This window comes from Paenibacillus dokdonensis (assembly GCF_004916975.1).
Classification (GTDB): Bacteria; Bacillota; Bacilli; order Paenibacillales; family Paenibacillaceae; genus Paenibacillus_AQ; species Paenibacillus_AQ dokdonensis.
This window is the reverse complement of the sequence record NZ_STGQ01000002.1, coordinates 57,672-115,342: the sequence shown is the minus strand read 5'-3', so window position 1 is coordinate 115,342 and position 57,671 is coordinate 57,672. Positions and strand designations below refer to the sequence as shown.

The 57,671-nt window shown below is 44.0% G+C and carries 48 protein-coding genes and 1 pseudogene (2 of these 49 cut by a window edge); 42 read left to right on the top strand and 7 right to left on the bottom strand.

Going from position 1 to position 57,671, the window contains the following annotated elements; translation table 11 throughout:
- The 17 genes from E6W40_RS18665 to E6W40_RS18585 all read left to right on the top strand — a co-directional run.
- Window positions 1–412, top strand: the 3' portion of a protein-coding gene (locus tag E6W40_RS18665; protein WP_136607148.1) for a response regulator. It extends 311 nt beyond the left edge of the window; the window shows 412 of its 723 coding nt (coding positions 312–723); its start codon lies beyond the left edge, outside the window; the stop codon is at window positions 410–412.
- A gap of 169 nt (window positions 413–581) precedes the next feature.
- Window positions 582–965: a hypothetical protein gene (locus E6W40_RS18660; RefSeq protein ID WP_136607147.1), complete on the top strand. Its 384-nt coding sequence runs from the start codon at window positions 582–584 to the stop codon at window positions 963–965.
- Window positions 966–1,577: 612 nt separating this feature from the next.
- Window positions 1,578–3,695, top strand: a complete 2,118-nt coding sequence (locus E6W40_RS18655) for an ATP-dependent helicase ComFA (protein WP_136607146.1) — start codon at window positions 1,578–1,580, stop codon at window positions 3,693–3,695.
- A gap of 140 nt (window positions 3,696–3,835) precedes the next feature.
- Window positions 3,836–4,696, top strand: a complete 861-nt coding sequence (locus E6W40_RS18650) for a ComFC family protein (protein WP_136607145.1) — start codon at window positions 3,836–3,838, stop codon at window positions 4,694–4,696.
- A gap of 195 nt (window positions 4,697–4,891) precedes the next feature.
- Entirely contained in the window at window positions 4,892–5,302 is a 411-nt protein-coding gene (locus E6W40_RS18645; protein WP_136607144.1) for a TIGR03826 family flagellar region protein, read from the top strand.
- A gap of 184 nt (window positions 5,303–5,486) precedes the next feature.
- Window positions 5,487–5,771 carry a flagellar biosynthesis anti-sigma factor FlgM gene (gene flgM, locus E6W40_RS18640; RefSeq protein WP_136607143.1) on the top strand — a complete coding sequence of 95 codons (285 nt, stop codon included), beginning with the start codon at window positions 5,487–5,489 and terminating at the stop codon, window positions 5,769–5,771.
- A gap of 9 nt (window positions 5,772–5,780) precedes the next feature.
- Window positions 5,781–6,281, top strand: coding sequence for a flagellar protein FlgN (locus tag E6W40_RS18635; protein ID WP_136607142.1), 501 nt, complete (start codon window positions 5,781–5,783; stop codon window positions 6,279–6,281).
- 14 nt (window positions 6,282–6,295) lie between these two features.
- Window positions 6,296–7,852, top strand: coding sequence for a flagellar hook-associated protein FlgK (gene flgK, locus E6W40_RS18630; protein WP_136607141.1), 1,557 nt, complete (start codon window positions 6,296–6,298; stop codon window positions 7,850–7,852).
- Window positions 7,853–7,872: 20 nt separating this feature from the next.
- The gene (flgL, locus tag E6W40_RS18625; protein ID WP_136607140.1) at window positions 7,873–8,778 is read left to right on the top strand and encodes a flagellar hook-associated protein FlgL; all 906 of its coding nucleotides are present in this window, start codon (window positions 7,873–7,875) and stop codon (window positions 8,776–8,778) included.
- A 109-nt stretch (window positions 8,779–8,887) separates the two neighbouring features.
- Complete coding sequence (gene fliW / locus E6W40_RS18620) at window positions 8,888–9,301, top strand: flagellar assembly protein FliW (RefSeq protein ID WP_246073104.1); 414 nt, start codon at window positions 8,888–8,890, stop codon at window positions 9,299–9,301.
- Window positions 9,301–9,534, top strand: a complete 234-nt coding sequence (gene csrA, locus E6W40_RS18615; RefSeq protein WP_136607138.1) for a carbon storage regulator CsrA — start codon at window positions 9,301–9,303, stop codon at window positions 9,532–9,534. The genes fliW and csrA overlap by 1 nt, the downstream gene beginning before the upstream one ends.
- Before the next feature lie 144 nt (window positions 9,535–9,678).
- Window positions 9,679–10,449, top strand: coding sequence for a flagellin N-terminal helical domain-containing protein (locus E6W40_RS18610; protein ID WP_136607137.1), 771 nt, complete (start codon window positions 9,679–9,681; stop codon window positions 10,447–10,449).
- Between the two features lie 155 nt (window positions 10,450–10,604).
- On the top strand, window positions 10,605–10,973 hold the full coding sequence (locus E6W40_RS18605) for a flagellar protein FlaG (RefSeq protein WP_246073103.1): 369 nt from the start codon (window positions 10,605–10,607) through the stop codon (window positions 10,971–10,973).
- Window positions 10,974–10,987: 14 nt separating this feature from the next.
- On the top strand, window positions 10,988–12,460 hold the full coding sequence (gene fliD, locus E6W40_RS18600; RefSeq protein ID WP_136607136.1) for a flagellar filament capping protein FliD: 1,473 nt from the start codon (window positions 10,988–10,990) through the stop codon (window positions 12,458–12,460).
- A gap of 20 nt (window positions 12,461–12,480) precedes the next feature.
- Entirely contained in the window at window positions 12,481–12,873 is a 393-nt protein-coding gene (gene fliS, locus E6W40_RS18595) for a flagellar export chaperone FliS (RefSeq protein WP_136607135.1), read from the top strand.
- A complete protein-coding gene (locus E6W40_RS18590; RefSeq protein ID WP_136607134.1) occupies window positions 12,866–13,204 on the top strand; it encodes a hypothetical protein in 339 nt (112 codons plus the stop codon). Before fliS ends, E6W40_RS18590 begins: the two co-directional genes overlap by 8 nt.
- A gap of 18 nt (window positions 13,205–13,222) precedes the next feature.
- Complete coding sequence (locus E6W40_RS18585) at window positions 13,223–15,175, top strand: tetratricopeptide repeat-containing glycosyltransferase family 2 protein (protein WP_136607133.1); 1,953 nt, start codon at window positions 13,223–13,225, stop codon at window positions 15,173–15,175.
- Window positions 15,176–15,276: 101 nt separating this feature from the next.
- On the opposite strand, the gene E6W40_RS18580 is transcribed toward E6W40_RS18585, so the two are convergent.
- The 3 genes from E6W40_RS18580 to E6W40_RS18570 all read right to left on the bottom strand — a co-directional run bounded on the left by E6W40_RS18580 (window position 15,277) and on the right by E6W40_RS18570 (window position 19,055).
- On the bottom strand, window positions 15,277–16,836 hold the full coding sequence (locus tag E6W40_RS18580) for an IS1182 family transposase (protein ID WP_136607132.1): 1,560 nt from the start codon (window positions 16,834–16,836) through the stop codon (window positions 15,277–15,279).
- A 321-nt stretch (window positions 16,837–17,157) separates the two neighbouring features.
- Window positions 17,158–17,550, bottom strand: a complete 393-nt coding sequence (gene tagD / locus E6W40_RS18575; RefSeq protein ID WP_136607131.1) for a glycerol-3-phosphate cytidylyltransferase — start codon at window positions 17,548–17,550, stop codon at window positions 17,158–17,160.
- A gap of 11 nt (window positions 17,551–17,561) precedes the next feature.
- Complete coding sequence (locus E6W40_RS18570) at window positions 17,562–19,055, bottom strand: CDP-glycerol glycerophosphotransferase family protein (protein WP_136607130.1); 1,494 nt, start codon at window positions 19,053–19,055, stop codon at window positions 17,562–17,564.
- A gap of 234 nt (window positions 19,056–19,289) precedes the next feature.
- Between E6W40_RS18570 and E6W40_RS18565 the strand changes: the two genes are divergently transcribed.
- The 7 genes from E6W40_RS18565 to E6W40_RS29760 all read left to right on the top strand — a co-directional run bounded on the left by E6W40_RS18565 (window position 19,290) and on the right by E6W40_RS29760 (window position 28,707).
- A complete protein-coding gene (locus E6W40_RS18565; protein WP_136607129.1) occupies window positions 19,290–21,347 on the top strand; it encodes a glycosyltransferase in 2,058 nt (685 codons plus the stop codon).
- On the top strand, window positions 21,344–22,933 hold the full coding sequence (locus tag E6W40_RS30115) for a glycosyltransferase (RefSeq protein WP_246073102.1): 1,590 nt from the start codon (window positions 21,344–21,346) through the stop codon (window positions 22,931–22,933). Before E6W40_RS18565 ends, E6W40_RS30115 begins: the two co-directional genes overlap by 4 nt.
- Window positions 22,934–22,968: 35 nt before the next feature.
- On the top strand, window positions 22,969–24,549 hold the full coding sequence (locus E6W40_RS18555; RefSeq protein ID WP_168928979.1) for a glycosyltransferase: 1,581 nt from the start codon (window positions 22,969–22,971) through the stop codon (window positions 24,547–24,549).
- 60 nt (window positions 24,550–24,609) lie between these two features.
- Entirely contained in the window at window positions 24,610–25,680 is a 1,071-nt protein-coding gene (locus E6W40_RS18550) for a DegT/DnrJ/EryC1/StrS family aminotransferase (RefSeq protein ID WP_246073101.1), read from the top strand.
- A gap of 70 nt (window positions 25,681–25,750) precedes the next feature.
- Window positions 25,751–26,863: an ATP-grasp domain-containing protein gene (locus E6W40_RS18545; RefSeq protein ID WP_168928978.1), complete on the top strand. Its 1,113-nt coding sequence runs from the start codon at window positions 25,751–25,753 to the stop codon at window positions 26,861–26,863.
- On the top strand, window positions 26,856–27,695 hold the full coding sequence (locus tag E6W40_RS18540) for an RsmG family class I SAM-dependent methyltransferase (RefSeq protein WP_136607126.1): 840 nt from the start codon (window positions 26,856–26,858) through the stop codon (window positions 27,693–27,695). The genes E6W40_RS18545 and E6W40_RS18540 overlap by 8 nt, the downstream gene beginning before the upstream one ends.
- A 13-nt stretch (window positions 27,696–27,708) precedes the next feature.
- Entirely contained in the window at window positions 27,709–28,707 is a 999-nt protein-coding gene (locus tag E6W40_RS29760) for a TylF/MycF/NovP-related O-methyltransferase (protein WP_211147053.1), read from the top strand.
- A gap of 183 nt (window positions 28,708–28,890) precedes the next feature.
- Here the strand turns inward: E6W40_RS29760 and E6W40_RS18530 are convergent, their stop codons facing one another.
- Window positions 28,891–29,844: a class I SAM-dependent methyltransferase gene (locus tag E6W40_RS18530; RefSeq protein ID WP_136607125.1), complete on the bottom strand. Its 954-nt coding sequence runs from the start codon at window positions 29,842–29,844 to the stop codon at window positions 28,891–28,893.
- A gap of 416 nt (window positions 29,845–30,260) precedes the next feature.
- Here E6W40_RS18530 and E6W40_RS18525 point away from each other — a divergent pair, with 416 nt between their 5' ends.
- Window positions 30,261–32,027 carry a glycosyltransferase gene (locus E6W40_RS18525; protein ID WP_136607124.1) on the top strand — a complete coding sequence of 589 codons (1,767 nt, stop codon included), beginning with the start codon at window positions 30,261–30,263 and terminating at the stop codon, window positions 32,025–32,027.
- An 84-nt stretch (window positions 32,028–32,111) separates the two neighbouring features.
- A complete protein-coding gene (locus E6W40_RS18520) occupies window positions 32,112–33,182 on the top strand; it encodes a tetratricopeptide repeat-containing glycosyltransferase family 2 protein (protein WP_246073100.1) in 1,071 nt (356 codons plus the stop codon).
- Between the two features lie 420 nt (window positions 33,183–33,602).
- On the opposite strand, the gene E6W40_RS18515 is transcribed toward E6W40_RS18520, so the two are convergent.
- The gene (locus tag E6W40_RS18515) at window positions 33,603–34,856 is read right to left on the bottom strand and encodes an ISL3 family transposase (protein WP_136607123.1); all 1,254 of its coding nucleotides are present in this window, start codon (window positions 34,854–34,856) and stop codon (window positions 33,603–33,605) included.
- 391 nt (window positions 34,857–35,247) lie between these two features.
- Between E6W40_RS18515 and E6W40_RS18510 the strand changes: the two genes are divergently transcribed.
- From E6W40_RS18510 to pilO, 13 genes are all read left to right on the top strand, one after another.
- Entirely contained in the window at window positions 35,248–35,445 is a 198-nt protein-coding gene (locus E6W40_RS18510; RefSeq protein ID WP_136607122.1) for a cold shock domain-containing protein, read from the top strand.
- Between the two features lie 293 nt (window positions 35,446–35,738).
- A complete protein-coding gene (hpf, locus tag E6W40_RS18505) occupies window positions 35,739–36,314 on the top strand; it encodes a ribosome hibernation-promoting factor, HPF/YfiA family (RefSeq protein ID WP_136607121.1) in 576 nt (191 codons plus the stop codon).
- A gap of 460 nt (window positions 36,315–36,774) precedes the next feature.
- A complete protein-coding gene (gene secA, locus E6W40_RS18500; RefSeq protein ID WP_136607120.1) occupies window positions 36,775–39,279 on the top strand; it encodes a preprotein translocase subunit SecA in 2,505 nt (834 codons plus the stop codon).
- A 185-nt stretch (window positions 39,280–39,464) separates the two neighbouring features.
- Window positions 39,465–40,578, top strand: a protein-coding gene (prfB, locus tag E6W40_RS18495) for a peptide chain release factor 2 (protein ID WP_136607119.1) whose coding sequence is annotated in 2 segments (ribosomal slippage) — window positions 39,465–39,536 and window positions 39,538–40,578 — 1,113 coding nt in all. Because the reading frame shifts where the segments join, the coding sequence is not laid out codon by codon here.
- Between the two features lie 157 nt (window positions 40,579–40,735).
- A complete protein-coding gene (locus E6W40_RS18490) occupies window positions 40,736–41,626 on the top strand; it encodes a YitT family protein (RefSeq protein WP_136607118.1) in 891 nt (296 codons plus the stop codon).
- A gap of 258 nt (window positions 41,627–41,884) precedes the next feature.
- Entirely contained in the window at window positions 41,885–42,952 is a 1,068-nt protein-coding gene (gene argC / locus E6W40_RS18485) for an N-acetyl-gamma-glutamyl-phosphate reductase (protein ID WP_136607117.1), read from the top strand.
- A gap of 20 nt (window positions 42,953–42,972) precedes the next feature.
- Window positions 42,973–44,199, top strand: coding sequence for a bifunctional glutamate N-acetyltransferase/amino-acid acetyltransferase ArgJ (gene argJ / locus E6W40_RS18480; RefSeq protein WP_136607116.1), 1,227 nt, complete (start codon window positions 42,973–42,975; stop codon window positions 44,197–44,199).
- Window positions 44,200–44,209: 10 nt separating this feature from the next.
- Entirely contained in the window at window positions 44,210–45,061 is an 852-nt protein-coding gene (gene argB, locus E6W40_RS18475; RefSeq protein WP_136607115.1) for an acetylglutamate kinase, read from the top strand.
- A gap of 298 nt (window positions 45,062–45,359) precedes the next feature.
- Complete coding sequence (locus tag E6W40_RS18470; RefSeq protein ID WP_136607114.1) at window positions 45,360–46,559, top strand: acetylornithine transaminase; 1,200 nt, start codon at window positions 45,360–45,362, stop codon at window positions 46,557–46,559.
- A gap of 69 nt (window positions 46,560–46,628) precedes the next feature.
- Window positions 46,629–47,585 (top strand): ornithine carbamoyltransferase, encoded by a 957-nt coding sequence (gene argF, locus E6W40_RS18465; RefSeq protein WP_136607113.1) that lies wholly within the window; start codon window positions 46,629–46,631, stop codon window positions 47,583–47,585.
- Window positions 47,586–47,976: 391 nt separating this feature from the next.
- The gene (locus E6W40_RS18460) at window positions 47,977–49,209 is read left to right on the top strand and encodes an argininosuccinate synthase (RefSeq protein WP_136607112.1); all 1,233 of its coding nucleotides are present in this window, start codon (window positions 47,977–47,979) and stop codon (window positions 49,207–49,209) included.
- Window positions 49,210–49,302: 93 nt separating this feature from the next.
- Window positions 49,303–50,706 carry an argininosuccinate lyase gene (gene argH, locus E6W40_RS18455; protein ID WP_136607111.1) on the top strand — a complete coding sequence of 468 codons (1,404 nt, stop codon included), beginning with the start codon at window positions 49,303–49,305 and terminating at the stop codon, window positions 50,704–50,706.
- A gap of 202 nt (window positions 50,707–50,908) precedes the next feature.
- Window positions 50,909–51,361: a type 4a pilus biogenesis protein PilO gene (gene pilO, locus E6W40_RS18450; RefSeq protein ID WP_136607110.1), complete on the top strand. Its 453-nt coding sequence runs from the start codon at window positions 50,909–50,911 to the stop codon at window positions 51,359–51,361.
- A gap of 66 nt (window positions 51,362–51,427) precedes the next feature.
- Here the strand turns inward: pilO and E6W40_RS18445 are convergent, their stop codons facing one another.
- Complete coding sequence (locus E6W40_RS18445) at window positions 51,428–52,429, bottom strand: ketoacyl-ACP synthase III (protein ID WP_136607109.1); 1,002 nt, start codon at window positions 52,427–52,429, stop codon at window positions 51,428–51,430.
- 444 nt (window positions 52,430–52,873) lie between these two features.
- On the opposite strand from E6W40_RS18445, the pseudogene E6W40_RS18440 reads away from it, so the two are divergent.
- Together E6W40_RS18440 and E6W40_RS18435 are read left to right on the top strand one after the other, a co-directional pair.
- A pseudogene (locus E6W40_RS18440) lies at window positions 52,874–53,657 on the top strand (class I SAM-dependent methyltransferase).
- An 89-nt stretch (window positions 53,658–53,746) separates the two neighbouring features.
- The gene (locus tag E6W40_RS18435; protein WP_246073099.1) at window positions 53,747–54,709 is read left to right on the top strand and encodes a D-2-hydroxyacid dehydrogenase family protein; all 963 of its coding nucleotides are present in this window, start codon (window positions 53,747–53,749) and stop codon (window positions 54,707–54,709) included.
- A gap of 128 nt (window positions 54,710–54,837) precedes the next feature.
- Here E6W40_RS18435 and E6W40_RS18430 read toward each other — a convergent pair whose 3' ends face one another.
- Entirely contained in the window at window positions 54,838–55,761 is a 924-nt protein-coding gene (locus E6W40_RS18430; RefSeq protein WP_136607108.1) for a helix-turn-helix transcriptional regulator, read from the bottom strand.
- A 209-nt stretch (window positions 55,762–55,970) separates the two neighbouring features.
- Here E6W40_RS18430 and E6W40_RS18425 point away from each other — a divergent pair, with 209 nt between their 5' ends.
- Window positions 55,971–57,671 carry the 5' portion of a class I mannose-6-phosphate isomerase gene (locus E6W40_RS18425; protein ID WP_136607107.1) on the top strand. It continues 99 nt past the right edge of the window, so the window shows 1,701 of its 1,800 coding nt (coding positions 1–1,701); it begins with the start codon at window positions 55,971–55,973; its stop codon lies beyond the right edge, outside the window.

The window sequence follows — 57,671 nt, the reverse complement described above, 5'->3', positions numbered from 1 at the left end:
CAAAGGCGCGAACGGTTACCTGCTGAAGGATATGGAGGCCGAGTCGCTTATCAATGCGATCCGCTCGGTACAAGAGGGATATGCCTTTATTCATCCGAAAGTAACGGGTAAACTGATTCAGCAGCTGCGCCGCATGACCTTCCTCAACGAGACGGGTGCCATGACGGAGAGCGGCGTGCGTGAAGCAGGCGTTAAATTCGTAGCGGGCGAGAACAATCCGTTGACACGCCGCGAAGCGGAAGTGCTGCGTCTGATGGCGGAAGGCAAGAGCAACAAGATGATCGGCGAGTTTCTCTTCATCAGTGAGAAAACGGTCAAAAACCATGTCAGCAGCATTTTGCAGAAGATGGAGGTTGACGATCGCACCCAAGCGGTTATCAACTCGATTAAATACGGATGGGTGACCCTTTAATTTCATGTAAATGGAATTAAAGGTTTTGACTGTAAACGATTGTGAAAATTACCACTGGATATAGGCGGCAGCCGTGACTTCTGAAAAGGGTGCGGGCTGATGATGCGCTTACATTCACCGACCTGACCATACTGGCATATAGTGTTGGTATACAGGGAGGTGAGTCTGCATGTTAACCCCGCTATTATGGATTCTGACGGTGTATGCTTTGGCGGTTGCCGCGGTTCATGTCTATCATGCCTGGCAAAGGCGCAAAAATACACGCCGGATTCACTATATTCTGGTGACTTCCAATCATGAGCGTCAAATCGAATGGTATATCCGGGCACTTGGTTTGTATGCTTTGATGACAGGCAAAAGACTTCGGATAACGGTGCTGGATGTAAATTCGGATGATCACACACTGGGCATTATCGATCGCCTTGAGGGAATCGCTGGCGTTGAAATGTCTGTATCGACGGATTTTTCAATCCTGAGCCATGCCACCGACCCGGATGTAAAGATGGTTGATTTACGAAATCCGCATGAAGCGGGGCATATTCCTTATGTATAGGAAAAAGCCCGCGGCTCTAAGCGGCATATGGGGAAATAAAATGTGAAGCACACTTCTGTACGGGTAACCGTGGTGGTGTGCTTTTTTGCTGTTTGGAGGAAGAAGCTCGGAGAGACAGGGGCGATGATGAGGAGAGAAGGTAGGCGAAATTCTCTGGGGAATGAATCGGAACAGACTGACGGGGGAAGTTGAGCGAGGCTCTATCGTCCTTTCCTGTGGATTAAAAAATCGTTTAGGGTCATGGATGATGGCGCAGAAGGAATTACCCACAGGCAGATATCGCTAAAAATTTAAAAACCGTACCGAAGATACGAAATTTGCACCTCAGCCTGTGAATGATGGGGATGAATTTGTGAATTTGTGGATGAGTTTTTGAATATCGGCCAGAAAAGCAGCTTGAGAAGTTTATATCTGTGCATAAGTGCGAAAGGAAATGACGCAGGCCACGTATACCCATTGAAGCATAAGAGTTTTTGAGCATGAATGGGTGAAAAGTGGACTCTTACTTACATGGCGAACGATTCACAATCAATATAGCAAAATAGATGAATAGAATGGGCTGCTGAACTTTTAGAAGTAGGTCTGTTTTGGTAGAGGAAGGAGGATAAACGAATGCGGATCGCAGTTTATGCCATATGGAATGGGGAAGCCTGGACGATTAAACGGTCGCTGGATATGAGAGTGGATGTGCTGTGGTGGACGCAGACCGCAGATCTTCTTGGCAGCCCTGGCAGGGTGGTGTTTCTGGCCGAAGCGATGGCATTCAGTCTTGCGGTGAAGCTGGAGCAGGGCTTTGGGGAGCAGCCGGGAATGAAGAGCTGGGATCTTGGGAAGTGGAACCGGATGATCTGTGAACTGCTTGGGGATGAAGGAAGCGATAACGGGAAGAGGGGAGCCGCGTTTGGTGGGCATGCGGGTATTTCTGGCAGAAGAGCAGGGGAAACACGAAGCGGCTTTACATTTGGGTGTGATTCCAGCCAGAGACAGTGGATTTGGGATATTCATGAGACGGCTCCGGAAGCTGTACACTTGCTTCTGGCTGAGCAGACGGGGGCAGGCCGGATGGACGCGGCAATACATACGGCAAACACTGCGGAGGAGCTTAGCAGACAAGCAGCATTGCTGAGTGAGCTTCTGCAGGGCAGGTCACTCCTCGCCGCTGAGGTGGATGCGCTGCTGCAGGAATCAGCGCCCATGCTTGCGGGCGCTTGGTATAGTGCCGCGCAGCTGGCCAGCCTGCAGGGCCGGCTGGCGCTTCACGCGGGCGTGGCGGCGGATGCCCGCCCGCGCTGGGGACGCGGCCCGCTTCGCCTGGGCCGCGCCAGGCATCCCCGCTGCCGGCGCTGCGGCAGCGAATCCGTGAGCCGCACGGCATGCGCCGCGTGCGGCCGCGCGGACTGCGCCTACTGCGAGGCCTGCCTCGCTCTAGGGCGCAGCCGCGCCTGTTCGCTGCTGCTCCGCTCAGCAGCGGGAGGGCCCCCGGCCGTGCGCGGGGCGGCCGGGCAGTCCACCGCCGCGGTGCGCGGGCGGTGGGGGCTTAGCGCGGCGCAGGGCGATGCCGCCTGCGCTGCGCTGGGTTTCCTGGCGGAGCCGCCCCGCAGGGGCTCCGCCGCGAAGAGCGGCCGCGCGTGGTGGCCGCTCATGCCCCGCCGCGCCGGGCGGGCTCAGCCCGGCGCAGCGGGTGCACCCTCTGGCCAGGGTGCACCAAGCGCTGTGAGTTACGCTCCGGAAGAAACTGCGCCCACCGGCTTCCTCCTATGGGCCGTGACGGGCGCTGGCAAAACCGAGATGATCTTTCCGCTGCTCAGCTCGATCCTCGAACAAGGCGGCCGCGTGCTGGTGGCCACACCCCGCCGGGATGTGGTGTTGGAGCTGGCTCCGCGGCTTGCCAAAGCATTCGGTGATACGCGAATTGTCACGCTGTATGGAGGCAGTACCGAGCGGTGGCAGGCAGGTGAGCTTACGCTGGCGACAACCCACCAGCTGATGCGATTCTATCAGGCGTTTGACCTGGTCATTATTGATGAGCTGGATGCTTTTCCTTACCACAATGATCCCATGCTGGCTTTTGCGGCTCAGAATGCCTGCAAGCCGGACGGGAAATTCGTTTATCTGTCTGCCACACCGCCGAGACCTCTGCAGAAAGAAGCTGCACGCGGCACGCTGATCCATGCCAAGGTGCCAGTGCGCTTTCATGGCCATCCTCTGCCGGTGCCGAAGCGGATTACACTGAAAAGCATCGAGCAATGTCTGCGGCAGCCGCTGCTGTTGAAGTCTCTGACGGAAGCCCTAAGGCAATCGTTGGAACGGGATGCCCAGGTCTTCCTGTTCGTTTCGCGCATCCGTCATATTGATCCGCTCGTTACCGTCCTCCGCCGTATTTTCAGCGCCTACTGTGTGGAAGGCACATCCTCTGAAGATCCGCTTCGCGCAGTGAAAGTAACAAGCTTTCGCCAGCGCGAGATCCGGCTGCTGGTTACCACGACAATTTTGGAGCGGGGTGTAACGGTTCCGCGAAGCGATGTCTTTATCGCAGATGCAGACAGCGGACTTTTTGACGAAGCCTCACTCGTGCAGATGGCTGGACGAGCTGGACGCTCATCGGAGGACCCAGCGGGAAGAGTCGTTTTTGCCTCTCCGCAATGGACGATTTCGCAGAAGAGGGCCGTTAAGCAGATTATGAGCATGAACCGGATTGCACGGAAGAATGGCTATCTGAAAGACTCTTAGCATTACGGCAAACTTATGTTAAATAGCGTGGGGCATGAGTGTTCCCTACTTAAAACTTATCTATGGGTAGAGAAGATGACTTGATATGGATTTATTTCGTTTATTTTTGAAGCTAAGCCAGCCATCAAGGAGGTTTTTTTATGAGCGCATTATCCTTTGCTTTTACTCACTTCATCCGTAACTTGCTGACCCCGCCCGGAGATATCTGCCTTACATGCGGAGGCAAAAGCAGGCTGGTACGGAATTGGCCGGGAATCTGTCAGCGCTGTGCGGATGGGATTCCCTGGATTGACAAAGCACGCTGTCTTTACTGCGGCAGGGCTTTTGGCTGTCCGGATTGTTTGCGGATGGAGGTACGGGATCGTGCGTTTATATTGAATCGCAGTGCTGTGCAGTACAGCGACGTGATGAGGGAATGGCTTGCCCAATACAAATACAGGGGACATGAGCGGTATGCACAGCTGCTGATTCGCATGATGAGTCATACTTTGGTACAGATGGAACGGGAGATAAGCGCCTTACATTCAGGAGCCGGACAGCCAGCCTCCAAGATGCGTTGGAAACCCGATATGATCACATTTGTTCCGGTCAGTACAACCCGATTGATGGAGCGCGGATTTAATCAGGCGCAGGTGCTGGCAGAAGGGCTTGGGAAAATACATCATATTCCTATCGTACCTCTATTAATACGAAGCGAGCACACTGGTAAGCAGAGTTTCAAAACAAGACAAGAGCGAATTCAATCCATGCAGCATGCTTTTGTTATTGATCCAGAGGGCTTGCAATTTATTAATAGTATTAGACTTGACTGGTCTACTCGTAGTAAAAGAAGTTTAACAGGTACCCCTCAGTCTATGGGTGCCTTACGCATTCTGCTTATAGATGATATTTATACAACAGGAAGTACGGTTAATACCTGTTCAGGTGTAATGCAAAACGCAGTACAGCATTATTATGGATTAAAAACAGAGATATTTAGCTTGACCTGGGCGCGGTCGTAGACGACAAGTTGTGCTAAAAACATTCCATTTTTATGAAAAGGGATGGACGAGGTAACTGTGAATCATGTAAGCTATATAAATAAAAGGGTATGATTCAGGATTTTCTATGCATAACTTCTGGATTTAAGAGAGACAAAGAGTAAATGGGACGAATTCTTCCCATATTCAATTTGTTAAATATAAGGGGGCGTAATCGTGAATCTGGCAAACTGTCCTCGCTGCGGCAGATTGTTCGCGGCTAATTTTAAAGACATGTGTCCAAACTGTATTAAGGAGATTGAGCGCGAATATGAAGCATGTGTTCATTATCTGCGTGAGGAGAAGGGCGCGACGATTCAGGAGCTCTCGGAAGCTACCGAAGTTTCCATTAAGCAAATTACCCGTTTTATCCGTGAAGGCAGGATTTCGGTGATGAATGCTCCGAATTTAATGTATCCCTGCGAAGTCTGCGGGAATTTGATTCGCGAAGGCCATATGTGCGATTCCTGTCGCTCACGCCTGACCAAAGAACTGAATCAGGCTATCCATGATGAAGCAAGTAAGGATTCAGGTACTAAAAAACAGGGCGATGGAACCTACCGCGTTATCGATAAATTTCATAAATAACAGACTACAGGACTAAAAACACATGCAACTATAAATAATGTCTCAATTATGACCGATAAACTTAGTAAAGATTATCGGTTTTTTACGTTGGTTCAACGAAATGGTTCGCCCAGGATGCCATAAGTTTAAATGGATGCAGATACGCGCTAAGGTGTCCTGATATATTTGAAAGAAGGTGGAAGATATGAAAATTAATGATACCGGACGAGTTGGTGGAGTTAACCCTTATCAACGGAATATGGAGACCCAGCGGCAGGAAGCGAAGAAGATGGAGCGCCGCAAAGATGAGGTATCCATTTCCTCGGAGGCGATTGAAATGCTAGAGGCTCAGGAGCGCAGTACTGACCCTGAAAGAATTCAAAGAATTCAAGACCTCAAGCAACAGGTATCCTCCGGCACCTATCACGTAGATTCAGGTAAAATTGCCGAGAAGCTCATGCCGTATTTTAAGTCTTTTCCGAATAAGTAGGGGGCGCTTATGCCATTACAGCCATTAATTGAATCATTGGTCAGACTGAATGATGAGCACAAATTGATGTTGAATTTGGCTCAAGATAAGAAGAATGCGGTCATGAACAATGATATAGACAGTCTCATTCAAATACTTAATTATGAGTCGCGATATATGAAAAAAATTGAACAGCTTGAATCAGAAAGACAGGAAAACTGCTATATCTTTCTTAGAGAAAAGGGAATCAAGTCACTTCTGAAATTAAATTTAACGGAGTTATTGAGACTTGTCTTTGATCCTCAGGAGAAGCAGCAGCTAAAGGATATACAGTTGGAGCTAGCCAACACATTGCATGAACTGAAACAAATAAATGATCTGAATCAGCAACTTATAAGCCAAGCCTTGGCTTTCGTAGATTATTCGTTAGATTTACTAGGGGCCACTTCGGGTGAAGAGCCTACTTACACACACCCTGCTGGGAAATCGGGCAATTCTAATCGGTCCGGACTATTTGATGCAAGGGCCTAATTTGAGGAGGATATATGACTTCCACATTTCATTCAGTAGAAACCGCAAAGCGGAGTCTGTTTACCCAAACAGCTGCATTAAATACAACAGGCCATAATATTGCGAACGCCAACACAGCAGGTTACACACGCCAACGGGTCAATATGGTGGCTTCCAAACCAATTGAAGCGTACGGTATGACTCATTCAACAGTACCAGGACAGCTCGGGACTGGCGTAGAGTTTCAATCTGTCGAGCGTATTCGTGAATCTTTTTTGGATGAACAATATCGTAACGAAAATAAAGCGCTTGGTAATTGGAATATTCAATATGACACGTTGGATAAGCTTCAAACGATTATAAATGAACCTTCAGACACTGGTATTAGCAGTCTGATCAATAATTTTTATAAATCATGGTCTGACCTGAGTAAGGATCCCGAAAATGTAACCAATCGAAAGATCGTTAAAGAAACAACTTTGGCTTTAACCGATGCATTGAACCATACTAGTAAACAGTTAAGTGATCTCAATAGCGATCTTACTAATAGCGTTGAATTAAATGCCGGCAAGTTAAACTCGATGCTCTCAAGTATTTCTGAATTAAATAACCAAATTACACGTATTGAGAGCTCTGGTAGCGATAATGCAAATGATCTGCGCGACCAAAGGGATCTGCTGGTGGACCAGTTATCTAGCCTTGTAAACGTAAAGGTAACTGAAATGCCGGATGGATACCAGGTTGCGATGGGAAGCCAGATTTTGGTGGAAGGTAGCACTACAAATCCGGTTAGTTCTGAAACGCTTCAGCAAGCTTACGGAAGTGGAGATCTAAACAGCGGTGAGGTATACGGTACGTTTGTTTCGAGAGACCGTTATGTAGCAGATTATCAAAAACAGCTCGACCAATTCGCTGATACGCTTGTTAACGGCGATATTCAGATTACGATTCCTGCAGGATCTGTTTTGCCTGAAGGAACCATTCTGGATGGTAAGACATATGCCGGAGCAGGGAGAACCTTATCCTCTGATTTGACCGTAACAGTCAAAGGTATTAATGGCCTTCACAAGCTCGGTTACAGTTTGAATGATGGTAAGCCTGTTGCAGGGGGCGATTTCTTTTCTGCTAAAGGTGATGGCCCGATAACGGCTTCGAATATCACTTTGAGTCAAGCGATTGTGGATAACCCAAGTCTAATTGCATCATCTATGAGGACAATGGGATCAGATCCGAATGAACAGGTCGTAAAAGGGAATAACGGGCTGGCAATTCTTATGTCCAACCTCAAAGATACAAAGTTTGACTTCGGCGGAGGGCTTACTGCGCCTACAACAGTGGATGATTATTTCAAAGCGATTGTCGGACAGGTTGGCGTACAAGCCAATGAAGCCAAACGACAAGCCGACAATGCTCTGGTATTGACAACTCAGGTCGATCAAAAAAGACAGTCGGTAAGCGGAGTTTCCCTCGACGAAGAAATGTCAAATATGATTATGTTCCAACATGCCTATTCTGCTGCCGCAAGAGTAATGACAACGTTCGATGAAATGTTGGATAAATTAATTAACGGAACAGGCGTTGTAGGACGCTAACCCGTAAGGAGGTTTAAAGAATGTCGTTACGTGTTACTTCTAATATGATGAGCACACAGCTGCTTCATAATTTGAATCATAATCTAAATGTCATGTCTGATCAGCAGAATCAAATGTCGACAGGCCGTAAGTTAAATAAACCTTCAGATGACCCGGTGGGTGTCACTTACGCGCTTCGTTATCGCTCTGAGCTTTCTGCAAATAATCAGTATCAGCGTAATGTTGATGCAGCCTTGGGGTGGCTCGATACTACCGATTCAGTGATGTCACAATCTGAAGAAGTTATGAATCGAATTAAAACGCTGACAGTTCAAGCGAGTACCGGAAGCAACCCACAGACAGCCCTGGACAGCATTGAATCTGAACTTCAACAATTGAAGCAGCAGCTGGGAGAGTTGGGAAATACCCAGTATAATGGGAAGTATATTTTCAATGGACAAACTTATGATATCCAACCCTATAATTTAGGAGATCCTAATTCTTTAGCTTCGACTGACTCGGATACCAGCGGGGTGGACTACACGGTAGGTCAAGGCGTAACTTTCCAGATCAATACATCAGGGAACGAGTTTTTTGGTAGCAAGGGTGAGGATGATAACATTTTTAATATTATCGATAAGCTATCTACCGCTATGAAGAATGGTAAATATGACGACATATCTAAAGAGGCTACAAATATCGATTCTCGTATACAAAAGATGGTTTCCGTTCACGCTGAAGTTGGTGCTAGAACCAATCGTGTAGAACTGATGCAAAATCGCTTGAGTGATGAGGATTTAAATCTTACAAAGCTGCAATCTAAAACAGAGGATGCTGATATTGGTAAGCTAACAATTCAGTCCTCTGTATCGGCTAATATTTATCAGGCATCTTTATCTGTAGGGGCGAAAATCATCTCTCCCACGCTCGTTGATTTTATTCGATAAAATATCGTGATCAAAGATATAATGAGGCTATGAACAATTACCGTTCGTAGCCTTTTTATTACAGGAGGAATTCCCTATTATGCATATCCCTAATATGGAGCATGAAGACATGAAAGTTAAAGATGAAATATTCGAGTTTAAGAACGGTATACCGGGTTTTGAGCAGTATAATCGATATGTAATTCAATCCCATGATGAATATTTTTCAATTCTACAGTCGGTGGATAATGAAGAGGTTGCCTTTATCATCACCAACCCTTTTATATTTTTTAATGAGTACGAATTTGAGCTGTCTGAGAATGATCAGGAACTGCTGGATTTTCAAAGTCTTGAAGATGTGGTGGTCCGCTCAATTGTAACATGGGGAGATGACCCCACGAAGATTACGGCCAACTTAATGGCTCCCATTATTCTGAATGTTCAGAATAAACGAGGAAGACAGGCAGTGCTATACCCAACACCATATAACTCTAAACATCCGTTATTGAAAGAGGATGACGGTTGGAAGGGAGGAGAAGACTGATGCTTGTCCTGACAAGAAAAAAGGGAGAGGCTCTGGTGATTTCCGAGAACATCGAGCTTACGATATTAGGAATTGAGGGAGATAGCGTGAAAATTGGTATTAGTGCTCCGAGAGATATTGAGGTTTATCGAAAAGAAATATATCTCTCCATTCAGGAGAGTAACGCAGCAGCTTCTTCCGGTCCTCAAGAGCTCCTCCGTAAAATTTCGGAATGGAAAGAATCCCATAAATAAACTGAAAAAATATTTGATTTCACTATTAACAAAAGTTTAGAGACCTCCGATATAAATTATAGAGAGGTTTGAACCGGGCGGCCGACCTTCAAACCGTTCACCACAAGGATGTGGGAACTTTACAATTCAGGGAGGAAATTAAAAATGATTATCAACCACAATATTCCAGCTTTGAACACTCATCGTAACATGGGTCTGAACACTAACGCAGCAAGCAAAAACATGGAGAAATTGTCTTCCGGTCTGCGCATCAACCGTGCTGCTGACGACGCTGCTGGCTTGTCCATCTCCGAATCCATGCGCGGTCAAATCCGTGGTCTCGAGCAAGCTCAACGTAACGCTCAAGACGGTATCTCGTTCGTACAAACAGCTGAGGGTGCAATGAACGAAGTAAGCTCCATGCTGACTCGTATGAAAGAACTGAACGTTCAAAAATCCAGCGGAACTTATAGCTCTAACGATAAGGCAAACATCAATGAAGAGCTGAAGGAACTGGGTGCTCAAATCGATAACATTATGACTAAGACAACCTTTAACGGTATCAGCATTACTAAAGGTGCTACAATCACTGTTAACGATAAAGCTACAGGTTCCATTACAATCGGTTCGATTAGCACGACTGGATTCAGCAAGCTTGGTTCTTCTACTTCACTGTCTAGCATTGAAACTGCTATTGAAAAAGTATCTACACAACGCGCTAAATTGGGTGCTGTTCAAAACCGTCTGGAGTACACTTCCAATAACATCGGTACAACTGTTGAGAACCTGACTGCAGCTGAATCCCGTATCCGTGATACTGATATGGCGAAGGAAATGGTTGCTCTGTCTAAAAACAACATCTTGTTGCAAGCTTCGCAATCGATGCTGGCTCAAGCAAATTCTGCTCCACAAGGAATTCTGTCTGTACTGCGTTAATATTTTTTCTTCGAAAAGAGGCCTTGTATACAAGGCCTCTTTTTTGTGTTCTATCTTTATAAACCAACGGTTTAAGCCGATATATACAGTAACAACTTAAATCGATGGAACAGATAGGCGGTACCTTGCTTTTAATATAAAGGAGGGAACATTTTGTGGACAATAGGATATCGGTCAACAACCCTGTAATGGGACTGGGAAAGCAGGGTACATCCAAAGGATATTCAGAAGAAATTTCGAATGCTGAAGTTGTATCACCAAGTTTACCTGTTCCTATGAATTCAGCTAAACTTTCAGTTGATCAAGCGCAGGCCTTTCAGCAGCTCGAAAAAGCGATTAAGGCTGTACAGGGGCCAGAAAAATCATTTGAAATTTCTGTTCATAAAGAAACACATGCAATTATGGTGAAGGTATTTAATAAAGAAACAGGAGACTTAATTCGAGAAATTCCACAAGAAAAGTTGCTGGATGTTGCTGCGAGTATGATGGAGATCAATGGATTGATTATCGATAAAAAGGCATAACGAAGGAGGCAAATATGAGAATTTCAGGATTGGCATCAGGTTTAGATATTGATTCTATGGTCAAACAGCTTATGAAGGCTGAAAGAGTGCCACTAGATAAGCTGAACCAGCAAAAACAACTGACAGAGTGGAAGCGGGACGGTTATCGCCAAGTCAGCACGAAACTTGTTGGCTTTAATGATAAGCTTACTAATTTAAACTACAGCAGTTCAATTAATGCCAAAAAGGCAACAGTCACTGGAGCTTCTAATGTGTTAACAGCGAACGCTACGGGAGCGGCATCGGATTCCGTACTGAATATAAACGTCGGTAAACTTGCCACTGCATCTAGTGTTGTTTCGAGTGGTGGGACAGCGGGGTCCAAGCCTTCAACAACAAAGATCTCCTCTATATATGGAGGAAACGACACCCAGATTACGATCGGATCAACTAATATCAGTTTTACTCCCGATGATACCATTGATTCATTAATCAATAAGATCAATAGCGACAAAACAGCGGGGGTAACTGCTGTATATGATGCATCGTCTGGTAAAATATCTCTAACTAGCAAGGAAACCGGTAGCAAGGATATTACCTTTAGCGGAGATCTTCTTACCAATGTATTTGGGTTGAAGCAAGCTGATGTCAAAAAAGGTGATGATGCTTCCGTTACCATTAATGGTATAACAACAACTCAAACTTCGAACCGTTTTACGATTAATGGTGTTGAAATTACATTGAATGGAATCTCTCCTACGGGGCAATCAACCCAAGTTGAGATAACTCAAGATGTTGATAAAATGGTGGATACCATTAAAGCCTTTGTTGATTCCTATAACGAAACTCTAGCCTTAATGAATCAGAAAACAAGTGAAGAGCGTTACCGTAAATTCACTCCTTTGACAGCCGAACAAAAAGCGGACATGAAAGATGATGAAATCAAATTATGGGAAGAAAAAGCACAAAGCGGGATGCTCAAGGGCGATTCCATTCTCAACAAAACGATTAGTGACATGAGATCAGCTCTGATCTCGGACGTCGTATTACCAAACGGTCAAAAGTTAAATATAACAGAGTTCGGAATAACAACTGGAACCTATAGTGAAAATGGTAAGCTTGTATTGGATGAAAAGAAGCTCAGAGCCGCATTGGAAAAAAATCCTGAAGGAGCCTCAGCCTTATTCGGTCAAACAGATGCTACTGCAACCGTAAGTAGTAACAGCAAGGATGGAATTTTTAACAGACTAAAAAAAATAACATCTGTTTCCTTACAGAGCATATCTGACCGCGCGGGAACGTCACGTTATAGCAGCGACCTTACGACTGCCTTTCTTCCTAAAAGTGAGATGGGAGACCAATTGAGGAATTTGGATGATCGTATTGATGCTATGAATGATCGACTTACGTTGATTGAAAATAGATATTATCAACAGTTTACAGCTATGGAGACGGCAATGAATAAATACAATAGTGTATCGTCGAGTTTGACGAGCATGTTATCCTGATCCAAAAGGAGAGAATGGGTTTGATTAACACACCTTATCAAAAATATCAACAGACACAACTGCAAACCGCTCCCCCGTCACAATTATTGCTTATGTTATATGATGGTGCCATACGCTTTGTGAGAATGGGGATTTCAGGAATTGAGGAAAGGGACTATGAGAAGGCTAATACTTATCTGTGTAAGGCTCAGGCCGTCATACATGAATTGATTGCAGCCCTTAATTATGATTATCCTATTGCTAAAACGTTGCACCAAGTATACGAATATATGGTCTACCAATTAATCCAGGCAAATATGAAAAAAAGCACTGATCCAGCCAAAGAAATCGTATCCCATCTCCAGGAATTGCGTGAGGCATGGGATACGGCTAGTAAGTCACTGAATACCGCTGCGGAGCAGAATAATGAGTGAGGCTAATCCTTATATCCATCAATTGGTACATTTGACAAAGGACATTGTTGAACGGATTGATCGAGTAGAGTATAAGGATCTCGCATCGTTTTCTGATAAGAGGGAAGAAATCGTCCGTAAGATTGAAACAGTTAAAACTCATCTTTCGGAAGAAAACAAGCTCGAGCTGAAAAATTTATGTCAGTTTGATCATGCGATTCTTACTAGGATGAATCGTTTGAAAAAAGAAGCGGGGGATTGGTTGCTTAGACAAGAAACCATCAAAGTCCAGAGATCGGCGTACCAGGCTGATTACTCACCTGACAGCATGTTTTTTGACCGTAAGAAATAACTCGAAGGACGAAAAATTATGAAACGTTTGAGCGTATGTTTGATTGTAAAGGATGAGGAAGAGTTACTTCCGCGGTGCCTAGACAGTGTGAGAAATATTGCGGATGAAATTATTATCGTTGACACAGGGTCGACGGATCGAACCAAAGAAATTGCGAGTGAATACACTAATTTGATTTTTGATTACCATTGGACAAATGACTTCGCAGCTGCAAGGAATGTATCTCTACAACATGCGACCGCAAAATGGATTCTTGTAATGGATGCGGATGAATATTTAGCAGTGGACGAGCACAATCAGTGGATTCAATTTTTGAATGATGAAAAACCATTGAGTTATTTAGCATACACGCTCCCTGTTGTGAATTTCACTGGGGACAAAGAGTACCAAGATGAAATTTCGACTTCTCCAGTCACGAGGTTATTCCCTAACCATATGGGAATCCACTTTGAAAGGCCCATTCATGAACAACTGACTCGTGGAGCTCAGGAGGAGTTATATCATAAAAAAATAGACCTGATTATCTATCACACAGGATATCAGACTCAACGTGTTAATGAGAAAAATAAACATGAACGTAATATGCTCATTTTTAACAAGATGAAGAGAAATAGCCAAATGAGCGAATATGACTGGTTTACGCTAGGAAACCAATACCGATATGCACAAGATGAAGTGCAGGCACTTGAGTGCTATGAAAAGGCCATCCAGGGAACGAGCACGACTTTGGCTTGGTATCCGCATTGCCTTATAGGGCTTATTAGTCTCTATTATAAACAAGATCGTCTCGTTGATTCTTGGAGATGGACAGAATGCAAGTTGTCAGAGTTCCCAGATTACGCCGAATACTACTCGATTAAAGGGATTCATTATGAAACGTTGGGCTTTTATTCGGAAGCGGCTGAGCAATACAAAAAGGCTGTGGAAGTTGCTGAAAGCCGAGCAGCTAAGAGCCAAGAAATATGGCTGGTGGATCCAATGTACAGTTTTGAGATGCCTGTACAGCAATTGGTTAATGTCAGTTTCAAGATAAACGATAACCAGCAAGCAATCTATTGGTTATCTAAATTATTGAATAAGAATACTAAAAACCCAAGGGTTTTGTTAAAACTCGTGGAGTGGTTGAATCATAATGAACAACCTGAATCAATTATTCACTTTCTGGATCAAATCTATGATAGACATAATAAGGCTGAAGCCAATTTGTTATATAGAGTTTCCCTGGGTTTGGGTCGTAAGGAACTTGTTGACTATTACGAGTCATTCATTGATCAGGAGGATCTTTCATTAGAGGATCATCTTCGGCTTAGCATAGTGAAATATAACCATGACATGTGGGTTAAATATTCGATGATGCTTATTGAAGAAGGGGATATAGAACAGTTATGGATCCAAATCGCTGTTGGATCACTACTCTGGAAAGATAATAAGATCTTGAAAATGGCTATAGACTTACGCAAAACAGAAGATAAGTTTAAAAGGTTACTTTCATTGATTGCTTCAATTACGTCTGAAGAAGAGGTTCGGGACTTACTGCTAACCGAATATGCGGACGATATTTTTCTAATAGCAAAGCAGTTATTTATATTAGAGCAATATGAATGTTTTGACCAATTCATTCAATCCACACAAACGCCGGAATTAGTCAACCAGCTCGCTAACTATTTCTATGGTCTGAATCAAGTGGAAACGGCAATGAGCTATTATTCTATTTTACTGTCGCAGCAGCAATTAGATGAGACAAGCTTAGAGAATCTGGGCTTCTATCATGCTAATCATGGTTATAGTACGGAAACGGTTGAATTTTTAGGAGAAGCTGTTCGATTACAGCCTAAAGCGCGTCATCTCTACAGGACGCTGATTCAACATACAAGTAGTGGTTGTAAAACAACATTAATCGAGCGGTTTTTAAAAGAATTCCCACAATTCAGTTCTATATCGTTTTTGAAGGGCTTTTTGAACATGAAATGAAAATATCAAAGGGGCTGTCTCATAAGTGGATTTCCCACGACAGAGACAGCTCCGTTTTATTTTGGGATCCGAAAAAACCTCAGCAAGGAGCGATTTTCCCGTTATTGGAGAATCGCTCCTTTGCGCTTTTGCTCTACTCCGGCTTGCTTCAGCATATTATGGGCAAGCGAAAGCCATCCGACCTCCAGCGTCACTTTCTTCATGCCGCGAAGCAGAAACCGCCGGAAGCCCCGGTTGTTTTTCAGTTGGCCAAACACACTCTCCGGCTCAATCATTCGCCGTACGGCCAGGGCATAGCCTTCCTCACTTCGGAGGCGTTCCCGGGCCTGACTTTGGTATCGTAGCCTTTCCAGACTTACCGCTACTTCCCGGTTCCCTGCTGCTTTTGTGCACCGATCTTTCAGCGGGCAGCCTTCACAGCTTTGACTTCGGTAATGACGCCTGCGAATCTCATATCCACTTTCTAGTGTTTCCTTGCTTTCTCTGTGGAAATGCAGTGTTTGCGCGGCGGGGCACGTCCAGTTATCCTCGGCTGCGTTGTACGTCCAATTCTCGATTTTACTCACATCTGCTTTCCACGCTTTGCTCTTTTCTTTATGGTAACTGCCGTATTTAGCGACTGCTGTGATCTCTTCCTTTTCCAGATAGGCATAGTTCTCTTCACTTCCATAGCCTGCATCTTCAATGATTGTCTGTGGATGTTGCCCCAAGATCCGCCGTGCTATTTCCAGATGCGGCTCTAAACAACGGGTATCCGTGGGTTTTTGGTGGACACTGTAGGCTAAAATGAACTGATTTTTCGTGCCAATCTGCACATTGTATCCCGGTTTTAACTGTCCATTTCGCATGTGGTCTTCTTTCATCCGCATGAAGGTGGCGTCCGTGTCGGTTTTGCTGAAGCTGTTTCGATTTCCAAGCAACTTTTGGTAATGTTCGTACTTCACAAGTCTTGGAAGCAAGTCCTTCCGAAGCTTCCGAACGGCTTTCTTTAAGGGGGTATCCTTGGGATGTTTCAGCAGCTGAGCCTCCAGTTGCTGCGTGACTTGTTCGAGCTTGCTGCTATCCAACTCGGAAGCCTCACCGAGTTCGGTCAGGTCTTTGCCGTGATGCTCGCGCTCTTCCTGATGCTCTGCGGCTTCGATGGTGGAGAAAAGTGCATGTACATTCTCTTGCAATTTGGTCTTGTGTTTGCTGACCGCTTTACCCCAGACGAAGGTGTAACGATTGGCATTGGCCTCAATCTTGGTACCATCTACGAAATAATGTTCCAAGGAGATGTACTTTTCATCTGCAAGAAATTGAAGTACGGCGGAGAACACGGTTTCGAGGACGTCTTTCATCCGCTCCGAACGGAAACGGTTAAGCGTGCGGAAATCCGGACGTTGCCGTCCGGCTAGCCACATAAAGGGGATGTGTTCCCGGATGGCTTTGGCGATGTGTCTTGAGGAATAGATGCGCTGTGTGTAGGCGTAGATGATGACTTTGGTGAGCATTTTGGGATGGTAACTGTCACGGCCGCCGCCGGGATAGGCAGCGTCAAAAATGGCGTCGTCCAATCGATTGACGGCAGTATTCACGACACGAACGAGGTGGTTTTCTGGAATATCTTCTTCCAGATCCATTGGCAAACAAAGTTGGTCCATGGTATATTGAATGTACAAAGAAACCTCTCCTTTGAAATGGTTGGTCACACTTCCATTTTACCAAAAGAAAGGTTTCTTTTTTTGTTTTTTAAAGATTGAAGATCCATTCCCCGCATAAACAGCGGAGAGGACGGACGGATTGTGGAAAAGCGGCAGCGTTCGCCTTGATCTCCGGATTTTCACCGCTAAGGGGAATGAAAAAAAATCTGGAGAGCACAGCGATTGGAACAATGGTCCGTTCGCGCAGCGTCCACCCAAAAAGTCTAAGTATATCCTACGTAAAAAACAAGGCTGTCCCAAGCAGCCATTTCATGGCTTTTGGGACAGCCTCCTTTCCTTTTATAATGAACTTTGAAGTTCTGACTTTATTGAAGTCGTAGAAATGTCTGGTGTACGTGGTAAATATACGACCTGACAGTACCCCTGCAACTCATCAAATTTTCCAGCCCAGTCATCTCCCATGACAAAAACAGAGATATCTAACTGAATAACATCGGTTTTCTTTTGCTCCCAACACGACTCCGGAATGACCTCATCCACATATTTAATAGCCTCCAGCATCATTTTTCGTTTTTCATACGGGAAGTAGGCAGCCTTGTCTTTAACTTCATTGAATTCATCCGTAGAGAGTGCAACCGTAAGATGGTCTCCCAGTTCCTTGGCCCGCTGCAGCAAAAGAATATGCCCATAGTGGAGTAAATCGAATGTTCCGTAAGTAATGACCCTTTTCATAAGCACCCTCCTTATTGAATAGAAGCAAGCCTTTCGTTGATAAGTGATTGGAGCTCAGTTTTTTTAGTCATACTTAAAGCCTGTCGGTAGTACTGCTGTGCCCTTTCCAACGCACCGGTTATTTCACATACATATCCAAGGTTATATAACAGATCCTCGTCCCATGGGAAAAGCTGATGCCCCCTTTGAAATGAGAGAATAGCTTCTTGAGGGTCTCCGTTCATTAAATGGAGCATGCCATTCATTGCGAAAATATCCTGATCAGCAGAATTAGATTCTAAGTATTGTTCGATGGCTTGATTGGCTTGTACTAACTGCTTGGCTTCAATCATTTTCTGAATGGTGTTTTTAATTTGCTGCTGCAGTATTTTATGTTCCTGTTGTACCCTTCTTCTATCCCGAATAACATTCATCTGATTCTCTATATAATTATCGATTAAATTCCAGATTCGTTCGGAAGCTTTATTGTCTTGATTTTGGTGGCAAATACTTTTTATCGTAGTTCTTTCCTGTTCGTACCAATCGGAGTCTGTTAACATTCGACTCACCGCTTGCTGAAGCTGTTCTTGAGAGTAAGCCTTTGGTCCTGGTGTCCAAAATTCGTAAGGCTCAAATAGTAAACCGCGGTTCTCCTTATATTCTTCCAGATCCACAGGTAAAAAGAGAACAGGACGATTCAATAGTAAATAGTCAATATAAACGGAGGAGTAATCCGTGATGAGCATATCCGCTGCTCCTAGAACGTCGTATAGGTCAAGTTTATGCTCACCAAGCATGCTGTCATTCAAAACGACGATCCGTTCGGATTTCATTTCATCAAGTTCATTGCTGAAATAACTTTCCTCAAATGGATGTAGCTTAAGAACGAGAGAGATATGGTGCTTCTCCAGAAACGCTGAGAAACTCTCCTTGTCAAAAGAAGGCAGGCCAAATATATTTTTGAATATTTTGTTCCCTTCTTTTTTATCTGGTGTCATTATCGATTTGCGGAAGGTCGGCATAAAGAAGATTACCGTGTCGGTCTCGGAATTTAGTTGTGGGTAAAGTTTATTTAGTCTGCTTCTCGCACCTTTAGCCAACAACGCATCGTTCCGGGGAAGCCCCGTGATCCTATATTGAGAAATGTTAGCCCCATTGCAGGCATTCATTGCCGTATTATATAAAGCAGAATAAGACATGATCATATCAACCTTAGACCAGTGCTGGTGAATATGATCATCTGGAGTCGTTTCTTTCTTGTCCATCTTAGCCATGCCTTTCAGAGGAAAACCGTGCCATAAATCGATATTAACTTTCTCGTAATCTGAAATATATTCTCCGTGTGTTGTAATGTATACGTCACTTTCATCGATATGACGATTATAGCGGAATTGTTTCTCCGTAAGTAGTTCTATATCATACCTTTTTCTCAATTCATCTGAAGCGGCGTGATATAAGTAATAATTGTTGGAACCAGAGGAAGAAAAGTGAAACATCGTTATTTTAATTTTCTCATTTGCAGTCATTGCCTGATCCTTTCCAAATATCATAATAAAGATCTTATATATAGTTTATCGGAGAATAACTAAAGAGGATAAAGCGGTATGCTTTAATTTTTATTTGGTAAATAATTCATTTTTTATATTGTAATATAAATCTCTTTGAAATCGACAAAAAAACCGATATTAATCATATATTCATCAAAAAAACCCTGTTTATAATAAATCATTTAATTATGTTCTATTCTAAGGAGCTATGTTATGCAAAAGACAAGTATTGTTATGGCAAGTTTATCAGATGAGTTTGAATATATGAAAGAATCCATTGAAAGTATTCGCCGATTCACAGAGAAGGAAACATTTGAACTCATTGTGGTGGAAAGCGGTGGGTCGCTTGAAACAAAATTATGGTTGGCTGAACAGACGGATGTAAGATCGCTCTTTTTTGAAAATGAACTCACGCTGGGACAGGCTTGGAATCAGGGAGTTCAAGTGGCTGTAGGCGAATCAGTCCTGTTTATGCATGCGGATACGTTAGTAACCCCGAACTGGTTGTCGTCTTTAGTTCAATCATTAGATCAAAATGAGCAGCTAGGTGCTGTGGGGCCACTAACTAATGGTGCGGATGATGATCAGGCTGAAAACAATCATTTTGCTTCTATGGAGGAAATGCTCTCTTTCGCTATCGAAGTAAATAAAGAAGCTATTTTAGAAAACAGGCTGATACTTTCGGATTTCTGCTTAATTATGAAAAGAACAGCAATAGATACCGTCGGTATATTTGATGAACAACTACAAGGCAAAACAATGATCGCTGATTTTTGCTTGCGAATGAAGCAAGCAGGTTGGAGTTTGGGGTTGTGCAGACATGTGTTTGTCCACCATTATGGTATCCATGAGATTAGTGAAGAGAAGGCGTATAAGGATCAGTTTTTTGGAAAATGGGGATTTTCTTTCGAAGAAACTAAGATCCAGGACAAAGTACTTAAATTGATAAAGAGATCTTCAGAGGATGTCTTCAATATATTGATTCTTGGTACGGGTATTGGAGCTACAAGTTTAAAAATCAAGCAATTATTTCCTCTCGCAGAAATATACGGGTGTAACTCAATGCACCAATCAGGAGTATTATCCTCATTCATTCCATGTGAGTTGATCGAATTTTCCTCCCTGGAAGAATATGATTTTGAATATATTATTTTAAACCCTGGTATGAACCTTGAAGAGGTGCTACCTGTTGCGGTGAAACTGCTAACTAAACAGGGAAAACTGATCACTGAAATGGAAAACGCGAATAACTTTGCGTTGGTTAAGAATTTAATGCTGGGCCTTGGACTGGAGCCGGATAAGAAGTATTGGAAAATATCTGACATTCCTGGAATATTTGAAAAGACAGGGTTTCAGGAATTAGATTTTGACTATGTAATGAATGATATCCAGGAACAAGATGCCTCTTTTATAAAAGATCTCGCTGAAATAGTAGAGCAATTACCACAAGAATTTGAAGTTTCTAGTTTCCTGATTACCGCCTTCAAAACTCCTCGAGATGAAATCTTGTATTCTCTTTTTGCTGATTTGCTGGATAATCCCGAGGAAGAAATTCTGTCCAATATTTTTAGAAATTCAACGACACAAATTCTGTCATCTTTAGAGAGGTACGAAGGTCCTGCTATTTCAATATTGAATTATTTGGGTATTTCAAATTTTGAAAGAAAACAATTGGATAATGTACTTCCTTATCTGACTAAAGCCTATGAGCTTGATCCTCTGAGCTCAGTAACACTCATCAATTTAGCTACCGTGATGTTTGCGATTGGAGAGGATGAAGCAGCTCTCGAGTGGCTTAATCAACTTGAAGAGAAGAATGAGCAGATTGGAAAATGGATCAGAGAAATCGAGCATAGTATTTACATGCGAAAAGTAGCAGAAAATAAAGTGAAATTCCTGCTCCGTCGGATTGAAAATGATGTGGAGCGTGACGAAGCTAGCGACGAGATGATTACACTTCTTAAGAACGGTACGATATCTGTTCAGGATATTATTCATTCCGTAGGAATTGATATTATTCATAAAACAGATACCTTAAATCGGGTGGCAGTGAATTGCTTTAGTACAGGCGAATATGAATTTGTTATTCCTTTGTTGGAGGAGTCGTATTCACTAGATTCTGAAAACGAAGATACCTTGTTTAATTTAGGATACATTTTGTATAAATTTGGGGCACATCAAGATGCTTTGAACTTTCTGACTCAGATTAGCCAGCCAGACAGGGGCATAATGGATCTGCAGAAGGAGATAGAGGAGAATATTATAAAATGAACGAAAATAAGATTTGTTTTATTACATGTACTAATGATGAAGTTTTATACGAGGAATCGGTCAGATATATTCGCTCACTTTATGTCCCTGATGGCTTTGAAGTGGTATTCGTATCCATACGTGACGCAAAAAGCCTTACAGAAGGCTATAACCGTGCGATGAAACAGTCGGACGCAAAGTACAAGGTGTATCTTCACCAGGACACGTTCATTATCAATAAAAACTTTATATTTGATGTCGTTAATTTGTTCATGAAGCACTCCAAGCTCGGAATGATGGGGGTTGTTGGTGCAGGGAAAATGCCCCCTAACGGGAAATGGTGGGAGGAAGCACAGAAATTCGGTAAGGTTTGGGCAAATAGTTACACTAAAAAAATGGAATTACTCGCATTTAATGAAATAGTCGAAGACTATAAAACTGTTGAAGCCATTGATGGGTTAATTATGACTACTCAGTACGATATACTCTGGAGAGAAGATGTATTTACCGATTGGCATTATTATGATGCTTCACAGACTTGTGAATTTATTCGAGCTGGATTAGATGTTGGCGTACCTCGGCAGAGCCAGCCATGGTGTCTTCATGATTGTGGAGCTTTGAATATGAAAAAATATGATGAACAGAGAGAAATTTTTATTCATGAGTATTCTAAAGACCTTTTTCCTTTAGTTAGTATCCTCATACCCACATACAATCGACCTGATTACTTTAGACAAGCTTTGGAAAGTGTGCTCAATCAAACTTATAAAAATATTGAAATTGTGATTTGCGATGACAGCACAAATGATGAAACAGAGAAGTTGATAAAGAATTATCTGGTTAATCATCCTAATATAAGATACTACAGAAACGAGAAGAATCTTGGTCAATTTAAAAATGACTTGAAGTGTATGGATTTAGCTAAAGGAAACTATGTTAATTTTCTTATGGATGATGATTTGTTTCATCCTGAGAAGATCGATAAAATGATGTGGTATTTTATCGCAGATGACACGGAAGAAATCTCCCTAATCACTTCGCATAGGCAGGTTATCGATAGGTATGGAAATCATTTAACTGATTGGTATGCTACCCAGAGATTATTTCATGAGGATAGGATAATTGATGGAATTGCTTTCGGTGAATTATTACTTAAAAATGTAACTAACTTTATTGGCGAGCCAACCACCGTCTTATTTAGGAGAAATAGTCTTCATGAGCAATTCGGGACATTTTGTGGGCGTGATAATGGGTGTACTGTCGATTTAGCTTCATGGTTAAATCTCTTGTCTGAAGGTAAAATCGTATACATCTCTGAGACATTAAGTTATTTCAGAATCCATGAAGGTCAACAACTTCAAAGTTCTAAAATGTTGTTATTAGGAAGAGTTGATTTCGCTCATCAAATTTTGAATGCCAAGAGTAAAGGGTTTTTCAGAAATAACTCTGACTATCTTTCTGCTATAACAAGTGGAATAAGCTTCATTGAGAGGTTTTATCCTCAATTAGAAGATGTTGATAAACAAACTAAGGAATATCAGGAACTTCTACTTTATGATGAAATTCTGCATAAAGAAAAAAAGAGCAATTCTGTAATAAATTCATAGAAATAGAATTGCGTATGTCGAGGAGAAGCGGAATAATGAACGAACATAAAATATGTTTCATCACTTGTACTAATGATGAAATCTTATATGAAGAGTGTGCGAGGTATATAAGGTCACTTGTGATTCCGAAAGGTTATGAGATTGAACTAATTGCAGTAAAAGGTGCCAAAAGCATGACGGAAGGTTATAACCATGCAATGCGGCAATCCAATGCGAAATATAAAGTGTACCTTCATCAGGACACATATATTATCAATAAAAGTTTTGTGCAAAATGTAGTTTCATTATTCCTGAAATATTCTAATCTTGGCTTACTTGGTGTTGTTGGAGCTAAGAAAGTGCCTCCAAGCGGTATATGGTTGAAGGCTAAGGAACGTTATGGGACGGTCTACGAGACTAATGAGAACGGAACTATAGATATAAGTTTAACTAAAGAAGTGAATGTTGATTATGAAAGTGCAGAATATGTAAATGGACTGATTATGATCACACAGTATGATCTTACATGGAGGGATGATTTACTAAATGGTTGGCATATGTACGATGCATCACAATGTGTAGAGTTTTTAAGGGAAGGATATGAAGTGGGTATACCATCTCAACATAATCCCTGGGTTATTCATGACTGCGTGTCGAGAAATTTAGAGGGATACGAGCAGGAACGATTGATATTTCTCAAAGAGTACTCAAAGGATATATTTCCACTTGTTAGTGTATTGATTCCTGCATATAACAGGCCTCAGATGCTGGAGGAGGCGATTAAGAGTGTATTGAATCAAACATATATAAATATTGAAATTATTGTTAGTGATGATAGTACTAATAATGAGGTGGGAGAGATGCTCTCATACTATTTAAGTAATCATCTGAATATTAAGTATTACAAAAATGATGAACCGTATGGTTCTGAAAATTTCGGGAAATGTTTGAATAAAGCTTCTGGAAAGTATATCAGTTATCTAATGGATGATGATTTATACCATTCTGAAAAAATAGAAAAAATGGTGTCCTATTTAGAGGAATACCAAGATGTAACGCTGGTTACTTCTTACCGGGAATTAATCGATGATTACGGGAGAAGGATACCTGATAGTAGTATTAATCAGAAGATTTTCTCGGAGGATACAATAATTAACGGAATTGATGCCGGGAATTTCATGCTGAAAAAAATCTACAATTTCATAGGCGAGCCAACGACTACTATGTTTAGGAAACAAGATTTAGATAAGAACTTTGGTTGGTATAAAGGAAAAAAAATCAGATTTATCAATGATGTAGCTACTTGGATCAATCTTTTGCGAAAAGGAAAACTAGTGTACATTTCGGAACCGCTAAGCTATTTTAGGCAACATGAAGGACAAAACCAAGGAAAACTTGACTACTTAAAGTTTAGTATTGAAGGTTGGTTGAATATGATAGTTGCTTCTAGAGAAGATGGTTTTTTGTTATCACAAAATGAATTTAAAACAGCATTGAAGGAAGTTTATAAATTGGCATTACATGCTCAAAGAAAGTTCGTTGAGCAAGACAGATATGACTTGTTGGAGGAAACTGATTTTCAAATATCATTAAAAAATTTATATAAACAACTGGAAATAACATTTGCACTTTCATAAGTAATGTTGAAAGACTTGCAAGCAAAATAAAAAGTATGGGAAGTGAAGATCATTCTACGTGTGACTCAGACATATCTCCCAGATAAAAATAAATTTAAAACATATGTGGATAAGATATATGAAAGTGGGTGGATTACAAATAATGGTGCTTTGGTAAACGAATTAAAATACAATCTCGAACAATACCTGGGAGTTAAAAATTTACTTCTCGTCTCGAATGGTACATTAGCATTGCAAGTAGCATATAAGCTCCTTGAATTGAAAGGTGAAGTTATTACTACACCATTTTCATTTGTCGCAACTACTAGTAGTTTAGTATGGGAAGGCCTTAAACCAGTTTTTGTCGATATAGATAAAGATACATTCTGTATAAATCCGAAAGCTATAGAAGAGAAGATTGTTGAAGAAACTTCAGCAATTGTTCCTGTGCATGTGTTTGGAAATGGATGTGAAGTAGAAGAAATTGAGAAAGTAGCAAAAAAATATGATCTGAAGATTATCTATGATGCAGCTCATGCCTTTGGGATAAAGTATAAGGATAGAAGTATATTGAATTATGGTGATGTGTCAGTTTTAAGTTTTCACGCCACAAAATTGTTCCACACAATTGAAGGCGGTGCATTGATTATAAATGATGACGATCTGTATGAGAAAGCACAACGCATGATAAACTTTGGTATAACTGGACCGGAGACTATTAAAGGGTTAGGAATTAATGCGAAAATGAATGAATTTCAAGCAGCGATGGGACTTTGCGTTTTGGAAGATATGGAAGATATAATCGCAGAAAGAGAGTCAGCTTATGACTACTATTTAGAAACCTTTCAATCTAATGATTATTTGACCCTCCCTTCTCACAATCCTCATTGTAATTATAACTATAGCTATTTTCCCGTTTTACTCAAAAATGAGGAAATTCTAAATAAGGTTATGCTTAATTTAGAGAAAAATGGAATTTATCCCAGAAGATATTTTTACCCATCTCTCGATACAATTGAATACGTTGAGAGTGAATACGCAGAAATTTCTAACGATATATCGAAAAGAATATTATGTTTGCCAATGAGTACTAATATAAAAAAAGAAGATATTGAAAAAATCAAGACCTCCTTTTTAAATATTCTTTTATGAGTTGGAATAAATATATTGAAAAAATCCTGTGAAGATCTAGTACTAATAATTTCGAATAAGGATGATAATTATGGAAAGTAACAAAAAGGCCTTTATTATTATCTCCGGCTTTAATCCAAGAGCAGTAATTGCATTGTGCCGAGTATTCACAGAATATAGTCTTCCTTTTTATATTATTGCTTTATCTCCTGAAGATCCCATAACATTCAGCTCTTATCAATTAAATATTAAATGGATACGAAGCGATCAGAAACTTAATTTAGATGAATTACTAAAAGCTATAGGCTATATCAAGGAATCTTTGGATTTGGATGAGGTAATAGTAGTACCTAGTTCGGAAGGGCTCAATCGTTTTTTGTTATCCTACCGGCAGCTTTTTCGTAATAACGATATAATAGTGCCCCTAGTAACATCGGAGCTCTATGAACTGATATCTGATAAGTATTCTTTTGGGGAATTGTGTAAGAGTAGGGGATTAGCAGTTCCACATGAATATACAATGAATGAAATACACCGATTTCCAGTAGTAGCTAAACCAAGGCAATATTCAAATTCTGGTTTAGCACTAAGCCCTGTTATTATTTATAGTAACACTGAATTGGCTCGGTTTAGAGAAATGTATCGTACAGAGGATTTTTATTTCCAAGAGTATGTAGATGGGGAATCATATTATTTATTATTTTCTTTTGATAAGGAAGGAAATTCAGTTTCGTTTTCGCAAAAGAATCTAATACAACAAGGAAATGGAAAATCTGTAGTACTAGCTGAATCCTCCAATATTCATTTGGAAAAAATCGGGTTTGAATATAATAAATTATTTACCGATTTAGGCTATTTTGGTGTGGTGATGGTTGAAATTAAAAGAAATTCATCAATTGACTATATGATCGAAGCAAATCCACGGTTTTGGGGTCCTTTGCAGCTTGTATTGGATTGTAAAGTACCATTAATTGAAAATTGGATAAAGATGTGTGGTTTACCAATTGAAAATAACCTTAGGGATATTTCACAAAGTGGAACTTACTTATGGTTATATGGATTAACTAGCTCATTAAAAATTAAAAGCATTATGTATCATACAGACGAGAGTATTCTTGAAAATTTACCTTTGCTTATAAATAACGATATTTATTTAAGGAAGGATAGCTACGCATATTTTTTGGAAGAAATGAAAGGTGAGTGAAACCGTGACGAACAATATAACATCTCAACTTAGCAGACTGTATCAAGATTCCTCAAAACATTCAATGTATCAAAGCATCCCTTCATTCGTTCAAGAAAAGCTAGGATATACAGAGGTAATTAATGAAGAATGGAGAGGTGATACTGCAAGATATAATTACATTTTAGAATTTTTTGAGAAAAGCGATTTTTCGAGTGTTCTTGATATTGGTGCAAACACTGGTTTCTTCTCTCATAGTTTAGCATATGAATTTCCAAGTCTTAAAGTTACAGCCTTAGAACCAAATATAAACCATGCGAATTTTATAACTGAAATTAACGATATTTTCAAACTGGGGAATATGGATATTATTAATAAATCACTTGGTATTGATGATGTGATAAAATTTGACAGTAAATTTGACTCTTCATTATTGTTAAATGTTTTGCATCATGCTGGTGTGGAATTTGATATAGGAAAGATAAACACGGAAATAGAATTTTGGGATTATTTCAGAAATTTCCTTAATTCTTATTCTATCTCTCCCACGATAATAATTCAGGTTGGTTATAATTGGGGAGGAAATAAGTTGAAACCAATCATAAAGCCCGATTGTCTATATGACATGTTTCTTCAACTGCTGACCAACATTAATCAATCATGTTGGAAGGCTACAAATGTCGCATATTATAATAGTGAATTCAAAAAATATATTGATGTTCCGAATGCACTTATAACTCCTCAGCAGAATCAAGAATTAAAAGAAGAAGTTGCATGTTGGTTTAAATCTATGAAAATTGAAGCTAATAGTGAGTTTTATAAACGTCCAATTTTGATAATAACTAAAAATTAGGAGGATAATATTCTTGTATAAACTTTTGGTCTTTGGAAATGGTGGTCTTTGGAGCATTATTAAGGAACACATTGATTTTAATAAAGCTGAAATTCTTGCCTTTATTAATAGTATCCCTCAATCTGGTGGAACGTTATTTGAGGGTGTGCCAATAATTACGCCCCTTGACATAAATCAATTTGAATATGATTTTATACTTTTAGCAAGTGGGAAATATGATCTATTGATAGAACAACTAAAAGATTTGAATATAAATAATAATAAAATTATCGGATTCAAAATGAATGACTCCAAAATATTTCACTCACTAGAAAATGAATTGAATGAAAAAATTAATAAAATGGCGAATTATACAAATTTTAATTTGTTTACGAAGCGAGAGATTGAATCATTTCATTTGTGTAATATGAACTTAATTGGGAGAGAAAGAAAAGTTGATCTTAATGATAAAAGTGTGGATTACGTAAGACTCTCATCACTGGAGTTAATTGCAGAAGAAATTCATGCTAAAAATATTACAGGGAATGTTGCTGAATTAGGTGTTTATAAAGGAGGATTTGCAAAGCATATCAATAAAGTTTTTAATAATAGAAAATTATATCTCTTTGATACCTTTGAGGGATTTGACGAAAGAGATATATCCTATGATATAGAAGAGAATTTTTCAGTTAAAACAACACAATTCATAGATACGAGTATAGATTTAGTTTTGAGTAAGATGGAATACCCTGAGAATGTAATTGTGAAAAAGGGATACTTTCCGCAGACATCTGAGGAATTAGAAGACCAGTTTGCTTTTGTGAGTATCGATACAGATTTATATAAACCCATATACGATGGATTGAACTATTTTTATCCTAGACTTGCCGTCGGAGGATATATATTTGTGCATGATTATAATAATTCTATTTTTAAAGGGGCAAAGGAAGCTGTGAGGGAATTTTGTTCTGAAAACAGCATTCCTTATGTTCCTATAAGTGATAATTTGGGGACTGTTATAATACCTAAATGATAATAGCGAAATATGTCAATAACACGCCTGCTAGGTTTGTATTTTACTACCAGTAAGCCTAGCTGGTGCTGAGTTGGTGCGAGAAGGAAAAAAGTTGCATAAGGAGCGATGGCAAGAAGCGTCAATCGCTCCTATTTTATCAACATAACTTCTTTCTAGAAGAGGTAGTTAAAGTATATATTTTTATCTTACATCAAATTCTATTAGATATGCATTAGGAGATTTTTCATTTACTAAGTTACTTAATTCTAAATTATTGAACATATTATTTATTTTTATTAATTCATTACGTTTATCGGTCATTTTCGCATAGTGTTCAAAGAATAACATAGAGATTGAAAGTGTTTTAGATCCATTTGGTATGATTTTATATGGATAACCTCTTCTTTTAGCGTAACTATTTATATCATCTAAAACGGGCATAGTACATTCGGCGTGTTCTTTAGCCCAACTGCCCCCAGTAATCTCATAAATCAAGGTTAACCATTCATTGGAATCGTCAAAAGAAAAGGGATTCAATATTATAACCTTCTCTTTGGCAATCATACAAAGACTGTCTAGAAATTCATCTCTTTCATTAATGGGAATATGTTCTAATACATGACATGAAACAACAATATCAAAAGATTTTTTCTCAAATGGTAAAGGTGCAGAAAGTCCATTTACACTAGGTTCTACTAATGCATAGTAAGCATCAGGCAAGAATAAGCATAATTCACCAATTCCGCCTCCTACATCAAGTATAGAACAATGTTTATTAGAAGTTGTTTCATTTATATGATCAGCTAATGATTTTAGACGGTAATAACTGTTATGGTTCAAACTCTTTAATGAAGAATTTGTTAAACCGATGCTTAATTTCAATAAGTCCTCTGCATTAGCCGTTATAGTGGGATCAAATTCTCCCTCTATTAATTGTTCGCATATGTCAACACCTAATTTTATTTGTCCAATAGAAAAGTATGTACGGGCCAAGATCAGAAATGAATATGGAGTTCCGTTCCCGAAAGTGATACTAGTTCTATACTGAGCAATAGCATTCATCAGAGTTGCATTTTTTTCATAAAATTCCCCTAAATCCCAATGTGCCATCGAATCTGTAGGGCTGTTTTGAATTGCTTTAATTAAGTCCTGCATAGTTGTCTTCCTCCATAATAATAAAATGTGTTTTATATTTTGAGTAGTATCTTTTTTGTATCGGCAAAGGTCTATTAATTATTTAGCTATTATAATGCGGCCAGTCCAGAATATATAAATCCCTAACTTAAAGAAATTAATCTATTAGTAAGTTTAATTTTTTTAGAAGTCAACTAAAGGGATGTTTAGTTAGTACAATCCTAGACTAACCGGACAATCTGATATAGCAATTATTAAGGAGATAATAGTTTAAATCTATCTCATTAGTTACATTGTTTAGTGATAATATAAACTATATAAAATGAACTAACAGTACAATAAATCCCCTCCTAAACAGCAGATTGGAAGGGGATGATAAAACAAACTATAGTTCAATCTATATAGTAAGCTAATAAGATTTATGGAGGGCTGAATTAATGAATCATAAAAAAACAAGCATCATCATCCTCACTTACAACAAACTTGAATACACTCAGGCTTGTATTGAGAGTATCCGTAAATATACACCAAGAGGGACCTATCAACTGATCGTTGTAGATAATTTATCTACAGATGGCACACGGGATTGGCTTGCCGAGCAGACAGACATTCTTACCATCTTTAATGAAGAAAATGTTGGCTTTCCCAAAGGGTGTAATCAAGGAATGGAACTGTCGACAGGTGATAGTATTCTCTTGCTGAACAATGATGTTGTGGTAACAGAAAATTGGCTTAAATTAATGAATGACTGTTTATACAGTTCTGATGAGATTGGTGCAGTAGGACCGGTAACTAACAGTGCCTATGGAGATCAAGAAATTGCAGTTTCCTATTCAACCTTGGATGAGATGTGGGATTTTGCGAATACATACAATTTGACTGCGGAGCCAGATTGGGAGCGAAGGTTGAAATTAATAGGATTTTGCATGTTAATAAAAAAAGAAGCTGTCGATCAAGTCGGCTTATTAGATGAAGCTTTTACCCCAGGAATGTGTGAGGACAGTGATTACTCGTTCCGTTTACTGAAATCCGGGTTTGAATTAATACTTTGTAGAAATGTATTTATACACCATTTTGGATCTACTTCGTTTGGAGAGATGCCAGAACAAAGGCAGCGATTATGGAATCGCAATAGAGAAAAGTTTGAGGAGAAATGGGGTTTTCATACATCCTATCATGCGCAGCCCAGAGAAGATCTAGTACAGTTAATGAATGAACAGGATCGATATAAAAAAATGAATATACTGGATATTGGCTGCGCTTGTGGGGCTACTCTATTAAATGTGAAGTATAAGTATCCTAACGCAGAGTTGTTTGGTATAGAAAAGAATGAGCATGCAGCATCCATAGCGGGACTTATTGGGAATGTGACGATTGGTGATGGGGAAACCATCTCATACGAGGCTGAAGCCTATGATTATATTATCTTAGGGGATATCCTGCAGCAGATGAAAGATCCATGGAAGTTTTTAGCTCGGGTCAAAGAGTCACTTAAGCCAAACGGTACCATTCTAGCAAGTATTCCGAATGCCACTCATTATAGCGTAATCTTCTCTTTAATGAAAAGTAAATCCTTGTACGGTAAGAATGAAATGCTAGATCATGATACCCTTAGGTTATTTTCATTATCTGAAGTCCAAAGATTATTTGTACAATCCGGATTTGATGAAATAGGCTATAAAATGATTAATAATGAAGTGTCCACCTTAGAACAGCGTTTTATAGATCAGTTAAGTTCTCTAGTTGGTTCCAATGACAACACTCATCTCACTGCCGTAAAATATTTAATAAGAGCAACTCGAAGTAAAAATTCATATTCGTCATTGGAAATTTTATTAGAACAGATTAATCGTGGAATTGACGTCAATGAGACGGTTTTAGAAATGACAAGTATGCTGAAAGATGGATCGATAAATTCTTCGATGATCATTTCCACTGTGAACACCCTAGAAATTGATAGACAACTTGTCTTGAATATACTAGCTAACCAATTTTTCATTCATGGTCTGTACAACGACATCATCCCCCTTCTTAATGCATCACTAGAAATCAACAGCAAGCATTATGATACATTATATAACTATGCCTCTTTACTTCATTCCATTGGGGCAGACAGAGAAGCTTTAATGTACCTGAATCAAATTGAAGAGAAGGATCATGAATCTGGTCATTTGTTAGAAAAGGTCTTAAATAATTTAATCTAAATAGGATGTAGTAGCGTAGTCGGTTGTTTAATAGAAGTCCATACGTCTAATTATCTAAAAAGTAATTTATAGGAGAAAAATTTAATGGGAAAGACAGTTTCTCTTGTCATGATCGTAAAGAACGAAGGATCCATTTTGAAACGTTGTTTAGAAAGTGCTTCTAAACTTGTTGATGAGATTATTATTGTAGACACAGGTTCAACAGACAATACAAAAGAAATCGCTCGGGAATTTAATGCCGAAGTTTTCGATTATACATGGAATAATGATTTCTCTGAAGCTCGTAATTATGCTTTGGACCGATCGACGAGTGAATGGAACCTGGTGCTTGATGCTGATGAGTATATTTCAAACGATTGTAAAGATACCATTCGTCTATTCATTGAGCAAAATCAAGCCATAGGCAGAGTAAAAAGAATTGATAAATTTCAGGGGCAAGACGGGATCAATTATGAACAAATTTATATTTCGAGATTATTTCCGGCGTCTTACAGATATTCGGGGAAAATACATGAACAAATTAAATCGGATCTCCCTCGTCTGATTGTCGATGTGGAAGTACAACATGATGGCTATTTTCAGCAGAGCAAGAATGAGAGAAATATACCCATTCTACAAAGTGTCCTTCGGGAACATCCATTAGATCCATATTATCATCATCAGATCGCTAAGGAATACAGAGGTCTTGAGGATCATGAAAAGGCCTATGACCATTTGAAAATTGCTTATGATAATATGACAGGAAGAGAAGGATACGCACCCAGCATTATAGTGAATTTATTATATGCTATCATTTCAACTGGGCAATTATCTGAAGGAATAACGATCATTGAAGAGCAGTTTGATTATCTGCAGAATTATCCTGATTTTTTCTTTGTCGCAGCACTTTATTTGCTTGAACTTATACTCAGTGCCCCAGACCAGTTTGGAGAGTTGTTACCTCTAATAGAACGTTATTACAAGAGAGCGCTTGAGATAGGAGATAATGGGCAAGAGGGAAGTGTACTTGGTACCGGAAGCTTTGCCACTCTCCATAACTTGGGAGTGTTTTATGAGGTAACAGGTGAATTTGATCAGGCTTGCGATTGCTATGAACAAGCTGCTGAAATGAATTATAAGCCGTCCATTGATAGACTTAAGATTATTAAATCATAAATACAGAATAGTATAATTCCCAAGCCTTGATATAATCAGTTTCTTTGAGCAAAGGGCCTAAGTGAACTCAAAGCAGCATTAGCAGACACGTCAGAAAAAACTATTAATATCACAGTAAGTTTTAGTTCTAATGAAAAAAATGTGAAGTTCAGATTCAGGGCGGAACCATACCATTACATTCACTGGGATACAGCAGGATGGAAAGGAATTCATGTTCTGTCCAGTACTGCTTATATGAAGTGAAAGTAGAAAATATAGTGGTTTAAAAAGGCTCTTCGCTCTACTGGATGGGTGACACGCCAAATCATAGTTTAATAACCCTTTATCCCGGGTGTAGAATCTCATAGATAGAAGATGCCCTCAAGAAGATCGCTTGACCGCTTCTTCTATCTATGAGGCGGAGTCACAAGGGCTAAAGAGTTATTGTGCTCGACGTGCCGCGAGCCCTGGCAGACGACCTTTGTTCGCCGTCATGTAAACCATGGCAATCAAATTTTCGACGTTACGGTAGCCTCTGGCTTTTCGTTTTGCAGCTTGAACCAGTCCATTGAGTCCTTCAAGAAAGCCATTTGTCATTTTACTGTGGAACCAACGTAGAATACCTTCTTCATGTTGCTTTATGGTTTTAGCCAATTTCATCATTGGCTCTAGCTTGGAACGTTTCGCCCAGCCAATCCACTCGCGAAGATATACATCAGCATAAATATGCGGACTCGTCCAAAATTCTTGTAAGGACAATTTTAACCGGTAAGCTCGACCTGTATTTAGATGTAAGTCCTTAAGACCAATAAGCGTTTCACGTTGTTCTGCGTTTAAATTACTCTCATTTTTAAGCCAGAGGTACTTTGTACGCTTAAGTTCTGGTTGTTTTTTCTGTTCTTTTTTACGAACATCATCAACCGCTTCATTAACCAACTTCATAACGTGAAACTTATCGAATGTAATCTCTGCCTTCGGAAAATACGTCTCAATACCGCTAATAAATGCTGGAGACATATCACAACATACTTCTTCAATCTGTTCGGCAGGAAAGCTTTTTTCGCTCAAATGTGCCTTAAACTGCTTAAGTGTTGTCATGCCTTTTCCTTCGGTTGCAAATAGCACGATCTTTGTCTCTGCATCGACGAACAGTGTAATGTAGCGATGTCCTCGGCGCGATGAAGTCTCATCAATTGCAATTCGTTTCAAATCACTGAAATCAAGTTGTTCCATTGCCTTGTTCACGTAGTAATGAAAGATTCGCCACATACGCGTATCATGTTCCCGCAGCTCACGAGCAGCGGCATTCACAGGCATTTCGGCCATCAACCGCATAGCCCACGCTTCAAATTGAAAGGTGAAGTGAGATTTTGGACGTGACCATTTCAGTGGAACCTGAGTCACCTTATTGCATTTCAAGCAGTTAGCACGTGGGACGCGAGCATGAATGTAGGTTTTCCAATTCCAGAAATCTAAATGTCGCCAGTTCTTTTTATCTGCATCATAAGCTTTGCTTTGTGCTCCACAATGCGGACAAGCAAATTCAGCACCGCGTTCAAAATCGAGGAACAAATGCCATGCTTGATCTTGATCATCGAACTCAATACTCTTCAACTCCCAAGGATATTCGAGTTCTAACGCTACCTTAAACATGTCCGCAATCAAGTTTTCTTTACTACTAAATGATGTCCACATGACGATACCACCTTATTATTATTCTTACTTGGCAGTATCGACAGTTGCATCACATATCAGACATTGGACATTCATTGTAGCGAGGAAGCTTTAAAAATTTGTTAGTTAGGATTTTAATTTAAGTTTAAGTTTCTAACACAATAGTAGGGCCAATCAGAATATTGATTGGTCTTTTTTGTACTCAATTAAACATTGAGTGTTTCAATTTTCCTCATAGAGGGTAATATTTCAACAAATATACCTCTAATTATCTCGTTTATAAGAATTGTTTTGGAATATTATTGAATAAAATCATTTTCCTTTCCAATTGACAATGGACAAGTTTGGGTGGTATATTCAGGAATGTGGACGCAAGTCACACTTTATTTGATGACGAAGGGAATGTTACTGCATGCAAGGTAAAGTTAAATGGTTCAACGCAGAAAAAGGTTACGGTTTCATCGAGACTTCTGAAGGTGGAGACGTATTCGTACACTTCTCCGCAATTCAAACTGATGGCTTCAAGACTTTGGAAGAAGGTCAAGACGTAGAATTCGACATCGTCGAAGGCGCACGCGGACCGCAAGCAGCTAACGTAACTAAATTATAATCATCCGGCAAGGCCGACCTACATATACGGTTAGATGGTTAAGTAATTGAAGAACGATAGCGTAGAACCCTGGAGAAATCCGGGGTTTTTTTAATTCTCTTAAATTCCAATCCAATTTCCCCATATTCCTATATCCTGTTTCAATTCCTCCATATCGGTTAAAAATTCATACCTCCCCTTAAGCGGGAAGCGATAAAAGTAAAGGCCTTCATTATTTATGCAGTACACAGAAATGCCTTTTTACTTAGCGTTAACAAATGTGATATAATGGAACTGCAAAGGAGGAGTGCCCTATGAATTTTAGTATTCGAGGTCAACAAATCGATGTGACTGATGCTTTGAAAGACTATGTTGACAAGAAACTCAGCAGACTTGAAAAGTATTTTGATGCACCCCCTACCTCAGAAGGCTTTGTAACACTTAGTGTCGTTCGAGGTTTGCACACCGTGGAGGTGACGATTCCACTCCCAGGCGTTATGCTTCGGGCAGAGGACCGCAGCGATGATATGTACGCATCGATTGATGCCGTTGTGGACAAGTTGGAGCGTCAGATCCGCAAGCACAAGACGAAATTGAACCGCAAGTTCCGTCAGGAAGGCAGTCTGAAGACACTCTTCACGGATGAAGCCGCAGTAGGCTTGATGACAGCCGAACAGACGGAAGAAGATCATGATGATCTGGAAGTGGTCCGCAACAAACGCTTCACATTCAAACCGATGGATGTGGAAGAGGCCATTTTGCAGATGAACATGGTAGGACATAATTTCTTCGTCTTTTCCAACATTGATACTCAAGAAGTGAGCGTTGTTTACAAACGTAATGACGGCAAGTACGGTTTGATCGAGCAAACGGAATCAGATTCGTATTAAGCAGATTTCACATTCTGAAGGTACAATTTTCATGATTATGTAAAAATTAATGATTAATATGAATGAAAAAAGAGCTCATATCCTGCAACGGATTGGGCTCTTCTTACGTATATAGATAATAGAGCCAAAAACCGCGTGTGCATTGTCATCCGCACTGTTGCGGCTTGACTTACAAACTGTTACAATTTATGCAAAAGCCATTTTCAAGAATTTAATATGTATATTGTTACAAATTAACTTCAACCCATAACAGTCTGCCCTGGATGGAATCGAGTCTTTATCCGGATCCATTTCATTCAGCAGATCACCCACATTTCTGTATGAATCGGTTCCTCGTGAATCCTATCATCCAGCACATGTCTGTGAGGTTGGATAGGTCGGGGATCGAATTCCATTTGAACATAACCCTTGATATCTTGAAGTTAAATTAAACATTTGTTTTGCGTGAAAGGGGTTAACCATGCTAGGACTAGTTAAAAAGATCTTTGGCGACGTGAATGATCGTGATATCAAACGTCTCATGAAGACGGTTGATCAAATTAACAAAATAGAACCGGATTTCACTAAGCTCACTGATGAGCAGCTGAAAGCCAAAACGGATGAGTTCCGTGTGCGTTTGGAAAAAGACGAGACACTGGACGATTTGCTTCCTGAAGCATTTGCGACCGTACGTGAGGCGTCCAAGCGTGTTCTCGGTAAAAGACACTATGATGTACAGCTGGTCGGTGGTATGGCGCTCCACGAGGGCCGTATTGCAGAGATGAAGACCGGTGAAGGTAAAACACTCGTTGGTACCCTTCCGGTATACCTGAATGCTCTATTGGGCAAAGGCGTGCATGTGGTTACGGTCAATGATTATCTCGCACAGCGCGATAGTCAGGAAATGGGCCAAATTTATGAATACTTGGGTATGACGGTCGGGGTTAACCTGAGCGGCATGGACCATGCGGATAAACAAGTAGCTTATGCCTGTGATATCACTTATGGTACGAACAATGAGTTCGGCTTTGACTACCTGCGGGATAACATGGTGCTTTATAAAGAACAGATGGTTCAGCGTCCGCTTTACTTCTGTACGATTGACGAAGTGGACTCCATCCTGGTCGATGAAGCCCGTACACCGCTGATCATTTCCGGACAAGCCCAGAAATCGACGCAGCTGTACTACGTAGCTGACCGCTTTGTGAAGCAGCTGCAGGCGGAAGAAGACTACACCGTTGATATTAAGGTTAAATCCGTTGCACTCACTGAAAAGGGTGTAGCCAAAGCGGAACGCGCTTTTGGTATCGAGAACCTGTACGACCACGCGAATGTTACGCTTAATCACCATATTGTTCAGGCACTGAAAGCAAACGTGATTATGCGCCTGGATGTGGATTACGTTGTAACGGAAGACGAGGTTGTGATCGTCGATGAATTTACGGGTCGTCTGATGGCCGGCCGCCGTTATAGCGATGGCTTGCATCAAGCGATCGAAGCGAAGGAAGGCATCGAGGTTCAGAACGAGAGTATGACGCTCGCTACCATTACGTTCCAGAACTACTTCCGGATGTACCGCAAGCTTGCGGGCATGACTGGTACGGCCAAGACCGAGGAAGAAGAATTCAAGAAAATTTATGGACTGGAAGTTCTCCAGGTTCCTACGAATAAACCGAATCAGCGCGAAGACATGCCTGACGTCGTTTATAAGAGCGAGAACGGCAAGTTCAAAGCTGTTGTTGAGGAAATTGTGGAACGTCACAAAAAGAACCAGCCGGTTCTGGTTGGTACGGTATCCATTGAAAACTCTGAACTGATCTCGGATATGCTGAAGCGTAAAGGTGTCAAACACCAAGTGCTGAACGCCAAATACCATGCCGAAGAGGCTGAAATTATTTCCCGCGCCGGTCAACCGGGTACAGTAACCATTGCCACCAACATGGCGGGCCGCGGTACGGATATTTTGCTGGGTGAAGGCGTGTCCGATTTGGGCGGCTTGCATATCATGGGTACAGAGCGTCATGAATCGCGCCGGATCGATAACCAGCTTCGCGGACGTGCGGGACGCCAGGGCGACCCGGGCTCCACGCAGTTCTATCTGTCCCTTGGGGATGAGCTGATGAAGCGTTTCGGTGCAGACAACGTACTGAACATGATGGACCGTCTCGGTTTTGAAGAAGACCAGCCTATCGAAAGTAAAATGATTACCCGTGCGATTGAATCCGCGCAAAAACGTGTCGAAGGCAATAACTTCGATCTGCGTAAAATCGTGCTTCAATATGATGATGTGATGAATCAGCAGCGTGAGATTATCTACAAGCAGCGCCGCGAAATTCTGGAATCCGAGAATATCAAGGACATCGTCATGGAGATGATCAAACCGGTTATCGACCGTGTTGTCGAAGCGCATTGCTCTGACGATATTCCAGAGAACTGGGAGCTTCAAGAGGTTGCCGATTATGTGAACAGCAAACTGCTGGATGAAGGCACTGTGACGCGTGATGACCTCTGGGGCAAAGAAATACCGGATATGGAAGAATTCATTTTCAACAAAGTCACAACCAAATACGATGAACGCGAAGAAAGAATCGGCTCCGAGCTCGTACGCGAGTTTGAGAAGGTTATCGTGCTTCGTTCCGTAGACAGCAAGTGGATGGACCACATCGATGCTATGGACCAGCTTCGCCAAGGTATCCATCTTCGTGCATACGGTGGTACGGATCCGCTTCGTGAATACCAGTTTGAAGGCTTTGAAATGTTCAACGCCATGACGGCCAGCATTCAGGAAGAAGTAGCGACATACGTCATGAAGGCTCATATCGAAGCGAACCAGGAACGCCAGTCGGTGATCGAGGAAAGCAAAGTTTCAACAAACGGCGAACCTGCTGAGAAGAAACCTGTGCACACGGGCGACCAAATTGGACGCAACGATCCTTGTCCTTGCGGCAGCGGCAAAAAATACAAGCACTGCCACGGTCAAGAATAGTTGTAGCTGTATAATATAGCATGTGGCTGATTGCAGCCGGCAGCTGTAAGGATATAAGCCGCGCCCCATCGGGCTGCGGAACAGGACTCCCTTGAATCAAAGGCCTTCGGCAGCGATACAGGCATTACGCGCCAAGTCTCCTTTGTTTAAGGGAGTTTATGTCGATAAAGAGGTGAGGAAATATCATGATCGATCCATCCATCAAGCATGATTTGCGAGAAATTGCGACCAAACTAACCAATCTTAGGGGGTCACTTTGACTTAGACCTCAAGCAGGAAATGATCGCCAACTTTGAAGAAAAGATGTCCGCGCCGGATTTCTGGGATGACAACGAGAAAGCGCAGGGCGTTATTGCAGAGATGAACGCGGTTAAATCTTCCGTAGACAAATATGAAAAGCTGCAGCAGGAGTATGATGACGCGTCTATGATGGCTGAGCTGGCAGATGAAGAAGGCGACGAGTCGCTTTTTGGTGAAATTGCCGAATCGGTCAAGAGCATTCAGAAGCGGCTTGAGGATTTCGAGCTCGATCTGCTTCTGAATCAGCCTTATGATAAAATGAATGCCATTTTGGAGCTTCATCCGGGAGCAGGCGGAACCGAGTCGCAAGACTGGGGACAGATGCTGCTGCGGATGTACACCCGGTGGGCGGAGAAAAGAGGCTTCAAGGTAGAAGTTCTCGATTACCTGCCTGGTGATGAAGCGGGAATCAAGAGCGTGACGCTCCTGATCAAGGGCTTCAATGCCTATGGGTATTTAAAAACCGAGAAGGGTGTACACCGTTTGGTGCGGATTTCACCGTTTGACTCTTCGGGACGTCGGCATACTTCATTCGTATCCTGCGATGTGGTTCCGGAAATCACAGAGGATACAGATGTGGAAATCCGGACAGAGGATCTGAAGATTGATACCTACCGGGCGAGTGGCGCGGGCGGACAGCATATCAATACGACGGACTCGGCCGTACGGATTACCCACTTACCGTCAGGCATTGTGGTTACCTGCCAGAATGAACGTTCACAGATCAAGAACCGCGAACAAGCAATGACGATGCTGCGTTCCAAGCTGTACGAGCGTAAAATAGAAGAACAGCAAAAAGAACTGGATGAAATCCGAGGGGAACAGTCGGATATTGCATGGGGCAGCCAGATTCGCTCCTATGTATTCCATCCCTATAGTATGGTAAAGGACCACCGCACCTCAGTGGAAACCGGCAATGTCGGCGCTGTGATGGACGGGGATCTGGATCCTTTCATCGACGGCTATTTGCGAAGCCAGATTAAAGTGGATACCGAATAAAACCCATGAAATTCCTACACTCTATATAGATTGAACGAAAGCTTTCCTTTTGTTCAATCTATGTCGTTGGGTAGGAATTTTTGGCGTCCAGGTGTTTTATGAGGAGGCCTCTGCATCCTCAGCCAGGAGAATATATTTCAAGGAGAGAAAAACGAGTATGTCTCAAGTTGCAGCTTCAAGCCGGAGAAAGGCTCCCCTTATTCCCCCGATAGGCCCTCTGCGCCATATGGTGGATACGGTTCTTATCATTATCGGTTCCTTAATCATAGCCCTTGGATTTAATCTGTTCTTCCTGCCGAATGGCATCGCGTCCGGCGGCGTATCCGGAATATCAGTACTTGGAGAAGCCTGGCTGGGTCTAGAGCCTGCGTTTACCCAGTGGGCCCTTAATATACCTCTCTTTTTCTTAGGAGTATGGCTGCTCGGCAAAAATTACGGCATTCGCTCGCTGCTGGGAAGCGTGATTTTGCCACTGTTCGTATATCTCACCAAAGACTGGCCGCTGCCTACGGGCAACCCGCTGCTGGCTTCGATTTACGGAGGAATTGCGGTGGGACTCGGAATTGGGATTGTCTATCGTGGCAGAGGATCAACCGGAGGCCTGACAACACTTGCCCAAATTATTCAAAAATTCAGCGGGCTCAGCTTCTCACTGTGTGTTGTCCTTCTGGACGGGAGCGTCATTGTTTTAGCTGCATGCACCTTGTCTCTGGAAAAGGCACTTTATGCATTGGTCGGTCTCTATGTAACGGGAAAAGTGATTGATGCGGTTGAGCTTGGATTCAACTATTCCAAAGTAGCTTATATTATTTCAAATCATACGGAGAAAATAACCGCAGCCGTTCTCCATGATCTTGACCGAGGCTTGACGAAGTTAAACGCCCAAGGCGGATATACAGGCGATAACCGCACCGTATTGATGGTGGTCATTGGGCAAAGCGAGACAACACGGCTGAAGACGCTGGTGAGGACCGTAGACCCCGAGGCATTTGTTATCATTAGCAATACCCATGAAGTGCTAGGTGAAGGATTTAAATTGGAATCATAAGCAGATTAATAGTAGAAACAAATTGGAAGTAAAAAAGCAGCGAAACGCTTCGCTGCTTTTTTTTGCGTGATTATATTTAATATTCATTCAGGTGAATATCATTCATACAGTATGGCGCTGCATAGATCCAAAACTAAAACTCCTTATGGAACAAGGCGGAATTCGCTCGAAAGTGTTGTATTTATATTAATACAGTCGTATAATAATACATATTTATTAGAGGGATGCAAGTCAGGGGATAGAGAGGGGAAACTCGGGATGCCAGGAGAACATGGGGAAACCCGTAAGATCAGAATTGCGATTGTCGGCTCGACAGGCTACGGCGGGGTAGAATTGATCCGCTTGCTGCAGGCACATCCGCTTGCGGAGATTACGTCGGTTATTTCATCATCAAGTGCAGGAACACCGATATCGGAAGGTTTTCCGCATTTAACGGATATTATCGTCCAAAACCTGGATGGCGTGAATGCCGCGGAAATCGCGGAAAAGGCCGATGTTGTCTTCACGGCAACGCCATCAGGAGTAAGCTCGAAGCTGGTGCCGGGATTGCTGGAGGCGGGACTGAAAGTCATCGATCTGTCAGGCGATTTCCGGATCAAGGACGGCGGAACTTACGAGAAGTGGTATAAGCATCCGGCACCAGAGCAGAGCTATCTGGAAAAAGCCGTATACGGCTTATGCGAGATTTTCGGAGAGGAAGCAGCAGCTGTAGATTTCATTTCCAATCCAGGCTGCTATCCGACAGCAACGCTGCTTGGTCTGATTCCGGCAATCAGCTCTGGTTGGATCGACCCGAAAAGCATCATTATTGATGCCAAATCCGGTGTATCCGGCTCGGGCCGGGGCACAAGTCTGACTTCGCATTATGCGGAAATTAACGAAAACTTTAAAGCTTACAAAGTGAATAAGCATCAGCATATCCCGGAAATCGAGCAGGTGCTTGGCCAGGTAACCGGAGAGCCGGTAACCGTGACCTTTACGACACAACTTGTACCGATGACGCGCGGCATTATGAGTACCATGTACGCCCAGATGAATGGCGTGTATAACGACGAGGATTTCGTGGATCTGTACCGGCAGTATTATAAAGACCGCCCGTTCGTGCGTGTACGGGATAAAGGAATCTGGCCGGCAACCAAAGAAGTGTATGGATCAAACTACTGTGACATCGGATTTGCGGCAGATGCCCGGACAGGACGGGTGACGATCATTTCGGTCATCGACAATATTGTCAAAGGTGCGGCAGGCCAAGCGATACAGAACATGAATCTGATGATGGGATGGGAGGAGAATCTCGGACTGGGCTACACACCGGTGTATCCATAAAGCGCGGGATCAACTACATTATGGGACAAGAAAAATATACCGCGGTACAAGGCGGTTCCATTATAACACCTAAGGGTTTTTCCGCAGGCGGATTGCACTGCGGTTTGAAGAAAACAGATCGCCATGATCTCGGCGCGATTCTGTGTGAGGTACCGGCCGTAGCTGCGGCTGTGTACACCACGAATGTGTTTCAGGCGGCACCGCTGAAGGTGACGCGTGAGAGCCTGCAGGGCGGCAGACTGCAGGCCGTTGTCGTTAACAGCGGCAACGCTAATGCCTGCACCGGGCAGCAGGGCGAAGCTGATGCGTATACGATGCGGGCAGATGCAGCACGCCATCTGGGCGTTGCAGAGCAGGATGTGGCCGTTGCTTCAACGGGAGTGATCGGAGAGCTGCTCAAGATGGACTGCGTTACGGCAGGCATCGCAGGATTGCCGCAGCGGCTGAGCAGTGAAGCTTCCGGAGCAGAGGATTTCTCACAGGCGATTTTGACAACGGATCTCGTGAAGAAGGAAGCTTGCGTCGCAGTTATGGTTAATGGTAAGGAGATTAACATTGCCGGAGCAGCCAAAGGATCGGGCATGATTCATCCGAACATGGCGACCATGCTGGCTTTTATGACGACGGATGCGGTGATTGAGGCTGACGTGCTGCAGCAGCTTTTGCGGCAGGCGACAGATGTGACCTTTAATATGATTACAGTGGACGGAGATACAAGTACTAATGATATGCTGATCACAATGGCAAGCGGCCTGGCGGGTAATGAAGCGCTGAATCCATCCCATCCGGATTGGGAAGCTTTTGCAGCTGGATTCACCTATGTATGCCAAGTGCTGGCTCAAGCGATTGCCCGCGACGGCGAAGGGGCGACGAAACTGGTTGAAGTAAACGTAAACGGAGCGGTGAGTGATCAGTCCGCACGTGCGATTGCCAAAACCGTGATTGGCTCAAGCCTGGTGAAATCGGCTGTGTTTGGTGCAGATGCGAACTGGGGACGGATTATTGCAGCGGTTGGACGCGCAGGCGAGCCGGTGAATCCGGAAACCGTTGATATCCACATTGGCGATATTTCGGTTCTGGAGGGCTCACGCCCGGTAGTGTTTGATGAGGAAGAGGCTTTGAAATATCTAAAGGGCGACACCGTCCGTATTGTGGTTGATCTCCATCATGGTGAGGGTCATGCGACGGCTTGGGGCTGTGACCTGACCTACGATTATGTCCGCATTAATGCGGCTTACCGGACTTAGGTAGAGCGGAATGGGGGATGAGAGAGCTGTGAATACATTGGATCAACAGGAGCAAACCGCGGCTGAGGATGCAGCAAGCAAACAAAGCTTCGTCATGAAATGCGGCGGAAGTACATTGGCGGCACTGCCGGATTCCTTTTTTGAGGATTTGAAGCAGCTGCAGGCATCCGGCATTCAGCCTGTCATCGTCCATGGCGGGGGCCCGGCTATTTCGGAAAATCTGGAGAAGCTCGGGATTGATACGGAGTTCGTGAATGGTCTGCGCCGGACGACGGAAGCGGTACTGGACGTGGTGGAGATGGTGCTTGCAGGCAGCATTAACAAGCAGATTGTCAGACGCATTCAGCAGAGCGGAGGCAGGGCGCTTGGCATCTCCGGCGTCGATGGAGCGTTGATTCAGGCACAGCCTGTAGCGAATGCGGCTGAAGTCGGCTGGGTCGGCGATGTGACGCAGGTGCAGTCAGACATCATTCAAGGCATTACGGCCATGGGTTATATGCCGGTTATTGCCCCAGTTGGCGTGGATGCAAGCGGACAACGTTATAACATCAACGCCGATACGGCAGCGGGTGCTGTAGCTTCGCATCTGGGGACGGACCGAATGATCGTCGTCACGGATGTTCCCGGCATTATGAAAGAGATCGAAGGCATCAAACAGGTTCTCCCTGTTGTGACGGTGCAGCAGATCGAGGACATGATTGCCAGCGGCGATATTTACGGCGGCATGATTCCGAAAGTCAAAGCCGCGGTCAGCTGCATCCAGGGCGACGTGCAGGAAGTGGTTATCGTGAACGGCAGCGAAGCGAGGGTGCTGAGCCGGGTGCTTCAAGGCGAAACGATCGGAACGCGGATTGTGAGATAAGGAACGAAGAAAACTGAGGAAATTCATTTAATATGATTTGTGCTTGTTATGAAGCATAGTTAGCGAAGGGGACGGAATCGTACTGAAGAAGCGATAGCGTTCGCCTAAAAGCTTTCCGTAGGAAAGCTCGCTTCGGAAGCATATGCTTTGCCTCTGAATTTTCACCGCTTAAGGGATAATCAAAAAAATTTGGAGGCAACAGCGATCGGAAGAACGATCCGTAACCGTAGCGGCTAACATGCACAATGCCAAACCAGATATGATTTTTAAAATAATCCAAGTGACAGGAGTGATTTCAATGAGCAACCCTGCAGGACAGTCCAGCTCGCTGTTTCCGACATATGCCAGATATCCGATTAGTTTGGTTAAAGGCCAAGGAAGCTGGCTATGGGACGATCAAGGGAACAAGTATCTCGATTTTATGAGCGGCATTGCCGTTACCAACCTGGGTCATGCACCCGAGAAAGTAAAAACGAAGCTGAAGGATCAGCTTGATGAGCTGTGGCATGTCTCGAATCTGTTCCAGATTCCGAACCAGGAAAAGGCTGCTGCACTTTTGACCGCGAACAGCTGCGCTGATGCTGTGTTTTTCTGCAATAGTGGCGCCGAGGCCAATGAAGCGGCAATTAAGCTGGCCCGCCGTTATCACCAGAAGATTAAAGGCAGCGGACGCTTTGAAATCATTACTTTTGTCCAATCCTTCCATGGGCGGACGCTGGCCACATTGACCGCAACAGGTCAGGATAAAGTGAAGGAAGGCTTCCTGCCGCTTCCTGCAGGCTTCAAAAGCGTGCCGCTTCATGATCTCGATGCTTTAAAAGCGGCTATTACCGACCAGACCGCAGCGATCATGTTTGAATTGGTGCTGGCAGAAGGCGGCGTGCTTCCGGTTGAGCCGGACTTTGTTCAAGCCGTGAAAAAGCTGTGCGAAGAGCATGGCCTGCTGTTGATCATTGACGAAGTACAAACCGGCATGGGCCGTACAGGCAAACTGTTCGCGCATGAACACTATGGCATTGAACCGGATATTTTCACCTTGGCTAAAGGCATTGCCAGCGGATTCCCGACGGGAGCCATGCTCGGCAAGGCATTCCTTCGGGACGCATTCAGCGCAGGCAGCCATGGCTCAACCTTCGGGGGAACGCCGATTGCTACGGCGGCTATCATCGCCACCGTAGAGACGATCCTGGAGGATCAGCTTCCGCAGCGTGCGGCTGAGATGGGGAAATATCTGAAGGAACAGCTATCGGAGAAGCTTGCGAACAATCCGTATGTTAAAGCCATCCGCGGCCTTGGACTTTTGATTGGCATCGAGTGTGCCGAACCCGTGAGCGAGCTGGTGCTTGAAGGCCAGAAGCGTGGCCTGCTGTTTATCACCGCTGGACCAAACGTGATCCGCCTGCTGCCAAACCTTTACGTATCGAAGGAAGAAATCGATCAGGCGGTAAGCATTATCGCTGACGTGTTCCATGACCATACAGCCGTAAAAAAAGACTAACACTTTAAATATTTTCATCATTAGTGATTAAGCAAGCTAAAGAACGAATGAGAAAAAGGAGGAACACCCATGACCCAGGCAGAACAGCTGCAGCATGTAAACTTGAAAGGCCGGGACTTGCTCGAACTTGACGATTACACCCCGGCTGAGATTCAGTATTTGATTGAATTGGCCGTTGAATTGAAGCGGAAGCAAAAGAACGGTGAGGTTTACCAGCCGCTGAAAGGCAAAACGATCGGACTTATTTTTGAAAAATCCTCTACCCGTACGCGTGTATCCTTTGAGGTCGGAGCGTTCCAGCTGGGCGCGCACGCACTCTTTTTGAGTAAAAATGATATCCAGCTCGGACGCGGCGAAATCATCAGCGATACGGCGCAGGTGCTTTCCCGTTATCTTGACGGCATCATGATCCGTACCTTCGGACATCACAACGTGACCGATCTGGCTAAATATGCATCCGTGCCGGTCATTAACGGCCTCAGCGATCTGGCGCATCCATGCCAGGTGCTGGCGGACTTCCAAACCGTATACGAGCACAAAGGTACGCTAAAAGGCCTCAAGCTGGCCTACATTGGTGATGGCAACAACATGGCGCATTCCCTTATGATCGGCGGGGCGAAGCTTGGCGTGCATGTATCCATTGCAAGTCCGGAAGGTTATGAGCCGGATGTTGAAGTGGTAAAACAAAGCCGCGAGATCGCCAAGGAAACCGGAGCGGAAATCGTCGTAACGCGCAGTCCGCAGGAAGCCGTGAAGGACGCTGACGTCATCTATACGGATGTATGGGCGAGCATGGGCTTTGAGGAAGAGCAAAAAATCCGCGAGGCGGCTTTCAAAGACTACCAAGTGGATGAAGAACTGGCCAAAGGCGCCAAGAGCGACTATCTGTTCATGCACTGCCTGCCAGCACACCGCGGTGAAGAGGTTAGCGCAGGTGTGATCGACGGCAAGAACTCCGTTATTTTCGATCAGGCCGAGAACCGTCTGCACGCGCAGAAGGCTTTGATGGCCGCGTTGATGGGGTAAGGTTTTATTCAATTTCGGATCAGGCCTAGAACCGTCTGCACGCGCAGAAGGTGTTTATGGCAGCGTTGATGAGGTAAGGTTTTATTCAAAGAAGTTAGGATCAATATCATAATTAGTACTTGAGGAATACGCAGCAGCGGAGGGGACGGAATCGATCTGAAGAAGCGTTAGCGGTCGCCTTTGTTCCCGAATTTCTACTTTAGTAAAGTTCAATCAAGAAATTCGGGAACAACAGCGATCGGAAGAACGATCCGTACCCGTAGCGGTCACATTCGCGCACAAACGGTCCGTACCCGCAGCGCTCAATACGTACGACGAAGTAAAATAGGATATTTAACCCAATCACGTTATAATTGAACTACGAAGCGTAAAAAGAAAGGAAGTTCAACACATGGCAAAAGAAAAAATCGTGCTCGCCTACTCCGGCGGCCTGGACACATCTATTATTCTCAAATGGCTTAAAGAAACCTATGATGCGGAAATCATCGCTTTTACAGCGGATATCGGACAAAAGGAAGAACTCGACGGCCTCGAGGAAAAAGCACTGGCAACAGGCGCTTCCAAAGTATACATCGATGATCTGCGCGATGAATTCGCGAAGGACTTTATTTATCCGATGTTCCAGGCAGGCGCGCTGTATGAAGGCCAGTACCTGCTCGGAACCAGTATTGCTCGTCCGTTGATCGCTAAGCGCATGGTTGAGATTGCGCGTGCTGAAGGCGCAACAGCGATTGCACACGGGGCAACCGGCAAAGGTAATGACCAGGTTCGTTTCGAACTGGGCGTTGCTGCGCTCGCTCCGGATATCGATGTCATCGCGCCATGGCGCCTTGAAGAGTTCCGTAACGACTTCCCGGGACGTGCCGAGATGATCGCTTTTGCCGAAAAACACGGCATTCCGGTTACAGCTTCTGCGGCCAAGCCTTATTCCATGGACCGCAACCTGCTGCATATCAGCTATGAGAGCGGCGTGCTGGAAGATCCTTGGTTTGATGCAAGCGCACCTGAAAATAAAGAAATGTTCCTGCTGAGCGCGTCCCCTGAGGATGCTCCGGATGAAGCGGAATACCTTGATCTCGAATTCGCACAAGGCAACTGTGTAGCGCTGAACGGCGAAAAGCTGAACCCGCTGCAAGTCATGGAAAAGCTGAATGAACTGGGCGGCAAGCATGGCATCGGACGCGTGGACATGGTGGAAAACCGCTTTGTCGGCATGAAGAGCCGTGGCGTGTATGAAACGCCGGGCGGCACAATCCTGTTCACCGCTCACCGCAAAATGGAATCCATTACGATGGACCGCGAAGTCATGAACCTGCGTGACAGCCTGATTACACGTTACAGTACCCTCGTGTACAACGGCTTCTGGTTTGCTCCGGAACGTCTGGCTGTGCAGGCGCTGGTAACCGAAAGCCAAAAGAACGTATCGGGCACGGTTCGCGTGAAGCTGTATAAAGGCAATATTATCGCCGCAGGCGTGAAGAGTCCGGTAAGCTTGTACAATCCGGATATTGCCACCATGGAAGCCGATCCGACGCAAGCATACGATCAAGGGGATGCAACGGGCTTTATCCGCTTGAACGCACTTCGTCTTAAAGTAAGCACTGGCGTAGAACAGAGCCAATAAATGATTGAACCGCGCAGCGGCAAGGCATTAGCGGCCGTTCCTTTTCCAGATGAGAAGGGACGGCCCTCTGCCGTCAGAGAGGAGAGAACATAAGTGAGTAAACTATGGGGAGGGCGCTTTACAAAGCAGACCAACCATTTGGTGGACGAGTATACTGCATCCATCGGGTTTGACCAGGCGCTTGCAGAGGAAGACATCCAAGGAAGTCTTGCGCATGTGACGATGCTGGGCAAATGCGGGATTTTGCCGCAGGAGGATGTTGAAACCATCAAAGCCGGTCTGAACAAAGTGCTGGACAAGATCCATAACCATGAAATCGAGTTCTCGGTTTCGGATGAAGATATTCATATGAACGTGGAAAAAAACCTCATTGCCGAGATCGGTCCGGTTGGCGGGAAACTGCATACTGGACGCAGCCGCAATGACCAAGTAGCAACGGATATGCATCTATATCTGCGCAAACGCGTGGTCGAGCTGTCGGGCATGCTGCATGAGCTGCAAAAATCCTTGGTGGGACAAGCCAGAGATAACCTGGATACGATCGTGCCTGGCTACACGCATCTGCAGCGGGCACAGCCGATTCTGTTCGCCCATCACTTGATGGCGTACGTTTCGATGTTCCAGCGTGATATTGAGCGTCTGATGGACAGCTACAAGCGCATCAACGTGCTTCCGCTTGGCGCGGGTGCCTTGGCAGGAACAACGTTCCCGATTGACCGCCATTTCGTGGCAGAGCAGCTGCAGTTTGACCGTGTCTATGAAAATAGCCTGGATGCTGTCAGTGATCGTGATTTTATCGTTGAGTTCCTGTCTGACGCTTCGATCATCATGATGCATCTCTCCCGCCTGTCGGAAGAACTGGTGCTGTGGAGCAGTACTGAGTTTAACTTCATTGAGCTGGACGATGCGTTCTGCACAGGCAGCAGCATTATGCCACAGAAGAAGAATCCGGACGTGCCAGAACTGGTTCGCGGCAAAACAGGCCGTGTCTATGGCAATTTGATGGGTCTGCTTACAGTGCTGAAATCCCTGCCGCTGGCCTACAACAAGGATATGCAGGAAGACAAAGAAGGCATGTTCGACACCGTAGCGACACTTGAAGGCGCGCTGCAGCTGTTCGCACCGATGATTACCACCATGAAGGTGAACAAATCGCGGATGCGCGAGGCTGTGAACAAAGACTTTTCCAATGCGACGGATATCGCTGACTTCCTCGTGGGCAAAGGCCTTCCGTTCCGCCAGGCGCATGAAGTTATCGGAAAAACGGTGCTTTACTGCATTCAGAACGGCAAGTACTTGCTCGATCTGACGATGGATGAGTTCACGCAGTTCTCGGACCTGTTCGACGACGCGATTTACGAAGTGCTTCAGCCGGAGACCGTGGTCAACGCCCGTAACGTGTACGGCGGTACAGCAACAGACCAGGTGGCAAACGCCGTCAAGCGCAGTGAAGTGCTGATGCAGTTGACAGTGCATTGGCTTGAAGAGCATCAATAAGATTTTTAATTAAAATAGTTCATATGAACTATGTTTGATAATAATGAAGCCGGTCTTGGAATCTCTGATTCTACCGGCTTTTTTGCTGTATTTTCATAGTTGGGGATTGCTGACTAAAGAGGACAAAGCATATAATGAAATATTACATATTATCCATTTTTAGCTATTTATATGATGGTCACGCGAAGGAGAGTCGGCAGAGGTGTTTAAAACCGTCTCAAAGCAGGAAAAAGGTTTTACTTTGGTAGAGTTTCTGGCGGCAATTGTGATCTTCTCTATCGTATCTATAGTTCTTTTCTCCTATTTCAGTAATGCACAGCAGCTCGTGCTGCAGCTGAAAAAGATTCAAGACAAATCATTCGCCAAATTAACGGATATTGAGTTTCAATTACAGGAGAGTAATCAGATTGCCCTTATGACGGGGAAAAAGCCGGAGGATTACAGCTCCGTTAAGGAAGTGAAAATGAAAGCTGTGGTGGAAGGCGGCTATAATGAGATCCATGCGTGGATGAACCAGCTTCAGGCCGCACCCCGCCTCGTTACCATCGATTCCTTCAGCTTTCAACAGCCGTATGAGCAGCGCAATCCCGGAAGCATTTTGACTGCGAATATTTCATTCACAGCCTACTACACGGTCGCGAAACCGAAATCCTGATGTTCTTCTGCAAAAGAGAGGAGCCGACTCTATGATCACCATAGAGCCGGCTTTTTTACTACCCGTTTATTTCAAATCCGGCACGCCCCATTTAACGATATGGCCCACGTGAGTCAGCCCGCCTCCAAAGCCATAAAGAACCAGGGTGTCTCCATATTTCAATTTTCCCTCCTGAACCCCAAGACCAAGCGCCAGCGGGATGGAAGCCGCGGAGGTATTTCCCATATACTCTACGCTGTACAAGGTGTCATCCAAAGAGAAGCCTGTTTTTTCGCATATGGATTCCACCATTCTCAGATTAGCGCTGTGGGGTACAAACCAGTCGATATCTCCGGTGTTCATGTGGGCGCGTGACAGCAGCTCTTCAGTCCCTGCGGTGACCGTCCGCGTAGCCCATTTATACACTTCCCGCCCGTTTTGAACCATATATCCATCACCTTGCAACGGGAGTCCATTCATCCATTTGGATATGCCGGAACGATAGAGATGTACACTTCCGCTGCCATCCGTTCCTTGAATCGATTGGATAAAGCTTGGATTTGCTTCATCATACTCAATCAGCACCGCTCCAGCCCCGTCTCCGAACAGAATGCAGGTCGTCCGGTCAGTGTAATCGGTAACTTTAGAAAGTGTTTCTCCGCCCACAACAAGTATTTTACGATGCAGTCCCGAGGTTATGAGTCCATTGGCCACATGCAATCCGTAAGCGAATCCGGCACAGGTCGCGTTCAAATCGAATGCTCCGGTGCTTTGGATCTTAAAATGCTCCTGAATAAGGCAAGCCACACTGGGGAAGGGATAATCCGCAGTCGTCGTAGCGACAATGATCAAATCGACGTCATCAACGCTCTTGCTATAGGTTTGCATCAAATTGTCTACTGCCCGGATACATAGGTCCGACGTGAATTCCTGTTCTCCGCTGATCCGGCGTTCTCGCATTCCAGTCCGCTGCACAATCCATTCATCATTCGTATCCACGAGCTTCTCCAGATCCTCATTGGTTAATCTCTTCTCCGGCACGTACGTTCCGATGGCGGTGATTCTGGCCTTGGATGATAGGGTATTCATCGCGATCTCTCCTCATCTTGGATTATGGAATTACGAGAAAAAAGACTTCCGGTAAAAATTATCATCAGGTAATGGTACTTGGTACTAATTATAGGCAATATGAGTTCAATTTCAACCTTTTTTTGTGTAGTGTCATTATCGATGAAAATATTTTCATGATTCTTGAGAGTGATTTTCCCGTCTGCTATCTTCCGAACGTTACCTTTAAAAATGATGGCCAGCTATAAGGAATGGCCTGCCGTGCCATTATTCCACCGCCGTCATTCCTTAGGCTTTTTGTACAAGCCGGATTGTGGTTATCTGGGATAATTTACAATGTGGAGTAACTATGATAAATTATTTTTGTATCAACAAGCGGTACAGTGTTTCATTGTATGGAACAAATTAATCGCCATAAAACTTTCGAAGGTGACTGTGACTGTAATTTAAGGGGGAGAGTCTATGATGGAAGAGTCGATGAAGAACCAGGTAAAGCAGCAGTTTTCCCGGAATGCGGAAAAGTACGTGACGAGCGCACGCCACGCCAAAGGCGAGGATCTGGCCTGGCTCGTATCATGTGCCAAAGCCAATGCGAATATGAATGTGCTCGATATCGCGACAGGGGGAGGGCATGTGGCCAATGCGCTTGCGCCGTTGGTTCGGCATGTGACGGCTTACGACTTGACCCGTGAAATGCTGGAAGCCGCAGAACGCTTTATCGGCGGGAATGGATATACGAACGTAAGCTACGTAACGGGGGATGCGGAGCAGCTGCCTTTTGAAGATGAGTCCTTCGATCTGGTGACCTGCCGAATCGCCGCACATCATTTCACGGATATTCCGGTATTTGCCGCAGAGGCACTGCGGGTTGCCACCCCTGGAGGGAAACTGCTGCTGATAGACAATGTGGCTCCCGAGCAGGACCATTTGGATCAATTTTACAATGATATCGAAAAATTCCGGGACGCAAGGCCATGTCCGGGCATGGAAGAAGTCGGAGTGGATTCGTTTACTCGAAAGCACAGGATTCCGCATCGAGATGGCAGTCTGCTTCCCGAAACCGTTCCAGTTCCAGGATTGGTGCGAGCGGGCCGGACTTCCGCAAGGGGAGAGAGACGCCTTGGAGAACAAGCTGCTGCAGTCTGCCGAAGACGAACGCCGGTTTTTCTCGATCAATACGAATGAAGAGGGCAGGCTCACAAGCTTTCCAGGAGAATCCGTCTATATTCAGGCCATCCGGCTAGAGTAAGCAGCATGCACAGTCTGTGCCTGCTTGGCAAACAAACGGCCGTATGCGATGATGAATTCATATTCGCTCGGAAAGGGGAAATGATGGAAATGAAATGCGCAGTACTGGACGATTACCAGCGGGTCGCCTTATCGATGGCGGATTGGTCGGCCGTCGAGGAGCGCATCGAGCTCCGCGTATTCGATACTCACTTCGATAACGAGGAGGAACTGGCCGCCGCGATCGAGGATTTCGAGATTGTCGTCATTATGAGGGAACGGACGCCATTCCGGGAATCGCTGTTCCGGCGGCTGCCGCGTCTGAAGCTGCTGGTCACGACAGGCATGCGCAACGCCTCGGTCGATTTGGCCGCGGCTGCGCAACAAGGCGTCGTCGTATGCGGGACGCGAGGGGGCGGCGAAGGGACGACGGAGCTGACCTGGGCGCTCATTCTCGGACTCGCAAGAAAGATGGTGCAGGAGAACGAAGCGCTGCGCGGTGGCGGGCCTTGGCAGAGCACGATCGGCGTCGATCTGATCGGCAAACGGTTAGGGCTGCTCGGCCTTGGACGTATCGGGAGCAACGTCGCACGCATCGGGCAAGCCTTCGGTATGGAGGTCGCGGCTTGGAGCCAAAATTTGACCGCCGACAAAGCTACAGCTGCCGGCGTGAAGCTCGCGTCGTCGAAGGACGAGCTGCTGGGGAGCAGCGACTTCGTCTCCATCCATCTTGTGCTCGGAGACCGGACGAGAGGACTGATCGGCGCGCGGGAGCTTGGGCTGATGCGCCCGTCCGCATACCTCATCAACACCTCAAGGGCGCCTATCGTCGACAGGGATGCGCTGATCGAGGCTTTGCGCAGCGGCCGAATCGCCGGAGCCGGTCTGGACGTGTTCGAGCAGGAGCCGCTGCCTGCTGACGACCCGCTCCGCGCGATGCCGAACGTGCTGGCGACGCCGCATGTCGGTTACGTAACGGAGGCATCCTACCGCGCCCTCTTCCACGGCATCGTCGAGGCGATCGACGCGTTCCTGAAAGGCTCACCCGTAAATGTGCTGGGCCCTATTGAATAAGATGCCGCTGCATGATCCTTTAGGCAGACTCATACCCTTGATTCGTCAGTAATGCTGATGGATCAGGGGTTTTTGTATTTCTGCAGAAATATGCATTTGCGGAGTTGAGTATATGGTTAGCAGCGCGTTCATTGCTTAAAGTGGTTTTTACCTGAACGCCCCTCGGTAAACTGTGACCGTTTGAATTTGGCAGGGGATACGCCGAGCTTCTGAGTGAAGATCCGGGTGAAGTAGTGAACCGATTGGAAGCCGCACTGACAGGCGATATCTTTAATGGACTGATCCCCTTCCAGGAGCAGCTGCGAAGCAAATTGAACCCTTCGCTCCTGAACATAGTGAACGAAGGTTTGGTTTGTATGCTTTTGGAACAGTCTCGTCAGGTGACGCGAAGAGATATGAAGATGATTAGCGACGGTCATCAGGGTGAGTTCTTTGCTCAGGTTATCGTTAATAAACAGCTTGGCTTGCCGGAAAAGGATATTCTCTTCATGCAGGGCATCCGTAGGAAGCTGCAGGGAAAAGGCCGGTTTAGGTCCATGCAGTGCGAGAATCGAAAGCAGCAGGGACATCGAGCTGTTTTTCAGCAAGACGGGCATGACAGGCCCTTCATTTTGAAAGACGGATATTAACGCTTCCCAAAAACGGCCTGCAGGACGTGCGTCAGCGCCATAGATGACCGATTGGGCTTGCTCCAGGAGCTGGCGGAAGGCCTCGATGTATAGACTCCCTGAACGCTCTTCATCCACTTCAAAGGCAACATACACCAGGGTTAGTCCGGCAACACTGCGTATTTGATGCCAAGTGCCAGGCAAAGACAAAAAGGATGTTCCCTTACGGAGCGGATATTCCATGCCGTGCTCGATGTAAAAGCCGCTGCCTTCGATCACATAACAGGCTTCAAAGAACGAATGGCGGTGCAGGGCATTATCAAAATGCGTGGGCATGAACCCCCAATATAGGATGGAAATACTCAAGTCTTTCTCTTCAAGCCTGGTTAGCTGGCGGTTGCAAATTTGGTTGGCACGGCGGAAGGTTGCTTCGATCAATGACATGGGTATCTCCTTTCATCATATAAATCAGAGACTTGAATGGAGTGAATCAAAGGCGGAAAACAGATGTCCGTTTTTTACAAAAGGAAGACCTGTTCATGCAAAGACATTGGCACACTGTTTTAATACAATGTTACACAAGTTGAGCGTTGTTTGGAAAGATTGTTGTTTAAATCAAGATCGTCGTTACCCTGAGGAAGGACTGAAATGTTATGTTCGAAACAAGACCGCTGAATCCGATTCGAAAAGCCATCCTTGAAAATGGCATGGAACAGGGATATGAGGCATTGCTGAAGCAGGTGATCTCTCAAACGCAAGGCGCAAGCAGTAACGTGGTTACCTTTGCGATAGACGGTACGCACGGTGCAGATTTTCAGGCGCTGCTAAAGCGTTTGATCCCATTCGCAGAGGAGCATGGGTTTCGCTTCGCCGCTGCGGATGTGTATGGATATTTGAAATCCGGAACGGAGCTGAGGCATCATTTTGACCGGAACATAACCGATAATCGCGCCTTTGGTTACGTATCGGAGGCGAAGATTGACGATTATTTCAGGGATGGGGCACAGCGTAGTTTTGCCGAGTATGCAGACGAGCTCGTTGAAACCGCAAGCGCCAGGACGCTGTTTATTGTTTTTGGCCCGGGTGCCTTATGGCTGTGTGACGGCCGCTGTGAGGGTTCACTGTTCCTCGACGTTTCACGGGAATACCAGGAGATCGCCCATAAAGATGGGTTGTTGAACTTCGGATTGAGCTGGAATGTGGATGCGGTAGAAAAATATAAAATAGCTTATTTTGTGGAATGGCCGCTGATGGAAGGTTATCGGAAGGAGCGATTGGAATCATTTGATATTTATGTCGATATGAATGATCCGCGCTGCCCCGTAATGTTGACCGTACGCGACCTTTTGGCTGTGATTGATGACATTTCCCGGTTCCCGCTGCGCGTAAAGCCGTTTATGATGCCGGGTGTATGGGGTGGGCAATATCTGAAGCAAATAGCCGGCCTGCCGGATAATATGGTGAACTGTGCCTGGAACTTCGAGCCGATTGCTCCGGAAAATTCGGTGCTCGTATCGAAAGGGAATCAAGTCGTGGAAATTCCTTTCCTGCTCGTGATGGCTTATGCCCATATGGACATGATCGGCGCCCGTAACGTTCAGTTGTTCGGCGATTATTTTCCCGTCCGGTTTGACTTTTTGGACACGATGGATGGGGATAACCTCTCTTGTCAGGTCCATCCGAAACAGGCTTATGTCCGGGAGCGATTCAATGAATTTATGGAGCAGCAGGAGTCGTATTACATTATGGAAAAACAAGGCAACGCCAAAGTATACCTCGGATTGACCGAGACCTGTGCGCCTGAGTCGTTCCAAGCAGCTGCAGAGCAGTCCCAAGCCACCGGAGAACCGATAGCTTTTACGGACTATGTGCAGGAATGGACAAGTGAGAAGGGAGATCTGTATCTCATTCCGACGGGGACGGTCCACTGCTCGGGGAAAAACAATTTCGTGCTAGAAATTTCGGCGACGACATGGTGGTTTACATTCAAAATATACGACTATGTGCGAAAGGATTTGGATGGAAAGCCGCGTCCCATGAACATCGAGCACGCCTTCGAAAATATTGATTTTACGCGTAAAGGAGATTGGGTTCGGGATCACCTGATTCCGGGGCCGAAACTTCTGAATGAGCAAGGAAGCAATATGGAGTACGTGCTTGGGGAAAGAGATGATTTGCTTTTTTATGTCAATCGCATCCATCTGACCGATCGCTGGGAGGATGAAACGGATGATGAGTTCGTTCTGCTTAATCTGGTCGAAGGGGAATGCGTGCGTATTGTTTCGCTCGATGATGAAACGGTTTACGTCGAATTCCGTTACGCAGAGTCGTACATCATTCCTGCCTCGTTTGGT

Excerpts from the sequence above, each read along its gene's own strand:
- E6W40_RS18650 (WP_136607145.1), top strand. The coding sequence starts at position 3,836 with ATGAGCGCATTATCCTTTGCTTTTACTCACTTCATCCGTAACTTGCTG.
- E6W40_RS18545 (WP_168928978.1), top strand. The coding sequence starts at position 25,751 with ATGGAAAGTAACAAAAAGGCCTTTATTATTATCTCCGGCTTTAATCCA.
- argJ (WP_136607116.1), top strand. The coding sequence starts at position 42,973 with ATGGGACAAGAAAAATATACCGCGGTACAAGGCGGTTCCATTATAACA.
- E6W40_RS18510 (WP_136607122.1), top strand. The coding sequence starts at position 35,248 with ATGCAAGGTAAAGTTAAATGGTTCAACGCAGAAAAAGGTTACGGTTTC.
- tagD (WP_136607131.1), bottom strand. The coding sequence starts at position 17,550 with ATGAAAAGGGTCATTACTTACGGAACATTCGATTTACTCCACTATGGG.
- flgL (WP_136607140.1), top strand. The coding sequence starts at position 7,873 with ATGTCGTTACGTGTTACTTCTAATATGATGAGCACACAGCTGCTTCAT.
- E6W40_RS18570 (WP_136607130.1), bottom strand. The coding sequence starts at position 19,055 with ATGACTGCAAATGAGAAAATTAAAATAACGATGTTTCACTTTTCTTCC.
- E6W40_RS18610 (WP_136607137.1), top strand. The coding sequence starts at position 9,679 with ATGATTATCAACCACAATATTCCAGCTTTGAACACTCATCGTAACATG.
- E6W40_RS18470 (WP_136607114.1), top strand. The coding sequence starts at position 45,360 with ATGAGCAACCCTGCAGGACAGTCCAGCTCGCTGTTTCCGACATATGCC.
- fliD (WP_136607136.1), top strand. The coding sequence starts at position 10,988 with ATGAGAATTTCAGGATTGGCATCAGGTTTAGATATTGATTCTATGGTC.
- E6W40_RS18525 (WP_136607124.1), top strand. The coding sequence starts at position 30,261 with ATGAATCATAAAAAAACAAGCATCATCATCCTCACTTACAACAAACTT.
- fliW (WP_246073104.1), top strand. The coding sequence starts at position 8,888 with ATGAAAGTTAAAGATGAAATATTCGAGTTTAAGAACGGTATACCGGGT.
- E6W40_RS18555 (WP_168928979.1), top strand. The coding sequence starts at position 22,969 with ATGAACGAACATAAAATATGTTTCATCACTTGTACTAATGATGAAATC.
- E6W40_RS18520 (WP_246073100.1), top strand. The coding sequence starts at position 32,112 with ATGGGAAAGACAGTTTCTCTTGTCATGATCGTAAAGAACGAAGGATCC.
- E6W40_RS30115 (WP_246073102.1), top strand. The coding sequence starts at position 21,344 with ATGAACGAAAATAAGATTTGTTTTATTACATGTACTAATGATGAAGTT.
- secA (WP_136607120.1), top strand. The coding sequence starts at position 36,775 with ATGCTAGGACTAGTTAAAAAGATCTTTGGCGACGTGAATGATCGTGAT.
- E6W40_RS18435 (WP_246073099.1), top strand. The coding sequence starts at position 53,747 with ATGAAATGCGCAGTACTGGACGATTACCAGCGGGTCGCCTTATCGATG.
- E6W40_RS18515 (WP_136607123.1), bottom strand. The coding sequence starts at position 34,856 with ATGTGGACATCATTTAGTAGTAAAGAAAACTTGATTGCGGACATGTTT.
- E6W40_RS18445 (WP_136607109.1), bottom strand. The coding sequence starts at position 52,429 with ATGAATACCCTATCATCCAAGGCCAGAATCACCGCCATCGGAACGTAC.
- csrA (WP_136607138.1), top strand. The coding sequence starts at position 9,301 with ATGCTTGTCCTGACAAGAAAAAAGGGAGAGGCTCTGGTGATTTCCGAG.
- E6W40_RS18660 (WP_136607147.1), top strand. The coding sequence starts at position 582 with ATGTTAACCCCGCTATTATGGATTCTGACGGTGTATGCTTTGGCGGTT.
- E6W40_RS18460 (WP_136607112.1), top strand. The coding sequence starts at position 47,977 with ATGGCAAAAGAAAAAATCGTGCTCGCCTACTCCGGCGGCCTGGACACA.
- flgM (WP_136607143.1), top strand. The coding sequence starts at position 5,487 with ATGAAAATTAATGATACCGGACGAGTTGGTGGAGTTAACCCTTATCAA.
- hpf (WP_136607121.1), top strand. The coding sequence starts at position 35,739 with ATGAATTTTAGTATTCGAGGTCAACAAATCGATGTGACTGATGCTTTG.
- E6W40_RS18490 (WP_136607118.1), top strand. The coding sequence starts at position 40,736 with ATGTCTCAAGTTGCAGCTTCAAGCCGGAGAAAGGCTCCCCTTATTCCC.
- E6W40_RS18430 (WP_136607108.1), bottom strand. The coding sequence starts at position 55,761 with ATGTCATTGATCGAAGCAACCTTCCGCCGTGCCAACCAAATTTGCAAC.
- flgK (WP_136607141.1), top strand. The coding sequence starts at position 6,296 with ATGACTTCCACATTTCATTCAGTAGAAACCGCAAAGCGGAGTCTGTTT.
- E6W40_RS18585 (WP_136607133.1), top strand. The coding sequence starts at position 13,223 with ATGAAACGTTTGAGCGTATGTTTGATTGTAAAGGATGAGGAAGAGTTA.
- E6W40_RS18655 (WP_136607146.1), top strand. The coding sequence starts at position 1,578 with ATGCGGATCGCAGTTTATGCCATATGGAATGGGGAAGCCTGGACGATT.
- argF (WP_136607113.1), top strand. The coding sequence starts at position 46,629 with ATGACCCAGGCAGAACAGCTGCAGCATGTAAACTTGAAAGGCCGGGAC.
- E6W40_RS18530 (WP_136607125.1), bottom strand. The coding sequence starts at position 29,844 with ATGCAGGACTTAATTAAAGCAATTCAAAACAGCCCTACAGATTCGATG.
- argC (WP_136607117.1), top strand. The coding sequence starts at position 41,885 with ATGCCAGGAGAACATGGGGAAACCCGTAAGATCAGAATTGCGATTGTC.
- E6W40_RS18565 (WP_136607129.1), top strand. The coding sequence starts at position 19,290 with ATGCAAAAGACAAGTATTGTTATGGCAAGTTTATCAGATGAGTTTGAA.
- argB (WP_136607115.1), top strand. The coding sequence starts at position 44,210 with ATGGGGGATGAGAGAGCTGTGAATACATTGGATCAACAGGAGCAAACC.
- E6W40_RS18590 (WP_136607134.1), top strand. The coding sequence starts at position 12,866 with ATGAGTGAGGCTAATCCTTATATCCATCAATTGGTACATTTGACAAAG.
- E6W40_RS18635 (WP_136607142.1), top strand. The coding sequence starts at position 5,781 with ATGCCATTACAGCCATTAATTGAATCATTGGTCAGACTGAATGATGAG.